Origin of the sequence: Streptomyces thermodiastaticus (assembly GCF_014656135.1) — a bacterium.
In the GTDB taxonomy this organism is placed as follows: domain Bacteria; phylum Actinomycetota; class Actinomycetes; order Streptomycetales; family Streptomycetaceae; genus Streptomyces; species Streptomyces thermodiastaticus.
In genome coordinates, this window is record NZ_BNBV01000003.1 from 115,344 (window position 1) to 172,650 (window position 57,307).

General features: G+C 72.5%; 53 protein-coding genes and 1 tRNA gene (2 of these 54 only partly in view). 38 read left to right on the top strand and 16 right to left on the bottom strand.

Features of this window, described 5'->3' with window-relative positions; translation table 11 throughout:
* Both IE286_RS04110 and IE286_RS04115 read left to right on the top strand, forming a co-directional pair.
* Window positions 1-182, top strand: the 3' end of a protein-coding gene (locus tag IE286_RS04110) for an SDR family NAD(P)-dependent oxidoreductase (protein ID WP_189795210.1). Its footprint begins 559 nt before the window's first position; only the last 182 of its 741 coding nucleotides appear in the window; the start codon falls outside the window, past its left edge; its stop codon occupies window positions 180-182.
* A gap of 56 nt (window positions 183-238) precedes the next feature.
* Complete coding sequence (locus IE286_RS04115) at window positions 239-817, top strand: dienelactone hydrolase family protein (protein ID WP_189795211.1); 579 nt, start codon at window positions 239-241, stop codon at window positions 815-817.
* Window positions 818-953: 136 nt separating this feature from the next.
* On the opposite strand, the gene IE286_RS04120 is transcribed toward IE286_RS04115, so the two are convergent.
* From IE286_RS04120 to IE286_RS04130, 3 genes are all read right to left on the bottom strand, one after another.
* Complete coding sequence (locus IE286_RS04120; RefSeq protein ID WP_189795212.1) at window positions 954-1,796, bottom strand: thioredoxin domain-containing protein; 843 nt, start codon at window positions 1,794-1,796, stop codon at window positions 954-956.
* Window positions 1,797-1,880: 84 nt separating this feature from the next.
* The gene (locus tag IE286_RS04125; protein WP_189795213.1) at window positions 1,881-2,597 is read right to left on the bottom strand and encodes a hypothetical protein; all 717 of its coding nucleotides are present in this window, start codon (window positions 2,595-2,597) and stop codon (window positions 1,881-1,883) included.
* A 67-nt stretch (window positions 2,598-2,664) separates the two neighbouring features.
* Window positions 2,665-4,014, bottom strand: a complete 1,350-nt coding sequence (locus tag IE286_RS04130; protein WP_189795214.1) for a DUF2252 domain-containing protein — start codon at window positions 4,012-4,014, stop codon at window positions 2,665-2,667.
* Window positions 4,015-4,221: 207 nt separating this feature from the next.
* Here IE286_RS04130 and dnaE point away from each other — a divergent pair, with 207 nt between their 5' ends.
* A complete protein-coding gene (gene dnaE / locus IE286_RS04135; RefSeq protein WP_189795215.1) occupies window positions 4,222-7,761 on the top strand; it encodes a DNA polymerase III subunit alpha in 3,540 nt (1,179 codons plus the stop codon).
* A 139-nt stretch (window positions 7,762-7,900) separates the two neighbouring features.
* On the opposite strand, the gene IE286_RS04140 is transcribed toward dnaE, so the two are convergent.
* Window positions 7,901-8,071, bottom strand: coding sequence for a hypothetical protein (locus IE286_RS04140; RefSeq protein ID WP_189795216.1), 171 nt, complete (start codon window positions 8,069-8,071; stop codon window positions 7,901-7,903).
* Window positions 8,072-8,333: 262 nt separating this feature from the next.
* On the opposite strand from IE286_RS04140, the gene IE286_RS04145 reads away from it, so the two are divergent.
* The 4 genes from IE286_RS04145 (at window position 8,334) to IE286_RS04160 (ending at window position 12,393) form a co-directional block, all read left to right on the top strand.
* On the top strand, window positions 8,334-9,545 hold the full coding sequence (locus IE286_RS04145) for an NYN domain-containing protein (RefSeq protein WP_189795217.1): 1,212 nt from the start codon (window positions 8,334-8,336) through the stop codon (window positions 9,543-9,545).
* A 138-nt stretch (window positions 9,546-9,683) separates the two neighbouring features.
* Window positions 9,684-10,658 (top strand): ABC transporter ATP-binding protein, encoded by a 975-nt coding sequence (locus IE286_RS04150; protein WP_189795430.1) that lies wholly within the window; start codon window positions 9,684-9,686, stop codon window positions 10,656-10,658.
* Window positions 10,659-10,788: 130 nt separating this feature from the next.
* Window positions 10,789-11,613: an ABC transporter permease gene (locus IE286_RS04155; protein ID WP_189795218.1), complete on the top strand. Its 825-nt coding sequence runs from the start codon at window positions 10,789-10,791 to the stop codon at window positions 11,611-11,613.
* 39 nt (window positions 11,614-11,652) lie between these two features.
* Window positions 11,653-12,393 (top strand): AAA family ATPase, encoded by a 741-nt coding sequence (locus IE286_RS04160; protein WP_189795219.1) that lies wholly within the window; start codon window positions 11,653-11,655, stop codon window positions 12,391-12,393.
* 37 nt (window positions 12,394-12,430) lie between these two features.
* Here the strand turns inward: IE286_RS04160 and ybaK are convergent, their stop codons facing one another.
* The 4 genes from ybaK to IE286_RS04180 all read right to left on the bottom strand — a co-directional run bounded on the left by ybaK (window position 12,431) and on the right by IE286_RS04180 (window position 16,602).
* Entirely contained in the window at window positions 12,431-12,928 is a 498-nt protein-coding gene (gene ybaK / locus IE286_RS04165; RefSeq protein WP_189795220.1) for a Cys-tRNA(Pro) deacylase, read from the bottom strand.
* Between the two features lie 44 nt (window positions 12,929-12,972).
* Window positions 12,973-13,710 (bottom strand): LON peptidase substrate-binding domain-containing protein, encoded by a 738-nt coding sequence (locus tag IE286_RS04170; protein ID WP_189795221.1) that lies wholly within the window; start codon window positions 13,708-13,710, stop codon window positions 12,973-12,975.
* Between the two features lie 45 nt (window positions 13,711-13,755).
* Entirely contained in the window at window positions 13,756-14,766 is a 1,011-nt protein-coding gene (locus IE286_RS04175) for a hypothetical protein (protein WP_372462491.1), read from the bottom strand.
* 258 nt (window positions 14,767-15,024) lie between these two features.
* Complete coding sequence (locus IE286_RS04180; RefSeq protein WP_189795223.1) at window positions 15,025-16,602, bottom strand: oxidoreductase; 1,578 nt, start codon at window positions 16,600-16,602, stop codon at window positions 15,025-15,027.
* A gap of 203 nt (window positions 16,603-16,805) precedes the next feature.
* Here IE286_RS04180 and hisD point away from each other — a divergent pair, with 203 nt between their 5' ends.
* The 9 genes from hisD (at window position 16,806) to IE286_RS27570 (ending at window position 22,766) form a co-directional block, all read left to right on the top strand.
* A complete protein-coding gene (gene hisD, locus IE286_RS04185) occupies window positions 16,806-18,131 on the top strand; it encodes a histidinol dehydrogenase (protein WP_189795224.1) in 1,326 nt (441 codons plus the stop codon).
* Window positions 18,128-19,246 carry a histidinol-phosphate transaminase gene (locus tag IE286_RS04190; protein ID WP_189795225.1) on the top strand — a complete coding sequence of 373 codons (1,119 nt, stop codon included), beginning with the start codon at window positions 18,128-18,130 and terminating at the stop codon, window positions 19,244-19,246. Before hisD ends, IE286_RS04190 begins: the two co-directional genes overlap by 4 nt.
* Window positions 19,243-19,836, top strand: coding sequence for an imidazoleglycerol-phosphate dehydratase HisB (gene hisB, locus IE286_RS04195; RefSeq protein WP_189795226.1), 594 nt, complete (start codon window positions 19,243-19,245; stop codon window positions 19,834-19,836). Before IE286_RS04190 ends, hisB begins: the two co-directional genes overlap by 4 nt.
* A gap of 5 nt (window positions 19,837-19,841) precedes the next feature.
* Window positions 19,842-20,006, top strand: a complete 165-nt coding sequence (locus IE286_RS04200; protein ID WP_189795227.1) for a CG2302 family histidine operon protein — start codon at window positions 19,842-19,844, stop codon at window positions 20,004-20,006.
* Complete coding sequence (gene hisH / locus IE286_RS04205) at window positions 19,997-20,653, top strand: imidazole glycerol phosphate synthase subunit HisH (RefSeq protein ID WP_189795228.1); 657 nt, start codon at window positions 19,997-19,999, stop codon at window positions 20,651-20,653. The genes IE286_RS04200 and hisH overlap by 10 nt, the downstream gene beginning before the upstream one ends.
* Window positions 20,653-21,381 carry a bifunctional 1-(5-phosphoribosyl)-5-((5-phosphoribosylamino)methylideneamino)imidazole-4-carboxamide isomerase/phosphoribosylanthranilate isomerase PriA gene (gene priA / locus IE286_RS04210; protein ID WP_189795229.1) on the top strand — a complete coding sequence of 243 codons (729 nt, stop codon included), beginning with the start codon at window positions 20,653-20,655 and terminating at the stop codon, window positions 21,379-21,381. Before hisH ends, priA begins: the two co-directional genes overlap by 1 nt.
* Window positions 21,378-21,779 carry a RidA family protein gene (locus IE286_RS04215; protein WP_189795230.1) on the top strand — a complete coding sequence of 134 codons (402 nt, stop codon included), beginning with the start codon at window positions 21,378-21,380 and terminating at the stop codon, window positions 21,777-21,779. Before priA ends, IE286_RS04215 begins: the two co-directional genes overlap by 4 nt.
* Window positions 21,776-22,531 (top strand): imidazole glycerol phosphate synthase subunit HisF, encoded by a 756-nt coding sequence (gene hisF, locus IE286_RS04220; RefSeq protein ID WP_189795231.1) that lies wholly within the window; start codon window positions 21,776-21,778, stop codon window positions 22,529-22,531. Before IE286_RS04215 ends, hisF begins: the two co-directional genes overlap by 4 nt.
* A 112-nt stretch (window positions 22,532-22,643) precedes the next feature.
* Window positions 22,644-22,766, top strand: a complete 123-nt coding sequence (locus IE286_RS27570) for a hypothetical protein (RefSeq protein ID WP_267969082.1) — start codon at window positions 22,644-22,646, stop codon at window positions 22,764-22,766.
* A gap of 31 nt (window positions 22,767-22,797) precedes the next feature.
* Here the strand turns inward: IE286_RS27570 and IE286_RS04225 are convergent, their stop codons facing one another.
* The gene (locus tag IE286_RS04225; protein ID WP_189795232.1) at window positions 22,798-23,433 is read right to left on the bottom strand and encodes a TIGR03085 family metal-binding protein; all 636 of its coding nucleotides are present in this window, start codon (window positions 23,431-23,433) and stop codon (window positions 22,798-22,800) included.
* Between the two features lie 82 nt (window positions 23,434-23,515).
* Here IE286_RS04225 and hisI point away from each other — a divergent pair, with 82 nt between their 5' ends.
* The 14 genes from hisI (at window position 23,516) to IE286_RS04290 (ending at window position 40,053) form a co-directional block, all read left to right on the top strand.
* Window positions 23,516-23,941, top strand: a complete 426-nt coding sequence (gene hisI, locus IE286_RS04230) for a phosphoribosyl-AMP cyclohydrolase (RefSeq protein WP_189795233.1) — start codon at window positions 23,516-23,518, stop codon at window positions 23,939-23,941.
* Between the two features lie 11 nt (window positions 23,942-23,952).
* Window positions 23,953-25,443 (top strand): anthranilate synthase component I, encoded by a 1,491-nt coding sequence (locus tag IE286_RS04235; RefSeq protein ID WP_189795234.1) that lies wholly within the window; start codon window positions 23,953-23,955, stop codon window positions 25,441-25,443.
* An 80-nt stretch (window positions 25,444-25,523) separates the two neighbouring features.
* Window positions 25,524-26,168 (top strand): TIGR02234 family membrane protein, encoded by a 645-nt coding sequence (locus tag IE286_RS04240; RefSeq protein ID WP_189795235.1) that lies wholly within the window; start codon window positions 25,524-25,526, stop codon window positions 26,166-26,168.
* Between the two features lie 151 nt (window positions 26,169-26,319).
* On the top strand, window positions 26,320-26,583 hold the full coding sequence (locus IE286_RS04245) for an HGxxPAAW family protein (protein ID WP_189795236.1): 264 nt from the start codon (window positions 26,320-26,322) through the stop codon (window positions 26,581-26,583).
* Between the two features lie 193 nt (window positions 26,584-26,776).
* Window positions 26,777-27,199, top strand: a complete 423-nt coding sequence (locus IE286_RS04250; protein WP_189795431.1) for a DUF2752 domain-containing protein — start codon at window positions 26,777-26,779, stop codon at window positions 27,197-27,199.
* Window positions 27,200-27,395: 196 nt separating this feature from the next.
* Complete coding sequence (trpC, locus tag IE286_RS04255; RefSeq protein ID WP_189795237.1) at window positions 27,396-28,205, top strand: indole-3-glycerol phosphate synthase TrpC; 810 nt, start codon at window positions 27,396-27,398, stop codon at window positions 28,203-28,205.
* 22 nt (window positions 28,206-28,227) lie between these two features.
* Entirely contained in the window at window positions 28,228-28,479 is a 252-nt protein-coding gene (gene trpM, locus IE286_RS27845) for a tryptophan biosynthesis modulator TrpM (RefSeq protein ID WP_372462490.1), read from the top strand.
* 54 nt (window positions 28,480-28,533) lie between these two features.
* Entirely contained in the window at window positions 28,534-29,817 is a 1,284-nt protein-coding gene (trpB, locus tag IE286_RS04260; RefSeq protein ID WP_189795238.1) for a tryptophan synthase subunit beta, read from the top strand.
* Window positions 29,814-30,632 carry a tryptophan synthase subunit alpha gene (gene trpA / locus IE286_RS04265; RefSeq protein WP_189795239.1) on the top strand — a complete coding sequence of 273 codons (819 nt, stop codon included), beginning with the start codon at window positions 29,814-29,816 and terminating at the stop codon, window positions 30,630-30,632. Before trpB ends, trpA begins: the two co-directional genes overlap by 4 nt.
* A 120-nt stretch (window positions 30,633-30,752) precedes the next feature.
* A complete protein-coding gene (locus IE286_RS04270; RefSeq protein ID WP_189795240.1) occupies window positions 30,753-31,526 on the top strand; it encodes a DsbA family protein in 774 nt (257 codons plus the stop codon).
* 138 nt (window positions 31,527-31,664) lie between these two features.
* Window positions 31,665-32,669 carry a prolipoprotein diacylglyceryl transferase gene (gene lgt, locus IE286_RS04275; protein WP_189795241.1) on the top strand — a complete coding sequence of 335 codons (1,005 nt, stop codon included), beginning with the start codon at window positions 31,665-31,667 and terminating at the stop codon, window positions 32,667-32,669.
* A 213-nt stretch (window positions 32,670-32,882) separates the two neighbouring features.
* Window positions 32,883-33,614: a VIT1/CCC1 transporter family protein gene (locus IE286_RS04280; RefSeq protein ID WP_189795242.1), complete on the top strand. Its 732-nt coding sequence runs from the start codon at window positions 32,883-32,885 to the stop codon at window positions 33,612-33,614.
* Between the two features lie 471 nt (window positions 33,615-34,085).
* On the top strand, window positions 34,086-38,597 hold the full coding sequence (gene gltB / locus IE286_RS04285) for a glutamate synthase large subunit (protein ID WP_189795243.1): 4,512 nt from the start codon (window positions 34,086-34,088) through the stop codon (window positions 38,595-38,597).
* Window positions 38,590-40,053, top strand: coding sequence for a glutamate synthase subunit beta (locus IE286_RS04290; RefSeq protein WP_189795244.1), 1,464 nt, complete (start codon window positions 38,590-38,592; stop codon window positions 40,051-40,053). Before gltB ends, IE286_RS04290 begins: the two co-directional genes overlap by 8 nt.
* Before the next feature lie 111 nt (window positions 40,054-40,164).
* Here IE286_RS04290 and IE286_RS04295 read toward each other — a convergent pair whose 3' ends face one another.
* A complete protein-coding gene (locus tag IE286_RS04295) occupies window positions 40,165-41,064 on the bottom strand; it encodes a hypothetical protein (RefSeq protein WP_189795245.1) in 900 nt (299 codons plus the stop codon).
* Window positions 41,065-41,229: 165 nt separating this feature from the next.
* On the opposite strand from IE286_RS04295, the gene IE286_RS04300 reads away from it, so the two are divergent.
* The 5 genes from IE286_RS04300 (at window position 41,230) to IE286_RS04320 (ending at window position 48,464) form a co-directional block, all read left to right on the top strand.
* Entirely contained in the window at window positions 41,230-41,577 is a 348-nt protein-coding gene (locus IE286_RS04300) for a chorismate mutase (protein WP_189795246.1), read from the top strand.
* 259 nt (window positions 41,578-41,836) lie between these two features.
* Entirely contained in the window at window positions 41,837-44,479 is a 2,643-nt protein-coding gene (pepN, locus tag IE286_RS04305) for an aminopeptidase N (RefSeq protein ID WP_189795247.1), read from the top strand.
* Window positions 44,480-44,603: 124 nt separating this feature from the next.
* Window positions 44,604-45,437 (top strand): NAD(P)H-binding protein, encoded by an 834-nt coding sequence (locus IE286_RS04310; protein WP_189795248.1) that lies wholly within the window; start codon window positions 44,604-44,606, stop codon window positions 45,435-45,437.
* A gap of 199 nt (window positions 45,438-45,636) precedes the next feature.
* Complete coding sequence (locus tag IE286_RS04315; RefSeq protein ID WP_189795249.1) at window positions 45,637-47,025, top strand: pyridoxal phosphate-dependent decarboxylase family protein; 1,389 nt, start codon at window positions 45,637-45,639, stop codon at window positions 47,023-47,025.
* Entirely contained in the window at window positions 47,022-48,464 is a 1,443-nt protein-coding gene (locus IE286_RS04320) for a lysine N(6)-hydroxylase/L-ornithine N(5)-oxygenase family protein (RefSeq protein WP_189795250.1), read from the top strand. The genes IE286_RS04315 and IE286_RS04320 overlap by 4 nt, the downstream gene beginning before the upstream one ends.
* Window positions 48,465-48,536: 72 nt before the next feature.
* On the opposite strand, the gene IE286_RS04325 is transcribed toward IE286_RS04320, so the two are convergent.
* Window positions 48,537-50,351 carry a bifunctional metallophosphatase/5'-nucleotidase gene (locus IE286_RS04325; protein WP_189795251.1) on the bottom strand — a complete coding sequence of 605 codons (1,815 nt, stop codon included), beginning with the start codon at window positions 50,349-50,351 and terminating at the stop codon, window positions 48,537-48,539.
* A gap of 283 nt (window positions 50,352-50,634) precedes the next feature.
* Between IE286_RS04325 and pyk the strand changes: the two genes are divergently transcribed.
* The gene (gene pyk, locus IE286_RS04330) at window positions 50,635-52,071 is read left to right on the top strand and encodes a pyruvate kinase (protein ID WP_189795252.1); all 1,437 of its coding nucleotides are present in this window, start codon (window positions 50,635-50,637) and stop codon (window positions 52,069-52,071) included.
* Between the two features lie 155 nt (window positions 52,072-52,226).
* On the opposite strand, the gene IE286_RS04335 is transcribed toward pyk, so the two are convergent.
* Window positions 52,227-52,300, bottom strand: a tRNA-Leu gene (locus IE286_RS04335).
* A 100-nt stretch (window positions 52,301-52,400) separates the two neighbouring features.
* Between IE286_RS04335 and IE286_RS04340 the strand changes: the two genes are divergently transcribed.
* Complete coding sequence (locus IE286_RS04340; RefSeq protein WP_189795253.1) at window positions 52,401-53,072, top strand: ANTAR domain-containing response regulator; 672 nt, start codon at window positions 52,401-52,403, stop codon at window positions 53,070-53,072.
* Between the two features lie 191 nt (window positions 53,073-53,263).
* Entirely contained in the window at window positions 53,264-53,665 is a 402-nt protein-coding gene (locus IE286_RS04345) for a hypothetical protein (protein WP_229861941.1), read from the top strand.
* A 22-nt stretch (window positions 53,666-53,687) separates the two neighbouring features.
* Here the strand turns inward: IE286_RS04345 and IE286_RS04350 are convergent, their stop codons facing one another.
* The 4 genes in view from IE286_RS04350 to IE286_RS04365 are tightly spaced (at most 5 nt apart) and all read right to left on the bottom strand, a layout consistent with a single transcriptional unit that may run on beyond the window.
* A complete protein-coding gene (locus IE286_RS04350) occupies window positions 53,688-54,404 on the bottom strand; it encodes an ABC transporter ATP-binding protein (RefSeq protein ID WP_189795254.1) in 717 nt (238 codons plus the stop codon).
* Window positions 54,401-55,336: an ABC transporter ATP-binding protein gene (locus IE286_RS04355; protein WP_189795255.1), complete on the bottom strand. Its 936-nt coding sequence runs from the start codon at window positions 55,334-55,336 to the stop codon at window positions 54,401-54,403. The genes IE286_RS04350 and IE286_RS04355 overlap by 4 nt, the downstream gene beginning before the upstream one ends.
* A gap of 5 nt (window positions 55,337-55,341) precedes the next feature.
* Window positions 55,342-57,171 carry a branched-chain amino acid ABC transporter permease gene (locus IE286_RS04360; RefSeq protein ID WP_189795256.1) on the bottom strand — a complete coding sequence of 610 codons (1,830 nt, stop codon included), beginning with the start codon at window positions 57,169-57,171 and terminating at the stop codon, window positions 55,342-55,344.
* 5 nt (window positions 57,172-57,176) lie between these two features.
* Window positions 57,177-57,307, bottom strand: partial view of a branched-chain amino acid ABC transporter permease gene (locus IE286_RS04365; protein WP_189795257.1) — the 3' end only. 802 nt of this gene lie beyond the right edge of the window; the window shows 131 of its 933 coding nt (coding positions 803-933); its start codon lies beyond the right edge, outside the window; the stop codon is at window positions 57,177-57,179.

Sequence of the window (57,307 nt, forward strand, 5' to 3'; positions counted from 1 at the left end):
CCTTCTTCGGCGACACGATGGACGACGCCCGCCGCGAGCGGCTGGTCGCCGAGACGCTGGACAAGCGCCCCGGCACCCCCGGCGACGTCGCCGCCACCCTGCACTGGCTGGCCTCCCCGGCCGCCGCGCACATCACCTCGCAGATCATCCAGGTCAACGGCGGGGCGGAACGCGGCCACTGAACCGCGCGGTCGGCCCTCCACCGGGGGCCGCCCGCTCCGGCTGGCACCATGGCCTCATGAACATCATGCTCTTCCACTCGACCCATGGCCTCACACCCGCGGTGCGCCAGGCCGCGGACCGGCTGCGCGCGGCCGGGCACGAGGTGTGGACCCCGGACCTGTTCGAGGGGCGCACCTTCGACTCGGTCGAGGAAGGCATGGCCTTCAAGGACCGGCTCGGCAAGGAGGAGCTGCTGCGGCGGGCCGTCCTGGCCGCGGCGCCCTACTCGGAGCGCGGACTGGTGTACGCCGGGTTCTCCCTGGGCGCCTCCATCGCGCAGACGCTGGCGCTGGGCGACGACAAGGCCCGCGGCGTGCTGCTTCTGCACGGCACCTCCGACATCGCGCCCAACGTCCAGGTGGACGACCTGCCGGTGCAGCTGCACGTCGCCGAGCCCGACCCCTTCGAGACGGACGACTGGCTGAGCGCCTGGTACCTGCGGATGGGCCGGATCGGCGCCGACGTCGAGGTGTACCGCTACGCCGGGGCCGGCCACCTGTACACCGACCCCGGCCACCCGGACTACGACGCGGAGGCCGCCGAGGCCACCTGGCGGGTGGCGCTCGGCTTCCTCGACAGCCTCCAGGCGGCCTGAGCGGGAGCCCTCCGGCGGCCGGGGCCCTCCCGGCGTCGCCGTGTGCCCGGAGAAGGTCGCTGACGTGCCTGGAACCACAGAGCGGGCGGACGCCCGGTGCGTCCGCCCGCTCGTCGTGCGGCAAGGCCGCGGCAGGTCAGCCCTTGAGCGCCGCGTCGATCACGGAGTTGAACTCGTCCACCGTCATCGGCGGGTTCTGCGTGCCGGGGGTGGTGAGGATCTTGCCGTCCATGACGAAGCTCGGCGTGCCGGTCACGCCGTCCTTGTTGGTGTCCCAGGCCTTCGACATCGCCAGCGCCCAGGCGTCGTAGGTGCCCTTGCGCACCGCCGTCTGGAACGTGGTGTTGTTCTTCAGCTCGGGGACGGTGTTGGCGATCTCGATGAGGTAGTCGTCGTCCTTGAACTTGTCGGTGGTCTCCTCGGGGTGCCACTTGGCGGAGTACAGCGCGCTCTTGTACTCCAGGAACGCCTCGGGGCTGACGTTCAGGGCGGCGCCCAGCGCGCTCATCGCGTTCTTCGAGCCCTCGCCGCGCGAGCCGATCGTGCCCTTGCCGAGCGCGTCGCCGTCGATGAACGTTCCGCCGACGAACTGCATCTTGAACGTGCCGTCGTCGATGTCCTTCTTCAGGGTCGGGCCGACGGTCTGCTCGAACTGGGCGCAGATCGGGCAGCGCGGGTCCTCGTAGACCTTCAGGGTCTTCTTCGCGTCGCTCTTGCCGATGACGACCGTCGTGCCGTCCTTGCCCGAGGTGTGGGCGGGCGCGACGACCTTCTCGTCCTTCACGGCCTCCCAGTGGCTGGGCTTGTTGGCCTGGACGACGGCGTACCCTATGCCGCCGGCCGCCGCCAGCACGACGACGACCGCGCCGGCGACCGTCAGCTGCCGCTTGACCCGGGCGCGCTTGGCCTCGCGCTCCCGCTCGGCACGCAGCCGCTCCCGGGCCGCCGTCTTCGCCTGCTGGCTGTTGCGCTTGCTCATGGTGGTGTGTCTCCTGTGGGACGCGCGGCGGTGCCGCGCACGGTACGGGTGGGGGACCGGGTCGTGCGCGTGACCCGGCGCCGCTCAGCCGAGGCCGGGGGCGACGCCGAGGGCGCGGGCCGCCGGGCGGGGCGGTCCGCGCCGTCCCAGGACACGGGCGAGGAGGAGGGTGCGCAGCGCGGGGGCGTGCGAGGCGGTACGGGCCGGCCGGCGCACCGCGGGCACGCGGCCGTGGGTGACGACCGCCACCGCCAGCAGCAGCGGCCGGAACGTGGTCGCGGCCACCGCCCGCAGCAGCTGGGCAAGCGCCCGCTCGCCGTGGCGCAGCCAGCCGGCCGCCAGCAGGCCGACGGCGACGTGCGCGGCCAGCAGCAGCCAGGCGGTGGCGGGGCCGGCGTGGGCCAGCAGGGCGGCCAGCCCGTCGGTGTCCGTGCCGGTCATCCGGGCCAGCGATGCGCCGACCTCGGTGCCGTTGCCGCACAGCAGGTCCCAGCCCACCGAGCGCAGCGGCCCGGTCACCGGGCCGCCCGCGGGGCCGTAGCAGACGTGCTGGCCGGAGGTGAAGACGGTGTCCGCGGCCAGCTCCAGCGGCACCAGCAGGGCGGCGATCCGCCCGAATCCGCGCTCACGGCCCGCCAGCGCGTAGGCGAGTGCGAACACGGCCGCCGCGACGGCGGCCACCGTGGCCGCCGGCAGCGGGGCCCGGGACAGCAGCACGTGCGACGCGGTGCTGAGCGTCACGACCACGGCCGTGAACAGCGCCGCGCGCACGGCTCTGAGCTGGGTCCCGGATATGTCCATAGCGGTAGGACAGTGTGGCACGGGGGCCGGTAAGAGGTTCCTAAAGAAAGACTGTGCGACCGCCTCGTCACAGACCCGGAATGCGTCCGTTGCGGAACAGGTCCACGAAGATCTGGTGGTCGGCGCGGGCCCGGGCGCCGTAGGCGTGCGCGAAGTCCACCAGCAGCGGGGCGAAGCCCTCCTCGTCGGCCGCGATGGCCGCGTCGATGGCGCGCTCGGTGGAGAACGGCACCAGCGACTCGCCGGAGGTGTCGTCCGCGGCCGCGTGCATGGCGGCCGTGGCCCGCCCGAGGTCGGCCACCACCGCGGCGATCTCCTCGGGGTCGTCGATGTCGTCCCACGCCAGGTCGACGGCGTACGGCGAGACCTCGGCGACCAGCTGCCCGGCGCCGTCCAGCTCGGTCCAGCCCAGCCACGGGTCGGCGTGCGCCTGCAGGGCGCGCTGCGAGATCACCGTCCGGTGGCCCTCGTGCCGGAAGTAGGTGCGGATCGCGGGGTCGGTGATGTGCCGGGAGACGGCCGGGGTCTGGGCCTGCTTCATGTAGATGACGACGTCGTTCTCCAGCGCGTCGCTGTTGCCCTCCAGCAGGATGTTGTACGAGGGCAGGCCCGCGGAGCCGATGCCGATGCCGCGGCGGCCGACCACGTCCTTGACCCGGTAGGAGTCCGGGCGGGCCAGCGAGCTCTCCGGCAGCGTCTCCAGGTAGCCGTCGAAGGCGGCCAGCACCTTGTAGCGGGTGGCGGCGTCCAGCTCGATCGCCCCGCCGCCGGAGGAGAACCGGCGTTCGAAGTCGCGGATCTCGGTCATGGAGTCCAGCAGGCCGAAGCGGGTCAGCGAGCGGGCGGAGCGCAGCGCGTGAAGCAGCGGGCCCTGCGCGGTGTGCAGCGTGAAGGGCGGCACCTCGTCGTCCTTGGCGCCGGTGGCCAGGGCGTGGATGCGCTCCCGGTAGGCGGTCGCGAAGGTGGTGACCAGGGCGGTGATCTGGTCGTCGCTGAGCGCCTTGGCGTAGCCGATGAGGGCGACGGAGGCGGCGAAGCGCATCAGGTCCCAGGTGAAGGGGCCGACGTAGGCCTCGTCGAAGTCGTTGACGTTGAACACCAGGCGGCCGCCGGAGTCCATGTAGGTGCCGAAGTTCTCCGCGTGCAGGTCGCCGTGGATCCACACCCGGGAGGTGCGCTCGTCCAGGTAGGGACCGTTCAGGCCGCGCCCGCCGCCCCAGCCGGCGGTGCCGCTGTCCAGATCGTGGTAGAAGAGGCACGCCGTCCCCCGGTAGAAGGCGAAGGCCGAGGCCGCCATCTTGCGGAACTTCACACGGAACGCGGCCGGGTCGGCGGCGAGCAGCTCGCCGAAGGCGGTGTCGAAGACGGCGAGGATCTCCTCGCCGCGCTGCTCGTCGCCAAGCTGGGGAACGGACATCGCCGGGTGCCTCCTGATGCGGGTGGACGGAAACGGAACGGATCTTTCGTTCCCGCCAACGTCCCGTGGGGCGCGGAAGTGCCCGGCGTCCCCCCGGACGGATGTGGCACACGCCGTCGGATGTCACCGGTGGGGAATAGACTTCGACGCTGTTCCCCGGACCGTCCGCAAGCCGTCCGCCCGACGTTCTCCTCTGGAGGCAGCACCGTGTCGAAGCCGCCGTTCACGCACCTGCACGTCCACACGCAGTACTCGCTGCTGGACGGTGCCGCGCGGCTGAAGGACATGTTCGAGGCCTGCACCACGATGGGCATGACGCACATCGCCATGTCCGACCACGGGAACCTGCACGGCGCCTACGACTTCTTCCACTCCGCCAAGAAGGCCGGCATCACCCCGATCATCGGCATCGAGGCGTACGTCGCCCCCGAGTCGCGGCGCAACAAGCGCAAGATCTTCTGGGGCCAGCCGCACCAGAAGAAGGACGACGTCTCCGGCTCCGGCGGCTACACCCACAAGACGATGTGGGCGGTGAACAAGACCGGTCTGCACAACCTCTTCCGCCTGTCCTCCGACGCCTACGCCGAGGGCTGGCTGCAGAAGTGGCCGCGGATGGACAAGGAGACCATCGCGCAGTGGTCGGAGGGCATCGTCGCCTCCACCGGCTGCCCCTCCGGCGAGGTGCAGACCCGGCTGCGGCTCGGCCAGTTCGACGAGGCCCTCAAGGCCGCCGCCGACTACCAGGACATCTTCGGCAAGGACCGGTACTTCCTGGAGCTGATGGACCACGGCATCGAGATCGAGCGCCGGGTCCGCGACGGCCTGCTGGAGATCGGCAAGAAGCTCGGCATCCCCCCGCTGGTCACCAACGACTCGCACTACACCTATGCGCACGAGGCCGCCGCGCACGACGCGCTGCTGTGCATCCAGACCGGGAAGAACCTCTCCGACCCCGACCGCTTCAAGTTCGACGGCACCGGTTACTACCTGAAGTCCACCGAGGAGATGTACGCCATCGACTCCTCGGACGCCTGGCAGCAGGGCTGCGCCAACACGCTCCTCGTCGCCGAGATGGTCGACACCACCGGCATGTTCGAGAAGCGCGACCTCATGCCCAAGTTCGACATCCCCGAGGGCTACACCGAGGTCACCTGGTTCCAGGAGGAGGTCCGGCGCGGCCTGCAGCGCCGCTACCCGGACGGCGTCCCCGAGGACCGCCAGAAGCAGGCCGAGTACGAGATGGACGTCATCATCCAGATGGGGTTCCCTGGCTACTTCCTGGTGGTCGCCGACTTCATCATGTGGGCCAAGAAGAACGGCATCGCCGTCGGCCCCGGCCGTGGCTCCGCGGCGGGCTCGATCGTCGCCTACGCCCTGGGCATCACCGACCTCGACCCGATCCCGCACGGCCTGATCTTCGAGCGCTTCCTCAACCCCGAGCGCATCTCGATGCCCGACGTCGACATCGACTTCGACGAGCGCAGGCGCGCCGAGGTCATCCGGTACGTCACCGAGAAGTACGGCGCCGACAAGGTCGCCCAGATCGGCACCTACGGCACCATCAAGGCCAAGAACGCGATCAAGGACGCCGCCCGCGTGCTGGGCTACCCGTACGCCATGGGCGACCGGATCACCAAGGCCATGCCCGCCGACGTCCTCGGCAAGGGCATCCCGCTGTCCGGCATCACCGACCCCGAGCACCCCCGCTACTCGGAGGCCGCCGAGGTCCGCTCGATGTACGAGAACGAGCCGGACGTGAAGAAGGTCATCGACACCGCGCGCGGCGTTGAGGGCCTGGTGCGCCAGATGGGCGTGCACGCGGCCGGCGTGATCATGTCCAGCGAGCCCATCGTCGACCACGTCCCGGTCTGGGTCCGGCACACCGACGGCGTGACCATCACGCAGTGGGACTACCCGAGCTGCGAGTCGCTCGGCCTGCTGAAGATGGACTTCCTGGGCCTGCGCAACCTGACCATCATGGACGACGCCGTCAAGATGGTGAAGGCGAACAAGGGGATCGACATCGATCTCCTCAGCCTGCCGCTGGACGACCCCACAACCTTCGAGCTGCTCCAGCGCGGCGACACCCTCGGCGTCTTCCAGTTCGACGGCGGCCCCATGCGCTCCTTGCTGCGCATGATGAAGCCCGACAACTTCGAGGACATCTCCGCCGTCTCGGCCCTGTACCGGCCGGGCCCGATGGGCATGAACTCCCACATCAACTACGCGCTGCGCAAGAACGGCCAGCAGGAGATCACACCCATCCACCCGGAGCTGGAGGAGCCGCTCAAGGAGGTCCTGGACGTCACCTACGGCCTGATCGTCTACCAGGAGCAGGTGCAGAAGGCCGCCCAGATCATCGCCGGCTACTCGCTCGGCGAGGCCGACGTCCTGCGCCGCGTGATGGGCAAGAAGAAGCCCGAGGAACTGGCGAAGAACTTCACCATCTTCCAGGCCGGCGCCCGCAAGAAGGGCTACAGCGACGAGGCCATCCAGGCGCTGTGGGACGTGCTGGTCCCCTTCGCCGGCTACGCGTTCAACAAGGCGCACTCGGCCGCCTACGGCCTGGTGTCGTACTGGACGGCCTACCTGAAGGCCAACCACCCCGCCGAGTACATGGCCGCCCTGCTGACCTCGGTCAAGGACGACAAGGACAAGTCGGCCGTCTACCTCAACGAGTGCCGCCGCATGGGCATCCGGGTGCTGCCGCCGAACGTCAACGAGTCGGAGCCGAACTTCGCCGCGCAGGGCGACGACGTGATCCTCTTCGGCCTGTCCGCCGTGCGCAACGTCGGCAACAACGTCGTCGAGTCGATCATCAGGACCCGCAAGTCCAAGGGGAAGTACACCTCCTTCCCCGACTACCTCGACAAGGTCGAGGCCGTGGTCTGCAACAAGCGCACCACCGAGTCGCTGATCAAGGCCGGCGCCTTCGACACCCTCGGGCACACCCGCAAGGGCCTGATGGCCAAGTACGAGTCGATGATCGACAATGTGGTCGCGGTCAAGCGCAAGGAGGCCGAGGGCCAGTTCGACCTCTTCGGCGGGATGGGCGAGGACACCGGCGGCGAGCCCGGCTTCGGCCTCGACGTGGAGTTCTCCCCCGAGGAGTGGGACAAGAGCTATCTGCTCGCCCAGGAACGCGAGATGCTCGGCCTGTACGTCTCCGACCATCCGCTGTTCGGCCTGGAGAACGTCCTGGCCGACAAGGCGGACGCGGGCATCTCCCAGCTCACCGGCGGCGACTTCGCCGACGGCGCGGTCGTCACCATCGGCGGCATCATCTCCGGCCTGCAGCGCAAGATGACCAAGCAGGGCAACGCCTGGGCGATCGCCACCGTGGAGGACCTCGCCGGCTCCATCGAGTGCATGTTCTTCCCCGCGACCTACCAGCTGGTGTCCACCCAACTCGTGGAGGACGCCGTGGTGTTCGTCAAGGGCCGGCTGGACAAGCGGGAGGACGTGCCGCGGCTGGTGGCGATGGAGCTGATGGTCCCCGACCTGACCGCGACCGGCAGCAACGCACCGGTGGTGCTCAGCATCCCGGCGCTGAAGGTCACCCCGCCCATGGTCAGCCGCCTCGGCGAGATCCTGGAGAACCACAAGGGCGACAGCGAGGTGCGGATCAAGCTGCAGGGCCCGCGCAAGACCACCGTGCTGCGCCTGGACCGGCACCGGGTCAAGCCCGACCCCGCCCTGTACGGCGATCTGAAGGTGCTGCTCGGCCCGTCCTGCCTGTCCGGCTGATCAGCCGCCGGACGAGAAGCAAGGGGCGTGCCCGGTCCGCCGGGTACGCCCCTCGTGGCGTTTCCTGCCGTGCCGGCCACCGCATCACCGCCGCGCCGATGCGGCGCCGGGCCGCGGGCCATCACTCGGCGGGACGGCCTCAGTTGTGGCCGAAACGCTTCTGCCGGCCCTTGCGCCCTCCGGCGGGCTGCCCGGGCTGCGCGCCGTGCTCCGGCTGCGACTCGGTCATCGAGTGCTCCGTCTCCTGCGGGCCGTTCGCGGCCACGGACGCCTTCTGCCGGCTGCGGTCCTGCTTGCGGTTCTTGGCCATGGTGATCAGCCTCCTGTGGGGGATCTAGGGGCCAGGGCCGGGACCAGATTCACACACGCCGACAATGAACGCATGTCGGATAATTACCGTATGTAACACGGCTCATCGGGTCGCACGGCCCCGGAACGCCACGCCGAAGATCGAGTCCGGGCCGTCAACCCGGGTGCCGTCGGGCAGACTCGAAACAGACCCCGAAAGCAACCCCGAGGCACGACCTCGGGCACGATGCCCGAAGTCACCTCCCGGAAAGAGGGTGGAGCGCGTGGACCGCTGCGTCGTCCTGGTGGACGCCGGGTACTTGCTGGGGGCCGCCGCGAGCCTCCTCGCCGGAGAGCCGTCGCGGTCCCGGATCACCGTCGACCACACCGCGCTCGTCCAGCAACTGCGCGACCAGGCCGAGTCCGACACCGGGCGGCCCCTGCTGCGCATCTACTGGTTCGACGGCGCCCCCGACCGCGTCCCCCAGCCCGAGCACCGCAGACTGCGCGTGATGCCCCGGGTCACCGTCCGCCTGGGCGCCCTGACCCGCAGCGACGGACGCTGGGCGCAGAAGGGCGTCGACGCGGCCATGCACGCCGAACTCACCGAGCTGGCCCGCAACCGCGCCTGCTCCGACGTGGTCCTGGTCACCGGCGACGGCGATCTGCTGCCCGGCATGATGGCCGCCAAGGAGCACGGCGTCGCCGTCCACCTGTGGGCCGTGCAGGCCGCCGACGGCGACTACAACCAGTCCGAGGACCTGGTCGCCGAGGCCGACGAACGCCGCGTCCTGGACCGCTCCTGGATCACCAAGGCCGTCCACGCCAAGGAGACGGGCGCCGTGTGCGCCCCGCCGCCCGCGCCCGGCCCGATCGCCGCGATCCTCTCCGCGCCGCTGCCCGAGTCCGCCCTCTCCGCGGCCGGCGAGCGCCCCGCCGAGGACCGCGGCCCCGCGCCGCAGCCCGCCGCCCGGGCCGGCACCGAGGAGCGGCTGCCCGCCAAGGGCGTGCCCACCCCCAAGGACCTGGCCGCCCTGCGCGCCTCCGGCACCGCGAGCGTCCAGCACCCCGCCACGGCGACCCTGCGCTGGTCCTCCGACCGCGGCTGGGTCGACCGCTCCGGCGTCTTCGCCGAACCGCCCGAGGCCGCCTCCATGCCCACCCTCGCCCAGCTGACCACCGCGGAGCAGCGCTGGGCGGACCGCGAGGAGGACATCACCACCGTCGGCGGCGACCCGTACGAGGTCGGGCAGGTCTTCGCCCGCCGCTGGGTGGAACGCCTCGGCGACCGCGGCCATCTGCAGAAGCTGTCGTCGATGTACCCGCGCATCCCGCACCGCATCGACGGCGAGCTGCTGCGCTACGCCGCCCGCTTCGGCCTGCTGGCCCACAAGGACGACCAGATCGACGAGCGCGACCGGTATGCCATCCGGGCCGGGTTCTGGCGGGAGATCGGCGTCCACACGGGCACCGAGCACGCCCCGGGGGGCGACTGAGGCGAGCGGCCGCCGCCGCGCCGAGGGCCCGGGTGCCGGCAGAAGTCGCCCCAAGGACGGGTAAAGCAGACCGACCCCGTAGTCTCCTCCCTTGTGAGTGAGCGCGCGGGACAGGCACTGCGGCACGGGGACGACGTCGTGTGCGCGGTGCGGGGACTGACCAAGACCTACCCGGCGTCCCGCGGCCGGCGCGGCGCCCCCGGCACTGACGAGGTCCGCGCCACCGACGGCGTGGAACTGGACGTGCGGCGCGGCGAGATCTTCGGCCTGCTCGGACCCAACGGCGCCGGCAAGTCCACCCTGGTCCGCCAGCTCACCGGGCTGATGCGCCCGGACAAGGGCAGCGTGACGATCTTGGGCCACGACATCGTGGCCCACCCCGAGCGGGCCGCGCGGATCCTCGCCTACCTCGGCCAGGAGTCCACGGCCCTGGACGAGCTGACCGTCGCGCTCGCCGCCGAGACCACCGGACGGCTGCGCGGCCTGGACGCCCGGCGGGCCCGGGCCGAGCGGGACGCCGTCCTCGACGAACTGGGCCTGACCCCGATCGCCTCGCGCCCGCTGAAGAAGCTGTCCGGCGGCCAGCGCCGGCTGGCCTGCTTCGCCGCCGCGCTGATGGGCGAGCGCCCGCTGCTGGTGCTGGACGAGCCGACCACCGGCATGGACCCCGTGGCCCGCCGCGCGGTGTGGTCCGCCGTGGACCGGCGGCGCGCCGAGCGCGGCACCACGGTCGTGCTGGTCACCCACAACGTCATCGAGGCCGAGACCGTCCTCGACAGGGTCGCCGTCCTCGACGCCGGCCGGGTCATCGCCTGCGACACCCCGGCCGGCCTGAAGGAGCGGGTCTCCGGCGAGGTGCGGGTGGAACTGGTGTGGCGCGAGCGGGCACCACTGCAGGTGCCCGAGGTGGCCGCGCTGCGTGAGCGGGCCCAGGAGTCGGGGCGCCGCTGGACGCTGCGGCTGCCCCCCGATGAGGCCCGCGCCGTGGTGGCCACGGTCACCGGCGGGGACGCCTTCGCCGCACTGGACGACTTCACCCTGACCACGCCCAGCCTGGAGGACGTCTATCTGGCGCTGGGCGGCTCCGCGCGGCAGGGGCTGGTGAAGGCATGAGGCGCGCGCAGGACGCCCGCGCCGCACGCCGTCCCGCCCGGGCCGCGCGGGGTGAGAAGGCGGGCGTGCGGGCCGGCGCCGGAGCCGGCGCCGCGGGGGAGCACGCCGGAGCGAGAAGGAGCAGTTCGACGTGAGTGTCGTACCCGCCGACGTGCTGGCCGGCACGCCGGCCGCGCAGGGCGGCGCAGGGGAGACGCCGCCCGCCGAGCTGGGCCCGCGCGCCCGGCTGTGGCCGTCCCTCGCGGCCGTGTACCGGGCGCAGCTGTCCCGGGCGCGGGTGGCGCGGATCCCGCTGCTGTTCGTGGCGACCTTCCAGTCCGTCGGCATCATGATCATGCTGCGGGGCGTGGTCGGGGGCGGCAAGGAGGCCCACTCCGTGGTGGCCGGCGCCGCGATCGTCGTGGTCGCCTTCGTCGCGCTGAACCTGCTCGCGCAGTACTTCGGCCAGCTGCGCGCCGGCGGCGGGCTCGACCACTACGCCACGCTGCCGGTGCCGCCCGCCGCGGTGGTGCTGGGCGCGGCGGCCGCCTACGCGTCCTTCACCGTGCCGGGCACCCTGGTGACCGCGGTGTTCGGCTGCGTGCTGTTCGGGTTGCCGCTGGGCAACCTGTGGGTACTCGTGGCCGTGATCCCGCTCGCGGGCGCCGCGCTCTCGGGGCTCGGCGCGGCCTTCGGCCTGCTCGCCCCCCGGCCCGAGCTGGCCACCCTGCTGGGGCAGCTGGGGATGTCCGCGGCGCTGCTGCTGGGGGTTCTGCCGCCCGAGCGCATGCCGCAGCCGGTGCGGTTCCTGCGCGACCTGCTGCCCTCGACGTACGGTGTGGAGGCCTACGCCCGGACCTTCGACGCCCGCCCGGACTGGACCCTGGTCGGCGTGGACATGGCCGTGTGCGCCGCGGTCGGCGTCGTCTCGCTGGCGGTGGCCACCTGGGCCTACCGGCGGGCAGCCGTCCGGTGACCCGACCGGCACGGCGACCTCGACTGGCACGATGACAGGGTGACCGCTCCGTTGACTCCACCACCGCAGCCCGACCGGCACTCCTCGCAGTCCGTTCCGTCCGGCCGGACGTCCGGCCCGCAGCAGGACCCGGAACCGCAGCCCGCGCAGCCGCCCGCCGGCGCGGCCGTGCCGGGCACACCGGCCCACCCCGGTCGGGCCACGGCGCCCGAGGCCGCCGGCCCCGGATGGAAGACCGAGGTGCGCCGGTCGGCCGTGGCGCTGGTCGCCGTGGCGCTGGGCGGAGTGCTGCTGGGGCTCGCCTGGCTGTGGCTGGCCCCGCGGGTGCCGCTGGTGGGGCAGATCAGCGACCACACCTGGGTCGTCTACCTCAAGGACTCCGAGGGCGAGCAGGCCGTCGGCGTGGACGGCACCTTCACCCTGCTCGGCCTGGCCTTCGGCGTCGTCAGCGCGGTCGCCGTGTTCCTCGCGTGGCGGCGCGGCGGGGTGGCGTCCGCGGTGGCGCTGTGCCTGGGCGGGCTGCTCGGCTCGCTGCTGGCCTGGCGGCTCGGGGTGTGGCTGGGCCCGCAGGGGGACGTGGTGGCGCACGCCAGGGCCGTCGGCGAGGGCGTGACCTTCCCGGCGCCGCTCAAGCTGGGCGCCAAGGGAGCCCTGCTGGCCTGGCCGGTGGCCGCGCTCGTGGTGCACCTGGCGCTCACCGCGCTGTTCGTCCCGCGCGAGCCCGAACTGCCCGGGCAGGGCCCGCACCCGGAGCCGCACGACGGCCCGCCCGCGGCCTGACCCGAAACTCGCGCCTCGCACGCGGGCCCGTGGCCTCTCACCGGCCGATCGGGGCCAGCACCGCCTCGGTCAGCTTCGCCAGGTCCAGCGGGGCCAGCTCGACCTCCAGGCCGCGGCGGCCCGCCGAGACGCAGATCGTGGGGTGGCCGGTCGCGGAGGAGTCCAGCACGGTGGGCAGCTTCTTGCGCTGGCCCAGCGGCGAGATGCCGCCGCGGACATAGCCCGTGGTGCGCTCGGCGAGCGTGGGGTCGGCCATCGCCGCGCGCTTGCCCCCGACCGCCGCCGCCAGGGCCTTGAGATCCAGCGACCCGGCCACCGGGACCACGGCCACCGTCAGCCGGCCGTCGACCTCCGCCACCAGCGTCTTGAACACCCGCTCCGGGGGCACCCCCAGCGCCTCGGCCGCCTCCTCGCCGTAGGAGGGGTGAGAGGGATCGTGGTCGTAGGAGCGCACGGTGTGCGCCACGCCCGCCGCGGCCAGGGCCACCGTCGCCGGCGTGCCCCCGGCCTGCTGCTTCTTCGCCTTCTTCGCCATCTCCCGCCTGGTCTCCCTCTCCGCCGGCACGCCGGCCGGCCGCGTCAGTTGAGGCTCGTCGGAGCGCGTGTCAGCTCCGGCGCCGGCAACGACGGCAGACTGCGCAGGATGGCCGTCTCCGAGCGGAGGAGATTCAGCTCGTCGCGCAGCCGCGAGGTGGTGTCCGGCGCCTGCAGCAGCCGCTGCTTCGTCGGCGTGTCCAGCACCATCGCCGCCGCCACCAGGTACGACACCACCCGCGGCTCCTCCGGCAGCTGCGCGCTGGTGGTCAGCGACCGCTCCCGGGCGCCCGCCAGCTGCTTCTGGTACTGCCTGAACGCCCGCAGCACCCCCTCGGCCAGGGCCTCCGCCTCGTCGCCGGGCTCCTCGGGCAGCTGCTCCAGGTGAGCGGTGAGGAACGGGCCGGAGGCGTCCACCGACAGCAGCCGTACCCGGACGGTGCCGGTCACCAGCACCTCGAAGGTGCCGTCGGGCCGCTGCCGGATCGATGCCGCGTCCGCCACGCAGCCCACCTTGTGGAACGCCCGGGCCGGGTCGGGCCCGAAACCGGCCGCCGCCCCGCGCTCGGGCAGTGCCGTCGGATCCGGCAGGCCCGGAGCGCTCGGAGCCACCTCGTGGCCGTCGCGGATGGCCACGACGGCGAACCGGCGCGCGTCCTCGGGCAGGGCCAGCAGGCTGCGCATCATGGCGCGGTAGCGCTCCTCGAAGACGTTCAGCGGGAGCACCAGCCCGGGGAACAGCACCGTGTTCAGCGGGAAGAGCGGCAGGCGGACGGTCGTCACGGCGCAAAAGCCTACTGGCCGTGCCCGCTGGCGCGGCGGCCCCGTTCAGCCCCGCCGGGCGGCCGGAGGCAGGGACGGCGGTGCGGGCGGTGCCGCGCCGACGTCGGCGCGCAGCCGCAGGAACAGGCCCAGCGGATCGTCCGAGACGCGGTCCCACGGGAAGGAGGTGGCGTACGGGCCGATGAGCCGGGCCTGGGCGAGCGCGTCCCGGTGCCGGCCGAGCCGGATCAGCACGTACATCAGCAGATTGCGGATCTCCGCCACGCGGATGTCGGCCGGCGGCAGGCCGCGGGAGAAGGCGATCGCCCGGTCAGCCGCCGCGTCGAGCCGCTCGCGCGGCAGCTCGCTCAGGTCCGCGTCGGCCAGACACGCGAAGGCCGCCCGCGCCGGCAGCGCCTGCACCAGCGATCCGGCCGGCGCGTCCTGGGCGGCCCGTTCGGCGAAATCCAGGCACTCGTGGTGGGCGCCCCGCCAGATCTCGGCCAGATAGCGCAGCGCGGACGCATGGCAGCCGTAGTGGTGCGGGGCCCGGCGCACCGCGGCCTCCCACAGCTCCTCGACGTACCGGTGCCCGGCGCGGCTGCCGCGCGCGTGGTCCAGCGCGACCCGCCAGGGCACCGGGTCCCGGTCGTCGCCGCGCGCGGCGGCCGTGATCAGGGGGCTGACCTCGCGCAGCAGTTCGGCGCGGCCCGGCGAGGGCCAGGCGTGGTCCAGGGCGAGCTGGGCCGCCACCAGCAGCGCGTCCGGGTCGTGCGGGGCGGCGGCGCGCCAGCGCTGCAGCCACTCGGGCCGGGAGCGGGCGAAGGCGGCCAGCCGCAGCACGTACCCGTCCCGGTCCTCCCACGCGCCGCGCTCCCGGGTTCCGGCCAGCAGACGGGACACCGGCCCGTACGCGCCCCGGGCGGCGGCGACCAGGGCCGGCCCCAGGTGTTCGTCGGGCGCGTCGAGGAACACCTCGTCGTCGGCCGGCACCGTGTCCTCGGGCAGGGCGGCGGCGGGGCGCGGGGCGGTCGTTCTTCTGTGGGCCGGACGGTGGAACAGGGGCAGCAAAGCCATGGTGCGCACCATTGAAAAACGCAGGTCGGATGCGCGCCAGGGGTACGGCGAAGCCGGTCGAAGGTTGTACGCCAGATGGTCAAGAGACAGTAAAAATGTGAGAGTTCAACGAGTTCGGGGGCCTGTCCCGTGCCCCGGAGACCGGTCCCGGAGGCCGGCGGCCGGGGCGCGGCCGGGCCGGAGGTGCCCTCGCGGCCTGCGGCCTCGCCGTCTTGACCGCCTGACACCCCCGCGCGCACCGTCGGCCTGGGACCTGTCCTAATTCCGCCGCAGCAGCCGGGTGGCGCCCGCCGTCACCGTGGTCGCCAGCACCCAGCCCAGCAGCACCATCGCCGCCGCGAGCCACTGCCAGACGCCGTCGACCTGCCACTGGCTCGCCTGGTTCAGATCCACCACCGGCAGCAGCAGGTCGAGGACGAACAGGGAGGGGTTCCAGTCGGGGCGGTCGCCGGACCCGGCCGGCGGGCGGTCGGCGTGGGCGAAGGCCACCGAGCCGGCCGCCCACAGCACCGCCATCCACACCGCGGCCCGGCCGGGACGGTAGCCGTAGGCCACGGTGACGTCCTGGACGTAGCCCCACAGCTTGCCGGCCGGCGGCAGCGTCTGCCGGCGGCGGCGGTGCTTGGCCAGCAGCACCTCGCGCGCGTCCTCGTCCTCGCCGGCCTCCCGCAGCACCGCCGCCAGCCGCTCGTACGGCTCCGGGTTGTACTCCTCGGTGGCCGCCTCCACCCAGGCCAGGCGGGCGGTCAGCGGGAACGGGCCGCGAGGCACCAGGTTCTCGTAGACGAAGCCGTTCATCTGCAGTCCGCCGGGGCCGGGCCAGCTGCCGGCGCGGTCGACCAGGGTGGCGATGCGCGTCCCGGACAGCAGCACCCGGCCGCCCCGCGGCCGCTCGCACAGGAAACGCAGTTCCGGCGTCTGCACCCGGCGCAGGGACAGCTCCTGCGGTCCGACGAGGTCGAAGCGGGCGTGGCCGAGGTCCACCGCCTCGCCGAACCGTCCGTCGTCCAGCCGCACCCCGCCCCGGCAGGCGAAGGGCCGGAACAGCGTCCCGCGCTCGGGCGTCACCTGGCGCAGCGGCGGGCCGCCCACCCCGGCCGGGGTCAGGTACAGCGCGCGCCCGACCGTCAGCTGCGGCGCGTTGAGCGCGTACCGGCCGCAGGGGGCGGACAGCCGCGCGCCGCGCAGGCCGAGCGATGCGCCGATCGAGGCGCTGCGCAGACTGATCTCGCCGTGCGCCTGCAGCAGGTCCGCCTGGAGGTCCTGCCCGACCGTCAGCCCGTCCGCCGCGATGGACCGGCCGGTGCGGTCCCGGTCCACCACGGCCTGGTTGAGCAGCAGGTCCGTGCCGATCTGCGCGTCGGTCAGCCGTATGCCGCGCCGGATGCGGCACCGGGGTAAGTGCAGGTCGCCCTCGGTGTGCAGGCGGGCCGCCTCCAGGCGGGGCAGCGCGCAGTTCACCAGCCGTATGGTGGACAGCCGTGCCTCGGGCAGGCGCACCTCCTCGTCGAAGCGGCAGCCGTTCAGCTCCACGTACGGCACCACGGTGCCCCCGGCCAGGTCCACGGCGCCCTTGATCCGCAGCCCGGCCAGCTTCAGTGCCGCCACCCGCCCGGGCAGCGCCGGCGGCCCGTCCAGCAGCAGCCAGCACACGACACGCCCGCGCACCGTCCGTTCGGGTCCCCAGGGATGTCCGCCGTGCGGGTCGTCCACCGCGGGGTCCCCGCTGCGCAGGTCGTACACGCTGCCGTTGCGGAAGGCCTGCCACATCCCGGCCTCGACGGCGGTCAGGTCGTCCGGCAGGTCCCCGGCACGGGCGCCGGTAACCTCTGTCACGGTTCGTCCCTCTTCTCCTGTCTCCCTGTGAGTTCTGCCGCTTCGTACCATCGGTGATGCCCGCTGGGTGACGGTTGGAACGCGTTGCGTGAGGGGGATCGTCCGATTTCAGAGGAAGGCCGGAATACGCCTGTGGAGGGGTTCTGTATCAGCCACCGATACAGGTGAACGGGGCACGAGGGCCATCTGAGAGAATTGGAGACGTGATCTCCCGTATCGATCTGCGCGGCGGCGCCCTCCCCGAGGGTCCCGCCCTGCGCGACCTGCTGCCCCGAGCCGACTTCGACGTCGCGGCCGCCCTGGAGAAGGTGCGTCCGATCTGCGAGGCCGTGCATCATCGCGGCGACGCGGCGCTGATCGAGTTCGCCGAGCAGTTCGACGGCGTGCGGCTGGAATCCGTCCGGGTCCCGCGTCAGGCGCTGAAGGACGCGCTGGACCGCCTCGATCCGGACGTGCGTGCCGCCCTGGAGGAGTCCATCCGCCGCGCCCGGCTCGTCCACCGCGAACAGCGCCGCACCGCGCACACCACGCAGGTGGTGCCCGGCGGCTCGGTCACCGAGAAGTGGGTGCCGGTGCAGCGGGTCGGGCTGTACGCGCCCGGCGGCCGGTCGGTGTACCCGTCCTCCGTGGTCATGAACGCCGTGCCCGCCCAGGAGGCCGGTGTCGAGTCCGTCGCGCTCGCCTCCCCGGCCCAGGCCGAGTTCGGCGGGCTGCCGCACCCGACCATCCTCGCCGCCTGCGCCCTGCTCGGCGTGGACGAGGTGTACGCCGCGGGCGGCGCCACCGCCGTGGCGATGTTCGCCTACGGCACCGAGTCCTGCCCGCCCGTGACCATGGTCACCGGCCCCGGCAACATCTGGGTCGCGGCCGCCAAGCGGTACTTCACCGGCCGGATCGGCATCGACGCCGAGGCAGGCCCCACCGAGATCGCGATCCTCGCCGACTCCACCGCCGACCCGGTGCACGTCGCCGCCGACCTGATCAGCCAGGCCGAGCACGACCCGCTGGCCGCCGCGGTCCTGGTCACCGACTCCGCGGAGCTGGCCGACGCGGTCGAGAAGGAGCTGGAGCCGCAGGTCGCGGCCACCAAGCACGTCGAGGACCGGATCCGCCCGGCCCTGTCCGGCAAGCAGTCCGCGATCGTCCTGGTCGACGGGATCGAGGAGGGCCTGCGGGTGGTCGACGCCTACGGCGCCGAGCACCTGGAGATCCAGACCGCCGACGCCGCCGCGGTCGCCGACCGGGTGCACAACGCCGGCGCGATCTTCATCGGCCCCTGGGCGCCGGTCTCCCTCGGCGACTACGCGGCCGGCTCCAACCACGTCCTGCCCACCGGCGGCTGCGCCTGCCACTCCTCCGGCCTGTCCGTGCAGTCCTTCCTGCGCGGCATCCACATCGTCGACTACAGCCGCGACGCCCTCGCCGAGGTCGCCCACCACGTGGTGACGCTTGCGGAGGCCGAGGACCTCCCGGCCCACGGCGCGGCGGTCAAGGCGAGGTTCGGCTGGAAGGTACCCGAGAGCAAGTGAGCGACGTGCGGATCGACGACCTCCCCGTACGGGACGAGCTGCGCGGCACGTCCCCCTACGGCGCGCCCCAGCTGGACGTCCCCGTACGGCTGAACACCAACGAGAACCCCTACCCGCTGCCCGAGCCGCTGGTCGAGCGGATCGCCGAACGGGTGCGCGAGGCCGCCCGCGGCCTGAACCGCTACCCCGACCGGGACGCGGTGGAGCTGCGCACCGCGCTCGCCGCATACCTGACGCGCACCGGCGGTCACGAGGTCGGCCTGCGCAACGTCTGGGCCGCCAACGGGTCCAACGAGGTCATCCAGCAGCTGCTGCAGGCCTTCGGCGGCCCCGGCCGCACGGCGATGGGCTTCGAGCCGTCGTACTCGATGCACGCGCTCATCGCGCGTGGCACCGGCACCGGCTGGATCTCCGGCCCCCGCGACGAGGACTTCGCCATCGACCTCGCCGCCGCCGAGAAGGCGATCGCCGAGCACTGCCCGGACGTCGTCTTCATCACCACCCCCAACAACCCCACCGGCAACGCCGTCCCGCGCGAGACCGTCGTCGCGCTGTACGAGGCCGCGCAGGCGGCGAAGCCGTCGATGGTGATCGTCGACGAGGCCTACGTCGAGTTCAGCCACGGCTCCTCGCTGCTGCCGCTGCTCAAGGGCCGCCCGCACCTGGTGATCTCGCGCACCATGTCCAAGGCGTTCGGCGCGGCCGGACTGCGCCTGGGCTACCTCGCCGCGCACCCCGCCGTCGTGGACGCCGTGCAGCTGGTCCGGCTGCCCTACCACCTGTCCGCGATCACCCAGGTGACCGCGCTCGCGGCCCTGGAGCACACCGACACGCTGCTCGGCTACGTCGAGCAGCTCAAGCGGGAGCGGGACCGGCTGGCCGATGAGCTGCGCGCGATGGGCTACGAGGTCACCGCCTCGGACGCCAACTTCGTGCAGTTCGGCCGGTTCGCCGACGCCCACGAGGCCTGGCGGAAGATCCTCGACCGCGGCGTGCTCGTCCGGGACAACGGGGTGCCCGGACGGCTCAGGGTGACGGCCGGGACCCCGGCCGAGAACGACGCGTTCCTCGATGCGGTGCGCGAACTCAAGAAGGAAGTGGAGCTGAGCGGATGAGCCGCGTCGGGCGCGTGGAGCGCACCACCAAGGAGACCTCCGTCCTGGTCGAGATCGACCTCGACGGCACCGGCCGGACCGACATCGCCACCGGTGTCGGCTTCTTCGACCACATGCTCGACCAGCTCGGCCGGCACGGGCTGTTCGACCTGACCGTCAAGACCGACGGCGACCTGCACATCGACTCCCACCACACCATCGAGGACACCGCGCTGGCGCTGGGCGCCGCCTTCAAGCAGGCGCTCGGCGACAAGGTGGGCATCTACCGCTTCGGCACCTGCTCGGTCCCGCTGGACGAGTCCCTCGCCCAGGTCACCGTGGACCTCTCCGGCCGCCCCTACCTGGTGCACACCGAGCCGGAGAACATGGCGCCGATGATCGGCGAGTACGACACCACGATGACCCGGCACATCCTGGAGTCCTTCGTCGCCCAGGCCCAGGTCGCCCTGCACGTGCACGTGCCCTACGGCCGCAACGCCCACCACATCGTCGAGTGCCAGTTCAAGGCGCTGGCGCGGGCGCTGCGCTACGCCAGCGAGCGCGACCCGCGGGCGGTGGGCATCCTGCCCTCGACGAAGGGCGCCCTGTAAAAGAGATGAACGGTCTGTCCACCGCCCTGATCGTCATCGGTCTGTTCCTCGTCGGCGGCATCATCTCCTTCGTCCGGCAGCAGATGCCCAAGAGCATGATCATCCTGCTGTCGATCGGGGCCGTGATGTGCCTGGCCGCCGGCGTGATGCGGCTGGAGGTGTGGAGTTGAGCAGCGGCAACGCGGCCAAGAAGGTCGTCGTCTTCGACTACGGCTTCGGCAACGTCCGCTCCGCCGAGCGCGCGCTGGCCCGCACCGGCGCCCAGGTCGAGATCACCCGCGACTTCGACACGGCGATGAACGCCGACGGGCTGCTGGTGCCCGGCGTCGGCGCCTTCGCCGCCTGCATGCGCGGCCTCCGCCAGGCCCGCGGCGACTGGATCATCGACCGCCGGCTGTCCGGCGGGCGCCCCGTGATGGGCATCTGCGTCGGCATGCAGATCCTCTTCTCCCGCGGTATCGAGCACGGCGAGGAGACCGAGGGCCTGGAAGAGTGGCCCGGCACGGTCGGCCCGCTCGAGGCCGACGTGGTGCCCCACATGGGCTGGAACACCGTCGAGGCACCGGCCGACTCGGAGCTGTTCGCCGGCCTGGACGCCGACGCCCGCTTCTACTTCGTGCACTCCTACGCCGTCCACGACTGGCAGCTGGAGACGCACAACCTGGCGATGCACGCCCCAAAGGTGACCTGGGCGACCCACGGCAAGCCCTTCGTGGCCGCCGTGGAGAACGGCGTCCTGTGGGCCACCCAGTTCCACCCCGAGAAGTCCGGCGACGCCGGAGCGCAGCTGCTGAACAACTGGATCGGAACCCTGTGATGGCTTCGAAGCTCGAACTCCTCCCCGCCGTCGACGTCCGCGACGGCCAGGCCGTCCGGCTGGTGCACGGCGAGTCCGGGACGGAGACCTCCTACGGCTCCCCGCTCGAGGCGGCCCTGGCGTGGCAGCGCGCCGGCGCCGAGTGGCTGCACCTGGTCGACCTGGACGCCGCCTTCGGCACCGGGAACAACCGCGAGCTGATCGCCGAGGTCACCAAGGCCATGGACATCAAGGTGGAGCTGTCCGGCGGCATCCGCGACGACGACACCCTCGCCGCCGCCCTGGCCACCGGCTGCACCCGGGTCAACCTCGGCACCGCCGCCCTGGAGACCCCCGAGTGGGTCGCCCGGGTCATCGCCGAGCACGGCGACAAGATCGCCGTCGGTCTGGACGTGCGCGGCACCACCCTGCGCGGACGCGGCTGGACCCGCGACGGCGGCGACCTGTACGAGACGCTGGAGCGCCTGAACAAGGAGGGCTGCGCCCGCTACGTCGTCACCGACATCGCCAAGGACGGCACCCTCAAGGGCCCCAACCTCGAGCTGCTGAAGAACGTCTGCGCGGCGACGGACCGCCCGGTGGTGGCCTCCGGCGGCGTGTCCTCCCTCGACGACCTGCGCGCCATCGCCGAGCTGGTGCCGCTCGGTGTCGAGGGCGCCATCGTCGGGAAGGCGCTGTACGCGAAGGCGTTCACCCTCGAAGAGGCCCTGGAGGCTGTGTCGTCATGAGCGACGCCGTACGGCGGGTGCAAAGCGGAAGTCCTTGGGAAGCAAGTTTCGGTTTCGCACGCGCCGTCGCGGCGGGCGACCGGGTGCTGGTGGCCGGCACGTCGTCCTTCAAGGGCAGCGTGCTCTACGGCGAGGGCGACCCGTACGAGCAGGCCAGGGTGGCCTTCACCAGCGCCCTGGAGGCGATCGCCGAGTTCGGGCTCGGACCCGAGTCGGTGCTCAGGACCCGGATGTACCTGACCCACGCGCGCGACGTGGAGGCCGTGGGCCGCGCCCACAAGGAGCTGTTCGGCGCCGTGCGTCCGGCGGCGACCATGCTGGTCGTGGAGGGCTTCGTGGATCCGCGCATCCTGGTCGAAGTGGAACTGGAAGCATTCAGAGGAGCCGTGGATTCATGACCCTGGCGGTCCGAGTCATTCCCTGCCTGGACGTGGACGGCGGCCGGGTCGTCAAGGGAGTCAACTTCAAGAACCTGCGGGACGCGGGCGACCCCGTCGAGATGGCCAAGGTGTACGACGCCGAGGGCGCCGACGAGCTGACGTTCCTGGACATCACCGCGTCCTCGGGCAACCGCGAGACGACCTACGACGTGGTGCGGCGCACCGCCGAGCAGGTCTTCATCCCGCTCACCGTCGGCGGCGGCGTCCGCACGGCCGAGGACGTGGACAAGCTCCTGCGGGCCGGCGCCGACAAGGTCGGTGTCAACACCGCGGCGATCGCCCGCCCGGACCTGATCCGGGAGATCGCCGAGCGCTTCGGCCGCCAGGTCCTGGTGCTGTCGGTCGACGCCCGCCGCACCCCGTCGGGCGGCTTCGAGGTGACCACGCACGGCGGCCGCCGCGGCACCGGCATCGACGCCGTGGAGTGGGCGCACCGGGCGGCCGAGCTCGGCGCGGGCGAGATCCTGCTGAACTCCATGGACGCCGACGGCACCAAGGACGGCTACGACCTGGAGATGATCGCCGCCGTCCGCAAGCACGTGACCGTCCCCGTCATCGCCTCCGGCGGCGCCGGCAAGCTGGCCGACTTCCCGCCCGCCGTCGCCGCGGGCGCGGACGCGGTCCTGGCGGCCTCCGTGTTCCACTTCGGCGACCTGCGCATCGGCCAGGTCAAGGACACCCTGCGCCAGGCGGGTCACCCCGTCCGCTGACCCCGCCCGTGAGACGCACCGGTCACCTCGGGCCGGTCACCTGCCAGGCATGCCTTGGCTGATGCCGGGCCGGGGAGTGGCTGCCGGCCTGAGGGCCGCATCGCGTCGTTCCTTGTGGCCTGACGCCGGCTGTTCGCCACCGGCTTCACTCTTCGCGGTCAGCGCGGCCGTGTGCGGGCTCGGCGGCCTGGTCGCCCTGGGCGTCCCGGCGCTGCGCCGCGCCGAGCTGCCCTGAGGCCGGGCCGCCCCGCCGAGCCGAGCCGTTGTCAGAGGCCCAGCTGCCTGGTGTCCCGCACCGTGGTCACCGCGTCCGGCTCGCCCTCCAGCTCGACCCGGGCCACCCGTTGCCGGCCGAACGCGAACAGCAGCAGTTCCGAGGGTTCCCCGGTCACCGTCACCACCGGCGTGCCCCGGTGCGCCACGGCCGTCTGGCCGTCGGGCCGGCGCAGCACCAGGCCGGCCGGGACGCCCCGGCCCAGCAGCCGGGCCGTGCGCTCCAGGCGGGACCACAGGGTGTCCTGGAACACCGGGTCCAGCTCGCGCGGCGCCCAGTCCGGCTGGGCCCGCCGCACGTCCTCGGCGTGGATGTAGAACTCCACCGTGTTCGCCGCCTCGTCGACCTGCTTGAGCTGGAACGGCGAGAACCGCGGCGGACCGGTGCGGATCAGCCGGATCAGCTCCTCGTACGGCTTGGCCGCGTACTCGTGGAGCACCTTCTCCAGGCGGGCGGCGAGCGGCTTGATCAGCACGCCCCCGGCCGCGTCCGGGCGCCGCTCGCGCACCACCACGTGCGCGGCCAGATCACGGGTGCGCCAGCCCTCGCAGAGCGTCGGTGCGTCCGGGCCGGCGGTCTCCAAGAGGTCGGCGAGCAGCAGCCGTTCACGCTTGGCAAAGGTCGACATGACGTCAGCCTACGGCCACCCGGCGCGTCCGGACAGCCGACGCGGCGCCGTGTTGCCTGTGCCGCGCGGCACAATGGCACCCATGACCAGCACGTCCGGTAATCCCGCCCCCGATCCGGCGACTCCCGCCGCACGCCCCAGCGGCCTCGCCCCCGAGATCGCCGCCCGCCTCAAGCGCAGCGCCGACGGACTCCTGCCCGCGATCGCCCAGCAGTACGACACCGGAGAGGTGCTGATGCTCGGCTGGATGGACGACGAGGCGCTGCACCGCACCCTCACCACCGGCCGCTGCACCTACTGGTCGCGCAGCCGTCAGGAGTACTGGGTCAAGGGCGACACCTCCGGTCACGTCCAGTACGTCAAGTCCGTCGCCCTGGACTGCGACGGCGACACGGTGCTGGTCAAGGTCGACCAGGTCGGCGCCGCCTGCCACACCGGCGACCGCACCTGCTTCGACGCCGACGTCCTGCTGGCCAACGCCGCGGCCGGCCAGGCCGCACGGCAGTAGGGTCGGCCGCCATGGACCTCGAGACGTTCCGCAAACTCGCCACCGACCGCCGGGTCATCCCGGTCACCCGCAAACTCCTCGCCGACGGCGACACCCCCGTGGCGCTGTACCGCAAGCTCGCCGCCGAACGCCCCGGCACCTTCCTGCTCGAATCCGCGGAGAACGGACGCTCCTGGTCCCGTTACTCCTTCGTCGGCGTCCGCAGCGCCGCCACGCTCACCGAGCGGGAGGGCCGCACCCACTGGCTGGGCACCCCGCCGGTCGGTGTTCCCGTGGACGGCGACCCGCTGGCCGCGCTGCGGGCCACCCTCGAAGCGCTGCACACGCCCCGCGACCTCGCCCACGACCTGGGCCTGCCGCCCTTCACCGGTGGCATGGTCGGCTACCTCGGCTACGACATCGTGCGCCGCCTGGAGAAGATCGGCCCCGGTGAGCACGACGAGCTGAAGCTGCCCGAGCTGACCATGCTGCTCACCAGCGACCTCGCCGTCCTCGACCACTGGGACGGCACCGTGCTGCTGATCGCCAACGCGATCAACCACAACGACCTGGAGACCGGCGTCGACGAGGCCTGGGCCGACGCCGTCGCCCGCCTGGACGCGATGGAGGCCGACCTGTCCCGGCCCCTGACCCAGCAGGCCGTCGCCCTGCCGTCCAGCGAACTGCCCGAGTACACCGCCCGGTGGGGCGGCGAGGACTTCCGGGCGGCCGTGGAGGACGTCAAGGAACGCATCCGCGCGGGCGAGGCCTTCCAGGTCGTCCCCTCGCAGCGGTTCGAGACCCCGTGCACGGCGAGCGCCCTGGACGTCTACCGGGTCCTGCGGGCCACCAACCCCTCGCCCTACATGTACCTGTTCCGCTTCGACGGCTTCGACGTGGTCGGCTCCTCGCCCGAGGCCCTGGTCAAGGTCGAGGACGGGCAGGCGATGCTGCACCCCATCGCCGGCACCCGGCCGCGGGGCGCCACCGTGCAGGAGGACCAGGCGCTCGCCGAGGAACTCCTCGCCGACCCCAAGGAGCGCGCCGAGCACCTGATGCTCGTCGACCTGGGCCGCAACGACCTGGGCCGGGTCTGCGAGCCGGGCTCCGTCGAGGTCGTGGACTTCATGTCCATCGAGCGCTACTCGCACGTCATGCACATCGTCTCGACCGTCACCGGCCGGGTGGCCGCCGGCCGGACCGCCTTCGACGTGCTGACCGCCTGCTTCCCGGCGGGCACCCTCTCCGGGGCGCCCAAGCCGCGCGCGATGCAGATCATCGACGAGCTGGAGCCGTCGCGGCGCGGACTGTACGGCGGCTGCGTCGGCTACCTGGACTTCGCCGGCGACTCCGACACCGCCATCGCCATCCGCACCGCCCTGCTGCGCGACGGCACGGCCTACGTCCAGGCGGGCGCCGGCATCGTCGCCGACTCCGACCCGGTCGCCGAGGACACCGAGTGCCGCAACAAGGCGGCCGCCGTGCTGCGCGCGGTCCACACCGCCAACCGGCTCGGCGGCTGACCGCCGCACCGTGCCCCGCCCGCCGGGGTGGGGCACGTCTCACGGCCCCGGATGGGAATGCGGCCGGCCCGCACGCGATAGTGGAGTACGTGACAGCTGTACCTCACCCCCGTACCGAGGCCGCCGCCCCCGCCCGGACCGGCCGCCGGAGCCTCGCCGTCGCCCTGCTGTGCGGCGCGCTCGGCGCCGCCGTGGCACTGCTGGCCTCCCGGCAGCGCTGGGCGGAGGGCACCGCGGCGGTGGCCGGCGGCGCCTTCCCGCTGAGCGCCAAGGGCAGCGAGGTCACGGGCGTGCCCGCGGCCCTCGCCGTCGTGGGCCTGGCCGCCCTGGTCGCCGTCTTCGCCGTCCGCCGCGCGGGCCGGGTGCTGGTCGCCTTGCTGCTCGCGCTCTCCGGCGCCGGCACCGTCGCCGCGGCCGTCTCCGGCGCCGGCGACAGCAGCGCACTGGACGAGAAGGCCGCCCAGGCCTCCGGCGACACCGCCGCGACCGCCGCCGCGCTCACCCACACCGGCTGGCCCTACGTCGCCGCCGCGGGCGGGGTGCTCATCCTGCTCGCCGGGCTGCTCGCCCTGCGCTACGGCCGGCGGTGGCCGGCCATGTCCGGCCGCTACGAGCGGGCCGGGACCACGCCCCGCACCCGCCGGGCCCGCCCGGTCGACCCCGACCGCCCCGAGGAGCTGTGGAAGGCCCTCGACCGCGGCGAGGACCCCACCGAGCGCGCCTGAGCGCATCCCGCGCCGCGAGGGTACCCGCAGCCCGCCACCGCCCGGCCCTGCGGGCCCCAGCAGCCACCCCCGCTCACACCCGTGCCGGGCGTACGGGACAATGGACCCGGAGCGTCCGGCTCAGACACAACACAGCAACGAGGAGCAAGTCATGGCGGGCAGCAGCCACGGTCACACCCCGGCCGCCTGGACCGGTGTCATCATCGCCTTCATCGGTTTCTGCGTCGCGGGCGTCTGCATGGTGGGAGCCCAGCCGGTCGGCTTCTGGGTCGGCATGGGCATCGTGCTGCTCGGCGGTGTCGTCGGCGGCATCATGCGCAAGATGGGCCTGGGCCAGAAGAACGAGCACCCCGTGCACCAGCTCGCCGGGCAGCAGGCCGCCGAGCAGCGCGAGCCGGCCACCGCCAAGAACTGAGCGGCACCGTCCGGCGGACCCGTGCGACGACGGCGGGGTCCGCCACGACCGACGGACGAGGGGCGGCAGGTGCCGCCCCTCACGCGCACCCGCCGGCGCCGCGCGGCACAATGCGAGCGTGAACGCCGACCTTCCGCGCACGCCACCCGCCCCGGCCCCCGTCCCGCACCCGGGGACCGGGTACGCCGCCGGCGTGGCCGTACCGGTGCGGCACCGCTCCCTCCTGGCCCGCCTCGCCCCGCCCGCCGGGACGCTGGCCGCGGTGGCCGCCGCCTTCGCCTACGTCGGGACGGTGGACCCCAACGAGCCCGGCCACTACCCGGTGTGCCCGCTGCTGCACTTCACCGGCCTGTACTGCCCCGGCTGCGGCGGACTGCGCAGCGCCCACGCCGTCGCCCACGGCGACCTCATCGCGGCCCTGCACGACAACGCCCTGGCCGTCGCCGGCTACGCGGTCTTCGCCGTCGGGTGGGTGCTGTGGACGGCGGCGGCGGTGCGCGGACGGCCGGCCTCCCGGCTCGTGCCGTCCACCGCCCAGCTGTGGTGCGCGGGCGTGCTCGCCGCCGTCTTCACCGTTGTCCGGAACCTGCCGTTCGGTGGCTGGCTCCACCCTTGACCGACCGGCACCGGTCCAGGTGGTGGGACCGGGGCGGGCGGATGCGGGGCCGGACGCCCGCTGCGGATACCATCGCAGTGACCACCGGTTTCCGGCCGCCTGATCCAGCGGGTCCCCACGATCTTCTCGTCGACGGGCGCCGCCGGGGACACACGGTCCGCTGGAACGTCCCACCGTCTGGAAGGGGGCCGCTCGCGTGAGTGTGCTCGACGAGATCATCGACGGAGTCCGCGCCGACCTTGCTGAGCGGCAGGCACGCGTCAGCCTCGACGAGCTCAAGGAGCGCGCGGCCAAGGCCCCGACCCCCAAGGACGGGGCGGCGGCGCTCAAGGGCGACGGCGTCCGGGTGATCTGCGAGGTCAAGCGCTCCAGCCCGTCCAAGGGCGCGCTGGCCGCGATCGCCGACCCGGCCGGGCTGGCCGCGGACTACGAGGCCGGCGGCGCGGCCGTCATCTCCGTGCTCACCGAGCAGCGGCGCTTCGGCGGCTCGCTCGCCGACCTGGAGGCGGTGCGCGCCCGCGTGGACATCCCGGTGCTGCGCAAGGACTTCATCGTCACCTCCTACCAGCTGTGGGAGGCCCGGGCCTACGGCGCCGACCTCGCCCTGCTGATCGTCGCCGCCCTCGACCAGCCGGCCCTGGAGTCGCTGATCGAGCGCGCCGAGTCCATCGGGCTCACCCCGCTCGTCGAGGCCCACGACGAGGAGGAGGTCGAGCGGGCGGTGGCCGCCGGCGCCCGGGTCATCGGCGTCAACGCGCGCAACCTGAAGACCCTGGAGGTCGACCGCGGCACCTTCGAGCGGGTGGCCCCGGAGATCCCCGACGGCATCGTCAAGGTCGCCGAGTCCGGCGTGCGCGGCCCGCACGACCTGATCGCCTACGCCAACGCCGGCGCCGACGCCGTCCTGGTGGGCGAGTCGCTGGTCACCGGCCGCGACCCGAAGGCCGCGGTCGCCGACCTGGTGGCCGCCGGAGCCCATCCGGCGCTGCGGCAGGGACGTGGCTGAGACCCCGGTAGAGTTGGGCCCGATGACGCTTCCGATCACCGTGACGGCCACGGACCGCCACGCCCGCCTCGCGCGCGGCTGCCGGCCCCGTGGCTGCCGCGCGCCCGCGCGCCGGGTGCACGGACGGCGCGTGCGCTACGTCATCGGTGACGAGCCGGGCCAGGTCAACGGCATGCGATGGCACAGCCCCGCGGGGCGCGGGGCTGTGCCGTGCGCGTGCGGAGCAGACCGCACGGGCGTACGGCGACCACGGACGGCGCGCGTAGCCGGCTGACATCCCCGGCCCCACGGCGACTGGTATCCACAGCACTCACCGTGAGGTTTCCGCATGCCCAGCGAGTTCTTCATCCCCGATCCCGAGGGGCAGGTGCCCAGCGCCGAGGGCTACTTCGGCGCCTTCGGCGGCAAGTTCATCCCCGAGGCGCTCGTCGCCGCCGTGGACGAGGTCGCCGTCGCGTACGACAAGGCCAAGGCCGACCCGGAGTTCGCCCGTGAGCTGGACGAGCTGCTCGTCCACTACACCGGCCGGCCCAGCCCCCTGACCGAGGTGCCGCGGTTCGCCGAGCACGCCGGCGGCGCCCGGGTGTTCCTCAAGCGCGAGGACCTCAACCACACCGGCTCGCACAAGATCAACAACGTGCTCGGCCAGGCGCTGCTCACCCAGCGCATGGGCAAGACCCGCGTGATCGCCGAGACCGGCGCCGGCCAGCACGGCGTGGCCACCGCCACCGCCTGCGCGCTGTTCGGGCTGGACTGCACGATCTACATGGGCGAGATCGATACGAAGCGCCAGGCCCTGAACGTGGCCCGGATGCGCATGCTCGGCGCCGAGGTCGTGGCCGTGAAGTCCGGCAGCCGCACTCTGAAGGACGCCATCAACGAGGCGTTCCGCGACTGGGTCGCCAACGTCGACCACACCCACTACCTGTTCGGCACCGTCGCCGGCCCGCACCCCTTCCCGGCGATGGTCCGCGACTTCCACCGGGTCATCGGCGTCGAGGCCCGCCGCCAGATCCTCGAGCGCGCCGGCCGCCTCCCGGACGCCGCCGTCGCCTGCGTGGGCGGCGGCTCCAACGCCATCGGCCTGTTCCACGCGTTCATCCGGGACGAGGGCGTGCGCCTGATCGGCTGCGAGCCCGCCGGCCACGGCCTCGACACCGGCGAGCACGCGGCCACCCTGACCGCGGGCGAGCCGGGCATCCTGCACGGCTCCCGCTCCTACGTGCTGCAGGACGACGAGGGCCAGATCACCGAGCCGTACTCCATCTCGGCCGGCCTGGACTACCCGGGCATCGGCCCGGAGCACGCCTACCTGAAGGACTCCGGCCGCGGCGAGTACCGTGCGGTCACCGACGACGAGGCGATGCAGGCGCTGCGCCTGCTGTCGCGGACCGAGGGCATCATCCCGGCCATCGAGAGCGCCCACGCGCTGGCCGGCGCCCTGCAGGTCGGCCGTGAGCTGGGCCCCGACGGGCTGATCGTGGTCAACCTCTCCGGCCGCGGCGACAAGGACATGGACACCGCCGCCCGCTACTTCGGCCTGTACGACACCGACGCCGAGGTGGCCGCCGACGCCGCCGACACCGCCGAGACCGAGGGGGACGCCCAGTGAGCGGGAACATCCAGGTGCTGTCCGACACCCTCGCCGCGGCGAAGGCCGAGGGACGCTCCGCGCTCATCGCCTACCTGCCGGCCGGGTTCCCGACCGTGGACGGCGGCATCGAGGCGATCAAGGCCGTCTTCGACGGCGGTGCCGACGTGGTCGAGGTGGGCCTGCCGCACAGCGACCCGGTCCTGGACGGCCCGGTCATCCAGACCGCCGACGACATCGCGCTGCGCGGCGGCGTGCGGATCGCCGACGTGCTGCGCACGGTCCGCGAGGCGCACGCGGCCACCGGCAAGCCGGTGCTGGTGATGACCTACTGGAACCCGGTCGACCGCTACGGCGTCGAGCGCTTCACCGCCCAACTGGCCGAGGCGGGCGGCGCCGGCTGCATCCTGCCCGACCTGCCCGTGCAGGAGTCGGCGCTGTGGCGGGAGCACGCCGAGAAGCACGGTCTGGCCACCGTCTTCGTCGTCGCGCCCAGCAGCAAGGACGAGCGGCTCGCCGAGATCACCGCGGCCGGCTCCGGCTTCGTCTACGCCGCCTCCCTGATGGGCGTCACCGGCACCCGCGAGAAGGTCGGCGCGCAAGCGCAGGACCTGGTGCGGCGCACCCGGGCCACCGGCACGAAGCTGCCGGTGTGCGTGGGCCTCGGCGTCTCCAACCGCGCCCAGGCCGCCGAGGTCGCCGGCTTCGCCGACGGGGTGATCGTGGGCTCGGCGTTCGTCAAGCGCATGCTGGACGCCCCGGACCTCGCGGCGGGCATCGAGGCCGTCCGCGCCCTCGCGGGCGAGCTGGCCGAGGGAGTGCGCGGCCGCGCCTGAGACGTGCACGACCCGCGCACGGACGGTGCGCGGGTCGCCGCCCGGAACCGTCGCATCACCCGAAGGGGTGGAGAACGACACGGGGAGACGCGGGGCGCCTCCCCGGCTCGTTCTGGTGGTGTGAGCGCAAAGAATCATGACGCACAGCGCACCGCCCGGCAGCGGCTGGCGGCCGAGCGCGAGAAGCAGAAGGCCGCACAGCGGCGGCGGCGCACCCTGATCGTGGGCGTCACCGTGGTCTGCGTGCTGGCCCTGGCCACGGTGATCGGCCTGATCGCGGCCAACGCGGGCAAGAAGGGGACGACCAGCAGCGGCCCGGTCGTGGCGCCCTCCGGTGCCCAGGGCAAGGACAGCCTCGCCGTTCCGGTCGGCAAGGACGGCGCCGGGTCGACGCTCACCGTGTGGGAGGACTTCCGCTGCCCGGCCTGCCGTGCCTTCGAGACCGTGTACCGGCCGGTGATCCACGAGCTGACCGCCTCCGGCAAGCTCCGGGTGGAGTACCACCTGGTCCGGCTGATCGACCACAACGTCGGCGGCACCGGCTCGCTGCGCGCGGCCAACGCCGCGGCCTGCGCCCAGGACGCCGGGAAGTTCCCCGCGTACCACGACGTGCTGTTCGACAACCAGCCCAAGGAGACCGAGGACGCCTTCGCGAGCAACGACAAGCTGATGCAGCTCGCGGGCAAGGTCCCCGGCCTGGACACCCCCGCCTTCCGCGCCTGCGTGGACGACGGCACGCACGACGCCTGGGTGGACAAGTCCCACCAGGCCTTCCAGGACGGCCGCTTCTCCGGCACGCCGACGGTCCTGCTGGGCGGCAAGAACATCGCCCAGGACGCGTCGATGACCCCGGACAAGCTCAAGCAGATGGTCGAGAAGGCCGCCGGGCGATGAGGCGGGCCGCGATGCGCCGGGCGCACGAAGAACAGGGACGCGGACCGGGCGCCGCTCGCGGCCGGGCCGCCCGTTATGGACCCGTAGCCGGGCCGCGAGCCGTGGGCCCGTCCGGGCTGCGGTAGCGTCGACCCTGCCATGGAACTTGCCTACATTCCCAGCCCCTCGCGCGGGGTGCTGTACCTCGGACCGATTCCGCTGCGCGGCTACGCGTTCTGCATCATCATCGGCGTCTTCCTCGCCGTCTGGCTCGGCAACCGGCGCTGGATCGCCCGGGGCGGGCGGGCCGGCACGGTGGCCGACATCGCGGTCTGGGCTGTGCCGTTCGGCCTGGTCGGCGGCCGGCTGTACCACGTGATCACGGACTACGAGCTGTACTTCGGCGAGGGCCGTGACTGGGTGGACGCCTTCAAGGTGTGGGAGGGCGGCCTCGGCATCTGGGGCGCGATCACCCTCGGCGCGCTCGGCGCCTGGATCGGCGCGCGCCGGCGCGGCATCCCGATGCCCGCCTACGCGGACGCCGTCGCGCCGGGCATCGCCTTCGCGCAGGCCATCGGCCGCTGGGGCAACTGGTTCAACCAGGAGCTGTACGGGCGACAGACGGACGTTCCCTGGGCGCTGCACATCACCTCGGCGGCCGACGGCCGTGTCCCCGGGTACTACCACCCGACGTTCCTGTACGAGTCGCTGTGGTGCATCGGGGTCGGTCTGCTGGTCCTGTGGGCCGACCGCCGCTTCCGGCTGGGCCACGGCCGGGCCTTCGCGCTGTACGTCGCCGCGTACTGCGTGGGCCGCGGCTGGATCGAGTACATGCGCGTCGACGACGCCCACCACATCCTGGGCCTGCGGCTGAACGACTGGACCGCGATGCTGGTCTTCCTGCTCGCGGTGGCCTACCTGGTGGTGTCGGCCCGGCTGCGGCCGGGCCGGGAGACCGAGGTCGAGCCGGGTGCGGACGGCACCGGGGAACCGGCGGGCACACCGGAACAGAAGGAGCGGAAGGCCGACGGGGCCGGGTCCGCGGACGGCGGCAGCCGGGACGGTGCGGGCAAGGACGGCACCGGCCGGAAGGGCGCGGCCGGCGGCGGCACAGGCCGCGAGGCCGGGCTGACGGACGGCGCCGGGTCGGCGACGAGGGGCTGAGCGGGCCGGGCCGTAGTCGGCCGCCGCATTCCATGCGCACGTGAGGGCGCCTCTGGGAGCAGGGGCGCCCTTCGTCGTCCGTGCATCCGCAAGGCGCAGGTTAGCCGAGCCTGCCCTTGCTGGCGCCGCACGAATTTCCGGCGTAGGTTTGGCGTTGTCGAAGACTGGACTTAGTCCAAAAGTAAGCCAAGCCTAAACTCATCTGGGGATCTCGTGGCCATCCTCGACGCCGAAGCGGCACTCCATCAGGCACACCGCGACAACCACACGCACCGCGACGTCAACGGCGGCTGGCTGCGGCCGGCGGTCTTCGGCGCGATGGACGGCCTGGTCTCCAACCTCGCCCTGATGACCGGTGTCGCGGGCGGGTCGGTGAGCCAGCACACCGTCGTGCTCGCCGGGCTCGCCGGACTGGCCGCCGGTGCCTTCTCCATGGCGGCCGGCGAGTACACCTCCGTCGCCTCCCAGCGGGAGCTGGTCGAGGCGGAGCTGGACGTCGAGCGGCAGGAGCTGCGCCGGCATCCGCAGGACGAGGAGGACGAGCTGGCCGCCCTGTACGTCGCCCGGGGCGTCGAGCCCGGCCTCGCCAGGCAGGTGGCCCGGCAGCTGTCGAAGGACCCGGAGCAGGCCCTGGAGATACACGCCCGCGAGGAGCTGGGCGTGGACCCGGGCGACCTGCCCTCCCCGCTGGTCGCGGCGGTGTCGTCCTTCGGCTCGTTCGCGCTCGGCGCGCTGCTGCCGGTCCTGCCCTACCTGCTGGGCGCGAGCGCGCTGTGGCCCGCGGTGCTGCTGGCCCTCATCGGGCTGTTCGCCTGCGGTGCGGTGGTGGCCAAGGTGACCGCGCGCACCTGGTGGTACAGCGGTTCGCGGCAGCTTGTCCTGGGTGGTGCCGCCGCCGGTGTGACGTACGCCCTGGGCGGTCTGTTCGGAACGGCCGTAGGATGAGGTGGCTGGAACTTATACACCGGCACGCATACATTGCCGTTACTCGCGGGTTTCAGCCGAATGACCACGGGGCATGAGCCGTAAGCGCTGTGGGCAATGAGGCCCCCCGTGCAACCCTTGCGAGGGGATGGCGGTGCCGCCTTCCCCGCCCTTCAGGGCCGACGGACGCGAATCCGACCGGTTTCGGCCGCGCCGGCCCCCACCGAGACCTCCACCGCCGGGCGTGCGGACACATCGCCACCCCGCGGTGCCCGCATGTTGGAACGGACTATCCGCTTCCCGAGAACCGGTCCATCATGTAACCTGCACGAAATTTCTGACTTGCGCAGAGGGCCAACGTCGTCCCTCGGCACCAGCACATGCCACCTGACGACGACGGGAGAGCCGATGCGTACGCCGCGCCAGCCGTCCCAGCATGCCGAGAACGGCCGGAACTGGTCGTTCATGGATGCTCGCCCTGCTGCGCAGGGTATGTACGACCCCCGCCTCGAGCACGACGCCTGCGGTGTCGGTTTCGTGGCCACCCTCACCGGCGAGGCCAGCCACACGCTCGTCGAACAGGCACTGACGGTGCTGCGCAACCTGGAGCACCGCGGCGCCACCGGCTCCGAGCCGGACTCCGGTGACGGCGCCGGCCTGCTGTCCCAGGTGCCCGACGCGTTCCTGCGCGAGGTGGCCGGATTCGAGCTGCCCGCCTCCGGCGCCTACGCCGTCGGCATCGCCTTCCTGCCCGTGGACGGCACCGAGGACGCCGTCGCCCGCATCGAGGCCATCGCGGCCGAGGAGAACCTGACCGTCCTCGGCTGGCGCGAGGTGCCCGTCGCCCCCGACCTGCTCGGCGCCACCGCCCGGTCCACCATGCCGGTCTTCCGCCAGCTCTTCGTGACCGACGGCGTCAGCACCGGCATCGCGTTGGACCGCAAGGCGTTCGTGCTGCGCAAGCGCGCCGAGCGCGAGGCGGGCGTCTACTTCCCGTCGCTGTCCGCGCGCACCCTCGTCTACAAGGGCATGCTCACCACCGGCCAGCTGGAGCCGTTCTTCCCGGACCTGTCCGACCGCCGCTTCGCCTCGGCGATCGCGCTGGTGCACTCCCGGTTCTCCACCAACACCTTCCCGAGCTGGCCGCTCGCCCACCCCTACCGCTTCGTCGCCCACAACGGCGAGATCAACACCGTCCAGGGCAACCGCAACTGGATGCGCGCCCGCGAGTCCCAGCTGGACTCCGAGCTGCTGGGCGGCAAGGAGAAGCTGGAGCGGATCTTCCCGGTGTGCACGCCGGGCGCCTCCGACTCCGCCTCCTTCGACGAGGTCCTGGAGCTGCTGCACCTCGGCGGGCGGTCCCTGCCGCACGCGGTGCTGATGATGATCCCCGAGGCGTGGGAGAACCACGACTCCATGGACCCGGCCCGCCGCGCCTTCTACCAGTACCACTCCACGATGATGGAGCCCTGGGACGGCCCGGCCTGCGTCTGCTTCACCGACGGCACCCAGGTCGGCGCCGTCCTGGACCGCAACGGCCTGCGCCCCGGCCGCTACTGGGTCACCGACGACGGTCTGGTCGTCCTCGGCTCCGAGGTCGGCGTCCTCGACATCGACCCGGCCAAGGTCGTCCGCAAGGGCCGCCTGCAGCCCGGCCGCATGTTCCTGGTGGACACCGCCGAGCACCGCATCATCGAGGACGACGAGATCAAGGCGTCCCTGGCCGCCGAGCAGCCCTACACCGAGTGGCTGCAGGCCGGCGAGATCGAGCTGGGCGACCTGCCCGAGCGCGAGCACATCGTGCACACCCACGCCTCGGTCACCCGCCGGCAGCAGACCTTCGGCTACACCGAGGAGGAGCTGCGCGTCATCCTCGCGCCGATGGCCCGGACCGGTGCCGAGCCGATCGGCTCCATGGGCACCGACAGCCCCATCGCCGCGCTCTCCGAGCGCCCCCGGCTGCTCTTCGACTACTTCACCCAGCTGTTCGCGCAGGTCACCAACCCACCGCTGGACGCCATCCGGGAGGAGCTGGTCACCTCCCTGCGCTCCTCGCTGGGCCCGCAGGGCAACCTGCTGGAGCCGACCGCCGCGTCCTGTCGCAGTGTCGTCCTGCCCTTCCCGGTGATCGACAACGACGCGCTGGCCAAGCTCATCCACATCAACGCCGACGGCGACATGCCCGGCTTCAAGGCCGCCACCATCTCCGGCCTGTACCGGGTCGCCGGCGGCGGCCAGGTCCTGGCCGGGCGCATCGACGAGATCTGCGCCGAGGTGGACGCCGCGATCGGCAACGGCGCCCGCCTGATCGTCCTGTCCGACCGCCACTCCGACGCCGAGCACGCGCCGATCCCGTCGCTGCTGCTCACCGCGGCCGTCCACCACCACCTCATCCGCACCAAGCAGCGCACCCAGGTGGGCCTGCTGGTCGAGGCCGGCGACGTCCGCGAGGTCCACCATGTCGCCCTGCTCATCGGCTACGGCGCCGCCGCAGTCAACCCCTACCTGGCGATGGAGTCGGTGGAGGACCTGCTGCGCGCGGGCACCTTCCTCAACGGCGTCGAGCCGGAGCAGGCCATCAAGAACCTGATCCACGCCCTCGGCAAGGGCGTGCTGAAGGTCATGTCCAAGATGGGCATCTCCACCGTCGCCTCCTACCGCGGCGCCCAGGTGTTCGAGGCCGTCGGCCTGGACCAGGAGTTCGTCGACAAGTACTTCAACGGCACCACCACCAAGATCGGCGGTGTCGGCATCGACGTCATCGCCCAGGAGGTCGCCGCCCGCCACGCCAAGGCCTACCCGCCCTCCGGCATCGCCCCGGCCCACCGCGCGCTGGAGATCGGCGGCGAGTACCAGTGGCGCCGCGAGGGTGAGCCGCACCTGTTCGACCCGGAGACGGTCTTCCGCCTCCAGCACTCCACGCGCACCGGCCGCTACGACATCTTCAAGAAGTACACCCAGCGCGTGAACGAGCAGTCCGAGCGCCTGATGACGCTGCGCGGCCTGTTCCGTTTCAAGTCCGGCCGGAAGCCGGTCCCGATCGAGGAGGTCGAGCCGGCCTCCGAGATCGTCAAGCGGTTCTCCACGGGCGCGATGTCGTACGGTTCCATCTCCAAGGAGGCGCACGAGACCCTCGCCCTCGCCATGAACCAGCTGGGCGGCAAGTCCAACACCGGTGAGGGCGGCGAGGACCCCGAGCGCCTGTACGACCCGGCCCGGCGCAGCGCGATCAAGCAGGTCGCCTCCGGCCGCTTCGGCGTGACCAGCGAGTACCTGGTCAACGCCGACGACATCCAGATCAAGATGGCCCAGGGCGCCAAGCCCGGCGAGGGCGGTCAGCTGCCCGGCCACAAGGTGTACCCGTGGGTGGCGAAGACCCGGCACTCCACGCCGGGCGTGGGACTGATCTCCCCGCCGCCGCACCACGACATCTACTCCATCGAGGACCTGGCGCAGCTGATCCACGACCTGAAGAACGCCAACCCGCAGGCCCGGATCCACGTCAAGCTGGTCTCCGAGGTCGGCGTCGGCACGGTCGCCGCCGGTGTGTCCAAGGCGCACGCGGACGTCGTGCTCATCTCCGGCCACGACGGCGGCACCGGCGCCTCCCCGCTGACCTCGCTCAAGCACGCGGGCGGCCCCTGGGAGCTGGGCCTGGCCGAGACGCAGCAGACCCTGCTGCTCAACGGCCTGCGCGACCGGATCGTGGTGCAGACCGACGGCCAGCTCAAGACCGGCCGCGACGTGGTCGTCGCCGCGCTGCTGGGCGCCGAGGAGTTCGGCTTCGCCACCGCTCCGCTGGTCGTCTCCGGCTGCGTGATGATGCGCGTGTGCCACCTGGACACCTGCCCAGTCGGCATCGCCACCCAGAACCCGGTGCTGCGCGAGCGGTTCACCGGCAAGGCCGAGCACATCGTCAACTTCTTCCACTTCATCGCCGAAGAGGTCCGCGAGCTGCTCGCCGAGCTGGGCTTCCGCTCCATCGAGGAGGCCGTCGGCCACGCCGAGGTGCTGGACGTCGAGCGCGCGGTGAACCACTGGAAGGCGCAGGGCCTGGACCTGGAGCCGCTGTTCCACGTGCCCGAGCTGCCCGACGGCGCGGTGCGCCACCAGGTGGTCGCCCAGGACCACGGCCTGGAGAAGGCGCTGGACAACGAGCTGATCAAGCTGGCCGCGGACGCGCTGTCGGCGCCCGGCAGCGCCGAGGCCCAGCCGGTGCGCGCCCAGGTTGCGATCCGCAACATCAACCGCACGGTCGGCACCATGCTCGGCCACGAGGTGACGAAGAAGTTCGGCGGCGCGGGCCTGCCCGACGACACCATCGACATCACCTTCACCGGCTCCGCCGGCCAGTCCTTCGGCGCGTTCGTCCCGCGCGGCATCACGCTGCGCCTGGAGGGCGACGCCAACGACTACGTCGGCAAGGGCCTGTCGGGCGGCCGGATCATCGTCCGCCCGGACCGCGCGGCCGACCATCTCGCCGAGTACAGCGTCATCGCCGGCAACACCCTCGGCTACGGCGCCACCAGCGGCGAGATGTTCCTGCGCGGCACGGTCGGCGAGCGGTTCTGCGTCCGCAACTCCGGTGCCACGGTCGTCTCCGAGGGCGTGGGCGACCACGGCTGCGAGTACATGACGGGCGGCCGCGCGGTCGTGCTCGGCGAGACCGGCCGCAACTTCGCGGCGGGCATGTCCGGCGGCATCGCCTACGTCATCGACCTGAACCGCGACAACGTCAACCCCGGCAACGCCCGGTGCATCGAGCCGCTGGACGAGGCCGACAAGCAGTGGCTGCACGAGGTGGTGCGCCGCCACCAGCAGGAGACCGGCTCCACCGTCGCCGAGAGGCTGCTGGCCGAGTGGGACACCGCCGTCGAGCGCTTCAGCAAGATCATCCCCAGCACCTACAAGGCAGTGCTCGCCGCCAAGGACGCCGCCGAGCGAGCCGGTCTGTCCGAGACCGAGGTCACCGAGAAGATGATGGAGGCGGCGATCAATGGCTGACCCGAAGGGCTTTTTGAACCACGGCCGTGAGGTCGCCAGGACCCGTCCGGTCGAGGAGCGCGTCAAGGACTGGAGGGAGGTCTACGTCCCCGGCTCGCTGCTGCCGATCATCTCCACGCAGGCCAGCCGGTGCATGGACTGCGGCATCCCGTTCTGCCACAACGGCTGTCCGCTCGGGAACCTGATCCCGGAGTGGAACGACTTCGCCTACCGCGAGGACTGGGCGGCCGCCTCCGAGCGCCTGCACGCCACCAACAACTTCCCCGAGTTCACGGGCCGGCTGTGCCCGGCCCCGTGCGAGTCGGCGTGCGTGCTGGGCATCAGCCAACAGCCGGTGACCATCAAGAACGTCGAGGTGTCGATCATCGACAAGGCGTGGGAGGCCGGGCGCGTCGTCCCGCAGATCCCCGAGCGCCTGTCCGGCAAGACCGTCGCGGTCATCGGCTCGGGCCCCTCCGGTCTGGCGGCGGCCCAGCAGCTCACCCGCGCCGGCCACACGGTCGCCGTGTACGAGCGCGCCGACCGCATCGGCGGCCTGCTCCGCTACGGCATCCCCGAGTTCAAGATGGAGAAGCGGCACCTCAACCGCCGTATCGAGCAGATGCGCGCGGAGGGCACCCGCTTCCGCACCGGCGTCGAGGTCGGCCGTGACATCAGCGCGGCGGACCTGCGCAAGCGCTACGACGCCGTCGTGCTGGCCGTGGGCGCCACCACCCCGCGCGACCTGCCGGTGCCGGGGCGCGAGCTCAAGGGCATCCACCAGGCCATGGAGTACCTGCCGCTGGCCAACAAGGTGCAGGAGGGCGACTACGTCACCTCCCCGATCTCCGCCGAGGGCAAGCACGTCGTCGTCATCGGCGGCGGCGACACCGGCGCGGACTGCGTGGGCACCGCCCACCGCCAGGGCGCGGCCTCCGTGACCCAGCTGGAGATCATGCCCCGCCCCAACGACGTGCGGGACCCCGTGGGCCAGCCCTGGCCGACCTTCCCCATGCTGTACAAGGTCACCTCCGCGCACGAGGAGGGCGGCGAGCGGATCTACTCCGCCTCCACCACCCGCTTCGAGGGCGACGAGGACGGCAATGTGCAGTGGCTCCACCTGACCGAGGTGGAATTCGTCGACGGCAAGCCGACCCCGAAGCCGGGCACCGAGCGCACGATCCCCGCCCAGCTGGTCACCCTCGCCATGGGCTTCACCGGCACCGACCGGGTCAACGGTCTGGTCGAGCAGCTCGGCCTGGAGCTGGACGCGCGCGGTAACATCGCTCGCGACGCCGGCTTCCAGACCAACGTGCCGGGCGTGTTCGTCGCCGGTGACGCCGGCCGCGGCCAGTCGCTCATCGTGTGGGCGATCGCCGAGGGCCGCTCCGCCGCCCGCAGCGTGGACCGCTACCTGACGGGCGCCAGCGACCTGCCGGCCCCGATCCGTCCCACGGACCGCGCCCTGGCCGTCTGACCGGCCCCACGACGTCCCGTACAACGGCGTACGGAACACCCACGGCGCCTGCCCACCGTCCCCGACCGGACCACCGGGCAGGCGCCGTAGCACATACGGAACCGGCCGGCGTCACGTGTCGCACTCCAGCACCGTCCGGCACAGCCCGCACCGTGCCCGGATCCGGCCCCGCACCGGCACCCTGATCCGCTGCCGGCAGGTGGGGCAGGCGAACGACACCCGCAGCGGCTCCCCGTCCGTCCGCACGAAGGAGTACGGCGCCGCCGGCTGCCCGGCCGGCGGCCCGCCCTGGTTCTGCGCCTCCCGGCGGTCACGGGCGTAGTGCCGCCGGCCCCTCCAGCCGGCCGCCGTGAGCGGCGGCTGCTGCTCGTCCCGCCGGGCCAGCGCCCGCCCGTCGAGATACGCCTCGTAGCCCTGCGGGCTGGTGAACCACGTCGACGGGTCCTCGCCGAACACCAGCGCCCGCTTGGCCAGGACGTACCCGAACTCCTCCGGAGTGAGATAGCCGAGCTTCTGCGAGGAGACCCCGTCCTGCCGGAAGGCGTCCAGCAGCAGCCAGCCCGCGCCCAGATAGGTCGCCGCCGTGTCCGTGAGGATCTCGTTGTCCCGCAGCCCGGGGAACGACAGGTCCATGCGGTGCAGGCAGACGTGCATCACCTCGTGCGCCAGAGCGGCGCCGATGTCCTGGCGGTGGGTGCGGAACCGGTCGTTCAGCTCGACGAAGTACTCCGGGCCGGCCGTCAGCTCCACGTTCGCCGCGTGCGTCATCTCCCGGAAGCTGACGATGAGGCGGGCGTCCGGCAGCCGGTAGTGCCGCACCAGCTCCCGCGCCACCCGCTGCGCCCCCAGATGCAGATCGTCCGTGTCGCAGAACGCCACGTCGCCGGGGGAGACGCTGGTCGCGAAGGTCCGCACACCGGCGTACGACAGCCGGCGGTAGAGCGCCGTGATCGCGGCGCGCACCGTCTCCAGATGCGGGTAGCCGTGTTCGACCGGTCCGTCGTCCGCCACGCCGTGCTCCCAGGGACGCCTGGCCTGCTTCCACTGTAGGCGGGCCGGTCCGTCCCGTCCCCGGGCCGCGTCCGGCCCGGCGTCTCACGCAGTGTTCCCGCCCGGCGTCTCACGGAGTGTTCCCGCCCGGCGCGGGGCCGTCCGCACCCCGTAGGGTGAGGCGTCATGAGCACCAGCAGCACCGGTGGCGGCGACATCGACCCCGCCGTCCTGAAGGAACTGACGCGGCTGCGCGACAGCATCGACAACATCGACGCGGCCATCGTCCACATGCTCGCCGAGCGCTTCAAGGCGACCCAGCAGGTCGGGCATCTCAAGGCCGAACACCGGCTGCCGCCCGCCGACCCGGCCCGCGAGGCCCGGCAGATCGCCCGCCTGCGCGCCCTCGCCGAGGACGCCCGGCTCGACCCGGCCTTCGCGGAGAAGTTCCTCAATTTCATCATTGCCGAGGTCATCCGCCACCACGAACGCATCGCCGAGGACTCCGCCGCGAAGACCGCGCCGGCGAGCTGAGCGGCCCGCGCGCCGGGGGGCGACGCGGCCTGGTGGCAGCGGGTCCGCTGCCACGCGCGTGAGGCGCACGCGGGACGGGGAATCGGACCCGCCCCGCCGGGGCACGGCCGGCCGCGTGAGCGGGGCGTGCGAGGACGCTGCGGCGGCCGGGCGGTGCCCGGCGCCGGACGGACCGCGCCGGTGCGGGGTTCGGGGCCGCACGGGTGCCGCGGGCCGCCCCCGGATGCCCCCTCGTGCCCCGCCGACGCCATCGGGCAGCATGGCCTGCATGTCCGTACTCACGCGCGACGAAGCGCAGATTCGAGCCCAGCTCCTCGACGTCCACCACTACGCCGTCGACCTCGACCTGACCACCGGGGACGACACCTTCGGCTCCCGGACCGTCATCCGGTTCACCGTGCGCGCCGGCACGGACGGCGGAGCCGGTACCGTCACGGACACCTTCGTCGAGCTGAAACCGGCCGAGCTGCGCTCCGCGACCCTGGACGGACAGCCGCTGGACCCCGGAAGCCTCACCGGCAATCGCCTGCCCCTGAAGAACCTCACGCCCGGTGTGCACGAGCTGCGCGTCGACGCCGCCATGCGCTACTCCCGCACCGGCGAGGGCATGCACCGCTTCACCGACCCCGCCGACGGCGCAACCTACGTCTACACCCAGCTGTTCCTGGACGACGTGCAGCGGGTCTTCGCCGCCTTCGACCAGCCCGACCTCAAGGCCGTCTTCGAGGTGACCGTCAAGGCCCCCGAGAGCTGGACCGTCCTCGCCAACGGCGTCACCGAGCGCACCGCGGACGGCGTGTGGAAGGCCGCCCCCACCCCCCGCATCTCCACCTACCTCGTCGCCGTCGCCGCCGGACCCTGGCACTCCGTGCGCACCGAGCACCGCGGCCTGCCCTTCGGCATCCACTGCCGCCGCTCCCTGGCCCCCCACCTGGACGCCGACGCCGAGGAGATCCTCGGCATCACCCGCGCCTGCTTCGACCGCTACCACGAGAAGTTCACCGAGCCGTACCCCTTCGACTCCTACGACCAGGCGTTCGTCCCGGAGTTCAACGCCGGCGCCATGGAGAATCCCGGACTGGTCACCTTCCGCGACGAGTACGTCTTCCGCTCCGCCGTCACCGACGCCGAGCGCCAGGCCCGCGCCCGGGTGATCGCCCACGAGATGGCCCACATGTGGTTCGGCGACCTGGTCACCCTCAGGTGGTGGGACGACATCTGGCTGAACGAGTCGTTCGCCGAGTACATGGGCTACCAGACCACCGCCGAGGCCACCCGCTTCACCGACACCTGGACCCAGTTCGGCGTCTCCCGCAAACCCTGGGGCTACGACGCCGACCAGCGCTCCTCCACCCACCCCGTCGCCCCACAGGCCGTCGCCGACACCGCCTCCGCGCTGCTCAACTTCGACGGCATCTCCTACGCCAAGGGTGCCTCCGCGCTGCGCCAGCTGGTCGCCTGGCTCGGCGAGAAAGACTTCCTCGCCGGCATCAACACCCACGTCCGGCGGCACCGGTTCGGCAACGCCTCCCTGGCCGACTTCCTCGACTCGCTGGCCTCGGCCACCGACCGCGACGTCCACGCCTGGGCCGCGTCCTGGCTGCGCACCACCGGCGTCGACACCCTCGTCCCCACGCTGCGCACCGACACCCCGTACTGGCACCTGGACATCGACCACCGGCCCGGCACCGTCGAGCCGGCCCGGCGCACCCCGGCGGCGGAAGCCGGCGCCCGCACCGACGGCGGCAGCCGCCCGCATCACATCACCGTCGGCGTCTACGACCGGGACCTGCACGACGCCGGCCGTCTGGTGCTGCGCACCCGCGCGGAAGCGGACATCCCGGCCGGCGGCAACGCCGGGATCAGCTCCACCGGCCCGCGCCCCGCCCTGGTCCTGCTCAACGACGGCGACCTCACCTACGCCAAGATCCGCTTCGACCCCCAGTCCTTCCGGACGATCCGGGCGAGCCTGTCCGGCCTGCCCGACCCGCTGGGCCGCGCCGTCGTCTGGAACGCGCTGCGCGACGCCGTCCGCGACGGCGAACTGCCCGCCGGGACGTACCTGGAGATCGCCCGCACCCATCTGCCGCACGAGACCGACCTGGCGCTCACCGACGCGGTCCTCACCTTCGCCCGCACCCACATCGCCGACCGCTATCTGCCCCCGGAGCGGCGGCCGGCCGCCCTGGCCACGCTCACCGACCTGTGCCGCGACCTCATCCGCCGCACCGAGGACGGCGACCACCCCGGGCTGCGGCTGACCGCCGTGCGCCATGTCATCGACGCGGCGGTCCACCCCGACACCATCGCCGCCTGGCTCGCCGACGGCACGGTCCCCGGCGGACCGGAACTCGACCCCGAACTGCGCTGGCGCGTCCTCGCCCGGCTCGCCGTCCTCGACGCCGTCGACGAGGCCGCCATCGCCGCCGAACTGGAGCAGGACCCGTCCGCCACCGGCCGGGAGGGTGCCGCCCGCTGCCGTGCGGCGCTGCCCGACGCCCGGGCCAAGCGCGCCGCCTGGGAGGCGATGTTCGCCTCCGACGAGCTGTCCAACTACCTGTTCACCGCGACCGCCCAGGGCTTCTGGCAGCCCGAACAGGCCGACCTGGTGGGGGAGTACGTGCCGCGCTACTACGAGGACGCGGTCGCCGTCGCCGCCCGGCGCGGACCGGCCATCGCCGCCGCGGCAGGACGCTGGGCGTTCCCCGTGCACGCCGTCGACGCCGGGCATCTCCGCCTCGGCGACACCTGCCTGCGCGAGGCCGGCCCGATCCCGGCGCTGCGGCGCCAGCTCGCCGACCAACTCGACGACCTGGAGCGGGCGTTGCGCGTCCGCCGGGCCGAGCGACAGCGGCAGGAGACCGGACGGCCGGATGCGGACCGGGCCGGGGCACAGGTGTAGGACGGGCCCCGTCCTGCCGGAGCCGGCGGCGGGAGGGCGGGCCGCACACCGGACACGGTCCGCCTAGGCTCGGAGCACTGACGGGCGATCAGCCCGCTACCGTCCGAGCCACGGAGGAAAAACCGTGATCGTAGTCACCGGCGCCACCGGCAATGTGGGCCGTGCCCTCGTCGAGCGTCTCGTCGCCGCAGGCCGGCCCGTGCGCGCGCTGACCCGTGACCCGCAGCGGGCCGGCCTGCCCGACGGCGCCGAGGTGGTCCGCTTCCAGCCGGACGACCTCGGCGCCGCGTTCACCGGGGCGTCCCGGCTCTTCCTCTACGCGCAGGCGGCCGGCGGACGGCCGGACGCCCTGCTGGCGGCGGCCCGCGCGGCCGGCGTCCGGCACGTCGTCCTGCTGTCCTCGGCCATCGTCGCCGAGGGCGCCGACACCACCCACCCCATCTACGTCATGCACGCCACCGTGGAGGAGCAGATCCGCGACAGCGGTTTGGCGTGGACCTTCCTGCGGCCGGGCGCCTTCGCCACCAACTCCCTGCAGTGGGCGCCGCAGATCCGGTCCGGGAACACCGTCCGCGGCGTGTACGCCGACGCCCGGTCCGCGCCCGTCCACGAGGACGACATCGCCGCCGTCGCCGAACGCGCCCTGCTCGACGGCGGACACGAGGGCGCCGTCCACCGGATCACCGGCCCTGAGGCCGTCACCAACGCCGGACAGATCGCCGCCATCGGCCGCGCCCTGGGCCGCGAGCTGGTCTTCGAGGAGCTGCCGCCCGACCAGGCGGGTCCCGAACTGTTCCCGCACGTGCCGCCGCACACGCTGCAGGGGCTGCTGAAGACCTTCCGGGCCTCCGTCGGGTCCACCCCGGAGATCACCGACACCGTGGAGCGGATCACGGGCACTCCCGCCCGGACCTTCGCGCAGTGGGCCGAGGACCACAAGGCCGACTTCCAGGCCTGACGGGCACCCGCGCACCGCCGCGCGGTCACCGGTCACGGGATGCGTCCACCGTGCCGCACGCGGGTCCTTTGCCGGCACGGCCCAGGTTCCCCCGCTTGGCCGGTACCCGCGTCCGGTTTCCGGTCGTTGAGCCTTCCGGGCGTGCCCGGCAGCCGGTGAGGACGCCGGAGCCCTGCCCCGGCAGCCCGGAGGACAGTGCATGAGTACTCCGCCCCCACGGCCGCCGCAGGCCCGGCCGGCCTTTGGACCCGAAGGCGCCGCGACCCTGCGGCCGTTGCTCTCCGCCGTGCTCGACGCCCTCGACAGCGGCCGGCGCGCCCGCGGCGGCCCGCTGCCCGCGGGCGGACCGCCGGCCGTGGCCGCCCGGCTGCGCGACGCCGTCGGGGACGTGCTGCCCGAGCAGGGCGACCCGCGGGCCCTGCACACGCTCGTCCACGCCCTCGCCGAGGGCGCCGCCGACCCCGCCGACCCGCTGTGCGCCGCCCATCTGCACTGCCCCCCGCTCGCCGTCGCCGTCGCGGCCGATCTCGCCGCCGGTGTCCTCAACCCCTCCCTCGACTCCTGGGACCAGGCCCCCGCCGCCGTGGAGCTGGAGGCCGTCGTCACCCGCGCACTCGCCCGTCTGGCCGGGCTCGCCGACGCCGTCGTCACCACCGGTGGCACCGAGTCCAACCAGCTCGCCCTGCTCCTGGCCCGCGAAGCCCACGAGGGAGCCGTCCGCCTGGTGTGCGGGGCCAACGCGCACCACTCGCTGCCCCGCGCCGCCTGGCTGCTCGGTCTGCCCGACCCCGTCGTGGTGCCCGCCCCGGCCGGCATCCTCGACCTCGCCGCCCTGGAGGAGGCCCTCCGCGGTCTCGGCGGTCCGCGCGGCTGTCTCGTCGTGGCCGCCACCGCCGGCACCACCGACGCCGGCCTGATCGACCCCCTGCCGCAGATCGCGCGGCTCTGTGCCGCCCACGGTGCCCGCCTCCACATCGACGCCGCGTACGGCTGCGGCCTGCTGTTCAGCGACCGTCACCGGGCCAAGCTCACCGGTCTCGACGCCGCCGACACCGTCGCCCTCGACCTGCACAAGCTCGGCTGGCAGCCGCTCGCCGCCGGACTGCTCGCCGTGCGCCGGCCGCACGAGCTCGGCGTCCTGCACAGCCGGGCCGACTACCTCAACGCCCCTGACGACACCGAGGCCGGCCTGCCCGATCTGCTCGGCCGCTCCCTGCGCACCAGCCGGCGCCCGGACATCTTCAAGATCGCTGTCACCTTGAAAACCCTCGGCCGCACCGGCCTCGGCCGCCTCGTCGACACCGTGTGCGCCCGCGCGCAGGAGCTCGCCGGCCTCGTTCAGGCCCGTCCCGGCCTGGACCTGTACGGCCCGCCCGCCATCAGCACCGTCCTGTTCCGGCCGGCCGGCGCCGACGACGGCACCGTGGCCGCCGTACGCCGCACCCTGCTCACCGAAGGACGCGCCGTTCTCGGCCGCGCCCGCCTCGCCGGGCGGCTGTGGCTGAAGGCGACCGTCCTCAATGCCGACACCCGGCCCGACGACCTGGCCACCCTCGTGAAACTGGTGGAAGGAAGCACCCGCGCATGAACCACCCGGCAGCCGTCCCCGCCCACCCGCCACGGCACACCCCCGACGCCCCCTGCGACCTCGTCGGCATCGGCATCGGACCGTTCAACCTGTCCCTCGCCGCGCTCGCCCACCCGCTCGGCGGGCTGGACACCGTCTTCTTCGACCGGCGTCCCCGCTTCTCCTGGCATCCCGGCCAGCTCATCGACGGCGCCCGGGTCCAGGTGCCCTTCCTCGCCGACCTGGTCAGCCTCGTCGACCCGGCCAGCGAGTGGAGTTTCCTGAACTATCTCAAGGACGCCGGACGCCTCTTCCCGTTCTATGTCGCCGAGCGCCTGCACATCGAACGCGCCGAGTACGACGCCTACTGCCGCTGGGTGGCCGACCGCCTCCCCGGACTGCACTTCGGCCACCGGGTCGACGCCGTCCGCTGGAACGCCGAGCACCGCCTCTTCGAGGTCGACTACAGCCGGCCCGGCGCCGACGGCGCGGCGGAGTCCCTCGGCCGTGTCCACACCCGCAACGTCGTCCTCGGCATCGGCACCGAACCGCACATCCCCGAGCCCCTCAGACCCCTCACCGGTGCCCCCGGCGCCCCCGTCGTCCACGCCGCCGACTATCTCGACCACCGTGACGCGCTGCTCGCCGCCGGCCATGTCACCGTCGTGGGCACCGGGCAGTCCGGCGCGGAGATCTTCCTCGACCTGCTGCGCCACCGCCCGGCCGGCGCCGAACGCCTCACCTGGATCGGCCGCACCGAGGCCTTCGCCCCGATGGAGTACTCCAAGCTCGGCCTGGAGCACTTCACCCCGGACTACACCCGCTACTTCCACGCCCTGCCCGAGCCTGTACGGGACCGGCTGGTGGCCGCGCAGTGGCAGCTGTACAAGGCCGTCGACGCCGGCACGCTCGCCGAGATCCACGACGAGCTGTACCAGCGCTGCCTGCGCGGCGGCTGGCCGGACGCCGTCCTCACCCCCGGGGTGCGCGTGCGCACCGCCGGCCGGGTCGCCGGCCACACCGTCGAACTGCACCTCGAGCACACCCAGCAGGGCACCCGCAGCACCCTCACCACCGAGGCCGTCGTCCTCGCCACCGGCTACCGGCCCCGCCCGCTGCTGCCGCTCATCGCCGGGCTCGACCCCTATCTGGAGCGCGACGGCAGCGACCGCCCCTGCGTCGACGAGCACTACCGGCTCGTCCTGGACCCCGCCGTCGCCGCCACCGGCTGCCACGTCTACGTCCAGAACGCCGGGCTGCACACCCACGGCGTCGGCTCCCCGGACCTCGGGCTCGCCGCCTGGCGCAGCGCCACCATCCTCAACGCGGTCACCGGGGCCGAGACCTACCCCCTGCCGGACCGCACCGCCTTCACCACCTTCGGCCTGGACGCACGACGGCCCCGGATCCCGTCGCGGCGCCGGTTCAGGGAACTCACGCCGCTGGCCGACGGAATCTGAGGATCCCCGCACCCGGCCGCCTGCCAGGTCCGGCTGCGGGCGGCGCACCGGCAGGTCACCGCACGCTGCGTGTCAGAACACCGGGGTGCCGTCGCGGGTCAGCTTCCAGTCCTCGGAGGCGAAGTCCTTCGGGTCGAGCTCACCCTTGGCGGTGACCCACTCGGCGATCCGGGTCCGGATCTCCGTCGACTCCGACCACACCTCCTTCGCCGACGCCACGTGCGGGAACGCGCCGCCGCCGTTGGCCCGGTAGTTGTTCACCGCCAGCACGAACTGCTGCGTGTCGTCCAGCGGCGCGCCGTCGAACGTCAGGTTCTTGATCCGCGAACCGGCCGGCTGGGCGATGTCGATCTCGTACTGCAGCCCCGAGACGTAGTCGTAGTTGTAGTCCGGGCGGTCGTTCGCGTTCGTCAGCTTGTCCGGGTCCACCGGCGCGCCGGCGGGCGTATGAACGTAGTACTCCGCCGAGTACTCGAGGTAGTCCCGCACCTGGGCACCCGTCAGCAGCTTCGCCACCAGCGTGTTGTCGTACACGTACAGGCCGGCCAGGTCCCGGATGGTCACATCGCCCGCGGGGATCCGGGCGGTCCGCGAGAACGGGGAGGCCTGCGCGATCACCGGCAGCGAGGCGTATTCGGTGCCCGCCAGCGCCTCCTTGACCGTGTCCTCCTGCACCTTGGTGATCAGGTCGATGATCGGTGCGTCCTTGTAGCGGGCCTCGGCCGTGGTCAGCGTCTGCGTCGCCCGGCCCACGACCTGGTTGACGTAGGCCACGACCTTCTTGTGCTCGTCGGTGAGCAGCCGGGTGATCTCCGGGTCGTCCTCGACCTCGTTGGAGTTGCGCAGCGAGGCCGAGACCGATTCCACCTGCCACCGGCCCCTGTCGTACACCAGCTCGATGTCGAAGAGCGTCAGCCGCTCCGCGAAGCACAGCGGCTCGGAGAGCACGACCGTCTTCCCGGTCTGCTCGTTGACGATCTTCAGCTCCGGGATCTCCAGGTGTGCGTGCCCCACCAGGATCGCGTCGATCCCCGGCACCTGCCGCGCCACGTTCGCGGCGGCGTCCTCCACGTAGGGCAGTTGGTCGCCGTAGGAGGAGGTGCCCGACGTGCCCGAGTGCGCCGACACGATCACCACGTCAGCGCCCATGGAGCGCAGCTTCGGCACCCAGATCGCCGCCTGCTCCTCCAGGCCGGGGAAATCCAGCTTGCCCTGGACGTTCGCCTTGTCCCAGATGGCGATGCCCGGGTTCGTCAGCCCCAGGACCGCCACCTTCACCGGGGGGCCGCCGTGCACCCGGAACGTCTTGAACATGTACGGCCGGAACGCCGGCCGACGGGTCGTCGCGTCCACCGCGTTCGCCCCGAGCAGCGGGAAGTCGCACTGCTGCTCGAACTTCCGCAGCGTCTCCAGGCCGTAGTTGAACTCGTGGTTGCCCAGCGCCGCGGCGTCGTAGCCGATGGCGTTCATCGCCTGTGCCATCGGGTGCACCGGGCCGCCCTGGTCGGTGATCGGGTCCACCTTGGCGTAGTAGTACGTCAGCGGGGTGCCCTGGATCGTGTCGCCGGCGTCCAGCAGCAGCGTGTTCTCCCGGCCCTTGTCCGCGCGGATCTGCTCGACCAGGGTCGCGATCCGGGCCAGGCCCTGGGCGTTGCCGGCCGCGTCGGAGTACTCGGTGTCGGCGTAGTAGTCCCAGTTGAAGACGTGCCCGTGCAGGTCGGTGGTGCCCATCACGGTCAGCGCGTACCGCTTGGGGTGCTTGCCCTTGCCGTGCGCCGCGCCGGCCGGTGCGGCCTGCGCCGCCGGAGCCGCCACCGCACCCGCCAGCGCCACCCCCGCCCCGGTCGCGGCGGACTGTGTCAGGAACTTCCGGCGGTTCAACGCCATGTCTGTCTCTCCTCGCGCAGGTGAACAGGGCGACGCGGGTGCACGCGGGCGCACTCCGGCGGACGCGCGTAGATTCTGACCTGAGCATGGCGAGGCGCAACAGGTCCGCCACGTTGCGATCCGATGACCGGCGGCCCCGCGGACACCGAATCCGAGGCTCCGGAGCGCTCGCCGGAGCGCCTGTCCGCACACCTGTCGAATGTCAACGCCCCTTCACCCAAAGGACGTTGAACAGCAACCTGGCGCCCCGTCGCTACCCATGGGTAAGGCCTAGGCTCGAACCATGCGCCGAGCAAAGATCGTCTGTACTCTGGGGCCCGCCACCACCACGTACGACCAGATCAAGGCACTGGTCGACGCCGGAATGGATGTCGCCCGCATCAACCTCAGCCACGGCGACCACGCCGAACACGAGGAGCGCTACCGGCACGTCCGCCGGGCCGCCGACGAGACCGGCCGCAGCATCGGACTCCTCGCCGACCTGCAGGGTCCCAAGATCCGGCTCGGACGCTTCCGCGAAGGCCCCGTCCTGCTCGAGCGCGGCGACCGCTTCACCATCACCGTCGAGGAAGGCGTCGAGGGCGACCACAGCATCTGCGGCACCACCTACGCCGGCCTCGCCGAGGACGTCACCCCCGGCGAGCGCATCCTCGTCGACGACGGCAAGGTCGCCCTGAAGGTCACCGCCGTCGACGGCCCCCGCGTGCACACCGAGGTCGTCGAGGGCGGCATGGTCTCCGACCACAAGGGCCTCAACCTGCCCGGCGTCGCCGTCTCCGTCCCCGCCCTGTCCAAGAAGGACGAGGAGGACCTGCGCTGGGCGCTGCACACCGGCTTCGACGCCGTCGCCCTCTCCTTCGTCCGCAGCGGCCGCGACGTCCTCGCCGTGCACCGCATCATGGACGAGGTGGGCCGCCGCCTCCCCGTCATCGCCAAGATCGAGAAGCCGCAGGCGGTGGAGGCCCTCGACGACATCGTCGCCGCCTTCGACGGCGTCATGGTCGCCCGCGGCGACCTCGGGGTGGAGATGCCCCTCGAACAGGTCCCCATCGTCCAGAAGCGCGCGATCAAGCTCGCCCGGCGCAACGCCAAGCCGGTGATCGTCGCCACCCAGATGCTCGACTCCATGATCGACAACCCGCGCCCGACCAGGGCGGAGGCGTCGGACGTGGCCAACGCGGTGCTCGACGGCACGGACGCGGTGATGCTCTCCGGCGAGACGAGCGTGGGCAAGCACCCGGTCGTCACGGTCCGCACCATGGCGAAGATCCTCGCCGCGGCGGAGGAGGACCTCCTGGCCAAGGGCCTGTCGCCGCTCACCGACAGCTCCAAGCCCCGCACCCAGGGCGGCGCGGTGGCCCGCGCCGCGGCCGAGATCGGCGACTTCCTCGGTGCCAAGTTCCTCGTCGCCTTCACCCAGTCCGGCGACACCGCCCGCCGGCTGTCCCGCTACCGCTCCCCGATCCCGCTCCTCGCCTTCACCCCCGAACCGGCCACCCGGTCCCAGCTGAGCCTGTCGTGGGGCGTGGAAACCTTCCTCGGCCCCAGCGTCGACTCCACGGACGCGATGGTGGCCCAGGTCGACGAGCTGTTGCTGCGCTCCGGCCGGTGCCAACGGGGCGATGCGGTGGTGATCACGGCCGGCTCCCCTCCGGGCGTCCCGGGCGCGACCAACATGGTCCGCGTCCACCACATCGGGGTGGACGACTGCCCCCGGTAGCCGGGGCGGTGCGCTCAGGTGCCCGGACGGGCCCGGGCACCGGCCGGTACGCTCAGGTGCCCGGGCGGCGAAAAGGCGCCGGCACACAAAGAAGCGGATGTCCGCCACGGCGAGAACATCCGCTTTTCGCTGCTTTCCCTCGATCGAAGGTCAGGTGCCCCGGGTGGGATTCGAACCCACACTGAATACCTTTTGAGGGTATCGTCTCTGCCGATTGGACTACCGGAGCCTCTTAGAACCGAAGGTCAGTGTAGCCCCTCGGTCCCTCAAACATACAGGAGATAGGTAGGCTCTTGTCAGCACCACCCTGCCCAGAACGAGGAGCTTCCGTGACCGCCGAGTCGCCCCAGCCCGTGAACGTCCCCGACGAGGACAAGTCGCACGTGCCCCCGGTGACGACCCGTGTCGTCATCGCGGAGGACGAGGCGCTGATCCGGCTGGATCTCAAGGAGATGCTCGAGGAGGAGGGCTACACGGTCGTCGGCGAGGCCGGGGACGGTGAGCGTGCGGTGGAACTGGCCCGGGAGCACCGCCCCGACCTGGTGATCCTCGATGTGAAGATGCCGAAGCTGGACGGCATCTCGGCCGCGGAGAAGATCGCCGGGGAGCGGATCGCGCCGGTGCTGATGCTGACCGCGTTCTCGCAGCGCGACCTGGTGGAGCGGGCCCGGGACGCCGGTGCGATGGCGTACCTGGTCAAGCCGTTCAACAAGAGCGACGTCGTGCCGGCGATCGAGATGGCCGTCTCGCGGTTCACCGAGCTGAAGGAGCTGGAGAAGGAGGTCGCGGACCTCGCCCAGCGACTGGAGACCCGCAAGCTGGTGGACCGGGCGAAGTCGATTCTGCAGACGGAGTACGGGCTGACCGAGCCGGCCGCGTTCCGCTGGATCCAGAAGACGTCGATGGACCGCCGTATGTCGATGCAGCAGGTCGCCGAGGCGGTCATCAAGGACAACGAGGAGAAGAAGGCCGCGAAGAACGGCAAGTCCGCCAAGGGGTGAGCGGCCGAGCCGTCCTCGAGGGTGTTCGGGCCCGCGCTCCCCGGCCGGGGACCGCGGGCCCTCTGCGTACCGTGCGCACTTGCGCGTTGGACCGGCAGGCGAACCGCCGGGGCCGTGCCGCCGGTACGGCCCCCGACGCGGCCGGCGGCCCCCGCGCGGCACCGGACGGAACGTCTGTCCGCAAGGAGCGCATGTCCGATCCGACCGCCGCCTCCAGGGCCCCGGGCCGGGTCCTCGACGGCGCCGGCGCCGAGAGCCGGCAGGTCCGGGACGCCGTACGGGACTTCGTCGAGACGGTCACGTTCGCGACCGCCGACGAGATCGTCGCGATGCCGCGGGAGGTGCTCGCGGAGGACGTCACGGCCCTGCCGCCGTGGGCGCGCCGGCTCGCCTGCCGGCTGGCGTGCCTGCAACGCCCCGGCGATCCGGAGCTGTTGCGGCAGGCGGCGGCGGACCTGCTGTGCTTCGGCCCGGACCGGGACGAGCAGGCGGAGGAACTGACGCGGCGGGCGGAGGAGCTGGAGCAGCAGCGGTGCGCCGGGGAACGACGCGGGCCGCCGCCCGGCGGTGACCGGGGCGGCGGCCCGCGTTAGGCCGACCGGCGGAACCGGCGGATCAGTCCTCGCCCAGATACGCCTTGCGGACGGACTCGTCGTGGAGAAGGCCCTGCCCGGTGCCGGACAGGACGATGCGGCCGATCTCCATGACATGGCCCTGGTCGGCGAGCGAGAGCGCGGCCTGCGCGTTCTGCTCGACCAGCAGGATGGTGGTGCCCTGGGCCTTCAGCTCCGCGATGGTGGACATGATCTTCTGCATCATGATGGGGGACAGGCCCATGGAGGGCTCGTCCAGCATCAGCAGTTTGGGCTGGGACATCAGGGCACGGCCCATGGCGAGCATCTGCTGTTCGCCGCCGGAGAGGGTGCCGGCCGCCTGCTTTCTGCGTTCGCCGAGGATGGGGAAGAGATCGTAGGCGCGCCGTATGTCCTTTTCGACGCCGTCCTTGTCCTTGCGGAGAAAGGCACCGAGGCGGAGATTGTCCTCGATCGTCATCCGGGGGAAGATGTGCCGGCCTTCGGGGGAGTGGGCCAGCCCGAGCGAGACGATCTGATGCGCGGGCATTCTCTTGATGGATCTGCCGTTGAACTTGATCTGGCCCCCGACCGGTTTGAGAAGCCCGGACAGGGTGCGCAAAGTGGTGGTCTTCCCGGCGCCGTTGGTGCCGATGAGGGTGACGACCTGGCCGGCCTCGACCGTGAACGAGATGCCTTTGACGGCCTCGATCTTGCCGTAGGCGACGCGGAGGTCCTCGACTTCGAGCAGTGCGGTCATCGGTCCGTCTCCTTGCCGGGCGCGGCGTCACGGGTGGGGTCGGCCGGGGGTGCCCCGGCCGTCGCCTCGGCCTGGGCCTCGGCCTCGCGGACCTCCGCGGCCTCCTCCGCCCCGGGTGCGCCCTCGAATGGCTCGCCCAGATAGGCGGCGACGACGCGTTCGTCGCCCTGGACGGTGGCGCTGTCGCCCTCGACGAGCTTCTCGCCCTGCACGAGGACGGCGACGCGGTCGCAGAGGTTGAAGATGAAGCGCATGTCGTGCTCGATGACGAGGACGGCGATGCCCATGTCCCGGATGGCGAAGACGAGTTCCTCGGTGGCCCGGGTCTCCTGGGGGTTCATGCCGGCGGTGGGCTCGTCCAGCAGGAGCAGGCCCGGTTCGCTGGCGAGGGCGCGGGCGATCTCCAGCTTGCGCTGTTCGCCGTAGGGGAGGTTGCGGGCGAGATGGTCCGCCTTGTCGGCGAGCCCGACGAAGTCCAGCAGTTCCATGGCGCGGGCGCGGGAGGCGGCCTCCGCCCGGTGGAAGCCCGGGCCGCGCAGCACGGCGGACCAGAACCCCTCCTTGGTGCGGGTGTGGCGTCCGACCAGGACGTTCTCCAGCACGGTCATGTTGGCGAACAGCCGGATGTTCTGGAAGGTGCGGGCGATGCCGGCCGCGGTGACCTTGAACGACTTCGGCGGCAGCACGGAGCCCTTGTAGCGGACCTCGCCCTCGGTGGGGACGTACAGCCCGGTGAGGCAGTTGAAGAACGTGGTCTTCCCGGCGCCGTTGGGGCCGATCAGGCCGACGATCTCCGAGTTGTGCACGGTCAGGTCGACGCCGCGCACCGCGGTGAGGCCGCCGAAGCGCATGGTGACGCCGCGCGCCTCGAGGACGGGCTCGCCGGGCGCGGCGGGCTGCGGTGCGGCGGAGGTGGTGGTGTCGGTGGTCATGGTGGTCAGGCCCCTGTCCTGCCGAGGGCTGCGGGCGCGTCGGCTGCGTCGTGGAATTCGAGTCGGCGGCGTCGGTTGGGGATGAGGCCTTCGGGACGGAAGCGCATGAGCAGGATGAGGGCGACGCCGAAGGCGAAGAGCTGGTAGTCCCCGAGGAACTGCAGCTTGTTGGGGATGAGGAAGAGCAGCGCGGCACCGATGAGGGGGCCGGCGATGGTGCCCATGCCGCCGAGGACGACCGCGGCCAGCAGGAAGGCCGAGTTGGGCGGGATGGCCCCGGCGAACAGGTACTGCTCGGGGGTGACGGTGTAGGTGACGTGGGCCTGGACGGTGCCGGCGAGTCCGGCGAGGCAGGCGCCGACGGCGAAGGCGATCAGCTTGACGCGGAAGCCGTTGATGCCCATGGCGAGCGCCGCGGTCTCGTCCTCGCGGATGGCGACCCAGGCCCGGCCGATGCGGGAGTTGCCGCTGCGCCGGAAGACGAGGACCACCACGGCCGTGACGACCAGCATTAGGAAGAAGTAGTTGGCGAAGCGTCCGATGGTGAAGCCGCCGACGGAGTGCGGGGCGCCGAAGTCGAAGCCGAGGATGTCCAGGTTGGGGATGGAGGAGATGCCGTTGGAGCCGTTGGTCAGATCGGGCCCCGAGGTGCCGTCGAGGTTGTTGGCGGTGATGCGGAAGATCTCCCCGAAGCCGAGGGTGACGATGGCGAGGTAGTCGCCGCGCAGCCGCAGGGTCGGGGCGCCGATGAGGACACCGAAGACGAGCGAGGCCACCGCGCCGATGAGGACCGCCGCCCAGAAGGGGAAGTGCACGCCGAAGGGCGAGCTGGGCGAGCCGGAGACCAGGGAGGCGGCGTAGGCGCCGACACCGAGGAAGGCGACGTAGCCCAGGTCGAGCAGCCCGGCGAGGCCGACGACGATGTTCAGGCCGAGGGCGACCGTGGCGAAGATCAGGATGTAGACGCCCAGGGTCGCGTACTGGTCGTCGGTCTGGGTGAAGGGGAACAGTGCGGCGGCGACGAAGGCCCCGCACAGGGTGACGTTCTGGTGCCGCCCGGTGATCTGCGTGGCGTGGGCGACGAGACCGGCCTTGTTCAGGGCGGCGAAGCCGAAACCGGCCAGCAGCAGGAATCCGATGAAGAGTTCGTCGTACGAGGTGCCGATGCCGTAGGTGAAGACGGTCAGGCCGAGCGCGAGGATCGCGACGACGACGAGGATCTCGGCCCAGGAGGGCAGCTCGCGCAGGGGGCGGGGGCTGCCGGAGGCGAACGCGGCCTTGACGGTCTGCCAGCCGTGGGCGAGACGGTGGGCGGTCTTCTCCCAGGCGGTGCTGTCGGGGTCGACGGGGTCCGGCTCGGGCCGCTCGAACGGCAGGGCCAGGGCGCCGACGAGGGCGGCGAGGCTGGTGACGGCGACGATCCAGCCGCCGGGTTCCAGGTTGACCAGGCCGCCGAGTTCGACGCTGATGGCGAGGACGGTGTACCAGGCGGTGGCGAAGGTGCCGAGAGCGGCGAGCTTCACGGCCGCGTCGGCGCCGGCCGGGGCGATCCGGCGCACACCGCGGACGCCGTGGGAGGCGAGGGCGAACAGGGTGGTGAGCACGCCGCCGATCAGGACCAGGACCTGCAGGCCGCCGGGGTAGCCGTAGACGGTGAGGTCGCCGGGGAACTCGGCGGTCCAGGTCCAGGCCAGGAAGGTGGCGGCGACGGTGAGCACGCCGCCGCCGGCGGCCAGGGCCCGTCCGACGGGCGCGGGTATGCCGAACAGGCCGGAGGCCTTGGCGCCGAAGGCGGGGGCGCTCGGGGTCTCGGGTGCGGTGATCTGTGTGGTCATCGGTGTCACGCCCTGTCCGCGACGCGCTCGCCGAGCAGACCCTGAGGCCTGAACAGGAGCACGAGGATGAGGAGTACGAAGGCCCAGACGTCTGCCCAGGACTGGCTGCCGAACTTGTCCATGCCGGGGATGTCGG

Bases quoted from the DNA above. Each gene is read 5' to 3' on its own strand.
- IE286_RS04115 (WP_189795211.1), top strand. From the start codon at position 239: ATGAACATCATGCTCTTCCACTCGACCCATGGCCTCACACCCGCGGTG.
- IE286_RS04120 (WP_189795212.1), bottom strand. From the start codon at position 1,796: ATGAGCAAGCGCAACAGCCAGCAGGCGAAGACGGCGGCCCGGGAGCGG.
- IE286_RS04125 (WP_189795213.1), bottom strand. From the start codon at position 2,597: ATGGACATATCCGGGACCCAGCTCAGAGCCGTGCGCGCGGCGCTGTTC.
- IE286_RS04130 (WP_189795214.1), bottom strand. From the start codon at position 4,014: ATGTCCGTTCCCCAGCTTGGCGACGAGCAGCGCGGCGAGGAGATCCTC.
- IE286_RS04140 (WP_189795216.1), bottom strand. From the start codon at position 8,071: ATGGCCAAGAACCGCAAGCAGGACCGCAGCCGGCAGAAGGCGTCCGTG.
- ybaK (WP_189795220.1), bottom strand. From the start codon at position 12,928: ATGGCGAAGAAGGCGAAGAAGCAGCAGGCCGGGGGCACGCCGGCGACG.
- IE286_RS04175 (WP_372462491.1), bottom strand. From the start codon at position 14,766: ATGGCTTTGCTGCCCCTGTTCCACCGTCCGGCCCACAGAAGAACGACC.
- hisB (WP_189795226.1), top strand. From the start codon at position 19,243: ATGAGCCGCGTCGGGCGCGTGGAGCGCACCACCAAGGAGACCTCCGTC.
- IE286_RS04200 (WP_189795227.1), top strand. From the start codon at position 19,842: ATGAACGGTCTGTCCACCGCCCTGATCGTCATCGGTCTGTTCCTCGTC.
- priA (WP_189795229.1), top strand. From the start codon at position 20,653: ATGGCTTCGAAGCTCGAACTCCTCCCCGCCGTCGACGTCCGCGACGGC.
- IE286_RS04215 (WP_189795230.1), top strand. From the start codon at position 21,378: ATGAGCGACGCCGTACGGCGGGTGCAAAGCGGAAGTCCTTGGGAAGCA.
- hisF (WP_189795231.1), top strand. From the start codon at position 21,776: ATGACCCTGGCGGTCCGAGTCATTCCCTGCCTGGACGTGGACGGCGGC.
- IE286_RS04225 (WP_189795232.1), bottom strand. From the start codon at position 23,433: ATGTCGACCTTTGCCAAGCGTGAACGGCTGCTGCTCGCCGACCTCTTG.
- hisI (WP_189795233.1), top strand. From the start codon at position 23,516: ATGACCAGCACGTCCGGTAATCCCGCCCCCGATCCGGCGACTCCCGCC.
- IE286_RS04235 (WP_189795234.1), top strand. From the start codon at position 23,953: ATGGACCTCGAGACGTTCCGCAAACTCGCCACCGACCGCCGGGTCATC.
- IE286_RS04245 (WP_189795236.1), top strand. From the start codon at position 26,320: ATGGCGGGCAGCAGCCACGGTCACACCCCGGCCGCCTGGACCGGTGTC.
- trpM (WP_372462490.1), top strand. From the start codon at position 28,228: ATGACGCTTCCGATCACCGTGACGGCCACGGACCGCCACGCCCGCCTC.
- trpB (WP_189795238.1), top strand. From the start codon at position 28,534: ATGCCCAGCGAGTTCTTCATCCCCGATCCCGAGGGGCAGGTGCCCAGC.
- lgt (WP_189795241.1), top strand. From the start codon at position 31,665: ATGGAACTTGCCTACATTCCCAGCCCCTCGCGCGGGGTGCTGTACCTC.
- gltB (WP_189795243.1), top strand. From the start codon at position 34,086: ATGTACGACCCCCGCCTCGAGCACGACGCCTGCGGTGTCGGTTTCGTG.
- IE286_RS04290 (WP_189795244.1), top strand. From the start codon at position 38,590: ATGGCTGACCCGAAGGGCTTTTTGAACCACGGCCGTGAGGTCGCCAGG.
- IE286_RS04300 (WP_189795246.1), top strand. From the start codon at position 41,230: ATGAGCACCAGCAGCACCGGTGGCGGCGACATCGACCCCGCCGTCCTG.
- pepN (WP_189795247.1), top strand. From the start codon at position 41,837: ATGGCCTGCATGTCCGTACTCACGCGCGACGAAGCGCAGATTCGAGCC.
- IE286_RS04315 (WP_189795249.1), top strand. From the start codon at position 45,637: ATGAGTACTCCGCCCCCACGGCCGCCGCAGGCCCGGCCGGCCTTTGGA.
- IE286_RS04320 (WP_189795250.1), top strand. From the start codon at position 47,022: ATGAACCACCCGGCAGCCGTCCCCGCCCACCCGCCACGGCACACCCCC.
- IE286_RS04325 (WP_189795251.1), bottom strand. From the start codon at position 50,351: ATGGCGTTGAACCGCCGGAAGTTCCTGACACAGTCCGCCGCGACCGGG.
- pyk (WP_189795252.1), top strand. From the start codon at position 50,635: ATGCGCCGAGCAAAGATCGTCTGTACTCTGGGGCCCGCCACCACCACG.
- IE286_RS04345 (WP_229861941.1), top strand. From the start codon at position 53,264: ATGTCCGATCCGACCGCCGCCTCCAGGGCCCCGGGCCGGGTCCTCGAC.
- IE286_RS04350 (WP_189795254.1), bottom strand. From the start codon at position 54,404: ATGACCGCACTGCTCGAAGTCGAGGACCTCCGCGTCGCCTACGGCAAG.
- IE286_RS04355 (WP_189795255.1), bottom strand. From the start codon at position 55,336: ATGACCACCGACACCACCACCTCCGCCGCACCGCAGCCCGCCGCGCCC.
- IE286_RS04360 (WP_189795256.1), bottom strand. From the start codon at position 57,171: ATGACCACACAGATCACCGCACCCGAGACCCCGAGCGCCCCCGCCTTC.